Consider the following 41,613-nt stretch of genomic DNA (forward strand, 5'->3'; position numbering starts at 1 on the left):
AACATGATGCGGTCGACCGCCGCGGCGTTCATCATCCTCGGCGCGATCGTGATGCTCCTGCTCGCGGGCGGGCGCCGGGTGCTGTGGGCGATCGGCGGCCTCGGGGCGGCCCGTGGGCGCGACGCGGACGCCGGAGCTGCGGCGGGCGTCCGGCGAGCGACCTGGGCGGACCGTCGAATCCGGCCCCGCCCAGGAGACACCGCACCCACGCGCCCTGCCGGCCCTCGCCGCCGGCCTCGCCCCCGTCCTTCCGGTCACCGCCGCCGGTACCGCGAACGCGGAGCAGATCCCCACTGCACCCCCGCCTTCGAGCTGCGCAACCAGGGGACCGGCAACTGCCCGGAGGTCGCCGACCACGGCCTCACCCGCCCGTGGCGCCGTTCTCACGGGGGCGGTACGCGGCCGTCGCGATCTCGATGAATGATCGGATCAACGGGCTGGTGTCCGCTCTGTTGCACACCGCCACCACGTGGCTCGGCGCCATGTCGATCAGCGGCACCACGGTCAACTCCGCGGGCAGGTCGTGTCCGAGCGGGGCCAGGCCGACAGTGCCGTTCCACAGCACGGCCTGCAGGCATTCCTGGACGGCGCGCACCACTGGTCCCTCACGCGGGCTGCCACCGTTCCAGTACGACTGCCAGACGGGGTCGGTGCCCTGCGGGAACTGGAACCAGCGGCGGTCGCGCAGGTCGGCCAGCCGCAGCCGGTCGCTGCGGGCCAGCGGGTCGTCGGCGCGCAGGACCACGCCGACCGGATCGGTCCGCAGCGTACGCACCGTCAGGGCGGTCTGGTCGAACGGCGCCCGGGTGAGGGCGACGTCGACCAGACCGGCGCGCAGTCCGCACGTCGGGTCGGTCAGATCGGTGTCGCGGATGCGGATGTCGACGCCGGGGTGGCTTCGGCGGTAGGCCGCGGCCAGCCTGGCCACTCCCGGGTCGGTGCCGTCGCCCAGGATGCCGACGGTGATGGTCGCGACGCCGGTTGCTGCGCTCACGCGTACCCGGACGCGGTCGGCGTGGTCGAGCAGGGCTCGCGCCTCGTCGAGCAGCACCGTGCCCACCGGGGTGAGCGTGACGCCGCTGGGCGAGCGGACGAAGAGCAGAGCCCCGACCTCGGCCTCCAGCTGCTTGATCGCCCGGCTCAGCGGCGGCTGGCTCATGTGCAGGCGGGTGGCGGCCCGGCCGAAGTGGAGTTCCTCGGCGACCGCCACGAAGTAGCGCAAGGTCCGTAGCTCCACGCTGCAACGATACCCGCGAGGTATCCGCGGTGCGGAACGGGTCTTGGACAGCGGCGGGGTCCCGGCGGTGCACTCGTTTACATGACCGAAGAAGCGAAGACCAACGAGCCGCAGGCCGGCCCCGTCATCTCGGTGGTGGGTCCCGGGGACGGCGAGACGATCGTCCTGGGCACCACGCGCATGCGCGTCCTGGAGGACGGCAGCCACACCGGCCACCGCCTCGCGATCGCCGAGTCCGTCCTCGCCCCGCACACGCAGGGTCCGCCGCAGCACCGCCACGGCCGGCACGACGAGGGCTTCTACGTCCTGTCCGGCACCGTGCGGTTCACCGTCGGGGAGGAGGACTACGACGCCACCGCGGGCACGCTCGTGATGGTTCCGCCCGGCACCCCGCACACCTTCGCCAACCTGACCGACGAACCCGCCGTCATGCTCAGCACATTCACTCCCGACCTCTACGTGCAGTACTTCCGAGACCTTCAGCAGGTGCTCACCGACGGCCGGCCGCTGACGCCGCAGGCCAACATCGACGCGATGAGTCGCTACGCGACACAGCCCGCCACCGACCTCGCCTGAAGCCGACGGGACGGCCCGGCCCGGCCCCTCCTGCCGACCCGGCGCTCCCGGCTTTCCCCCTCCGGCCCCTCGGACGACGGACCGGCCTTCTCCGGGGCTTCCCCGGCAATCGACGCAATCGACACGCCCCCGCGAACCGGGGTCCACGAACGGGAACCATGAACATCGCCTATTGGATCGTCGCGGGACTGCTCGCGCTCTTCTACGTCTACGCGGGCACGCTGAAGGTGATCCGCAGCCGCGATCAACTCCGACCGATGATGGCTTGGGTCGACCGCACGCCCCTGCCCGCCCTCAGGGCGCTGGGGGCGGTCGAGATACTGGGCGCGACCGGTCTGATCCTGCCCCCGCTGACCGGCACCGCTCCGTGGCTGGCGCAGGCCGCGGCCATCGGTTTCGTGCTCCTGCAGACCGGTGCGATCGCCGTTCACCTGACCGGCGAAGACCGCCGGATCACACTCAACGTCGGACTCATCGCGACCGCGGCCGTGACCGCCTGGCTGGCCATCGGGCAGTGATCGTGGATCGGTCCTCGACCGGGCGGGAGCGACTGGGAGGCGGTTCGCGCTGTTCGAGCAAGGTGCGCGCGAGCCGGCCGGGGCAGCAAGGGTGACGGTCCGGCTTCGACACCAACGGTGGGCCGTTCCTCCTCCCGGCATCCGGCTGGTGCCGACCGCGTGAGGTGGGCGGGGGCCGTGGCCGGGACGGTGGAGGGGCGTGGCGCGAGGGTTGCCAGGAGCGCCGGTGTCGGCGTACGGGTGAACGTGCTCAGTCGTAGAGGTGCTGAGGTGACACGCGGCGTGGCAGTGGGAGACGCCAATCGCCCAGCCTGGCGACGAGGATCCGGCGGGCCGCGGTCCTCACCTCGCTCCAGATCACATCGGCAGCCAGCGCATCGGCCCACTGGCCGGTACGGCTGCGGGCATCCAGCTCGCGGAACAGCCGGTCGATGGTCCTGAGGTCCTGGAGGGCGTCCGTTTCGAGCGTTCCCCGCTCCGTCATACCCTCGGCCAGCTGCAGGACGAACTCGACGTCCTCGGCGACGGCCGCAGTTCTCACCTGGTGCTCGCCGGCCCAGGCGAGCTGATCGGAAGGGTCGGCCGCGAGAACGGCCAGCAACCTCGCTGTCCAGCGCTGCCAGTGGTCGTTGTCGTCAGGTCTCATGCCAGGAGGATCGCACCGAACCGTTTCGGCGCGCCGGCCCGGGCACGTTCTCGGTACCTGCCTGAGGTCGGCCCCGGAGGTCCTTCGGGGGGTGACGTAAGGTCAGGCCGTACGCGGAGTGCGGATCGCAGTTTCGGTCCGGCGAGGCAGCGGCCGCCGGTGCAGTCCGGGCACCGGAACAGATGATCGGGGAGACGCCAGCGCATGAGTACGCGACCATCGCTACCTGGAGCGAAGCACACTGGCGGCTCATCCGTCCGGATCGGCGCTCTCGTTCCGCTGACCCGGCCTGGGTGGGTCGCGGCGGGCCGACACCTGCTCGCCGGACTCGAGCTGGCCGTGCGCGAGGTCAATGACGCCGGCGGGATCGCCGGAAGGCCACTCGAGCTGATGGTCCGAGACACCGCGGCTGATCCGCAGAGGGCCGTGGCGGCCGTGGACGAGTTGGCTCGCCTGGGCGTGGCCGCCTTGGCGGGGGAGTACCACAGCGTCGTCGCCCGTGCCGCCGCCGGCCGGGCCGACGCCCTCGGCCTGCCCTTCCTCTGCTCGTCCGCGGTTCTCGACGCGCTCACCGAGCAGCCAACGGAGTGGGTCGCGCGCCTCTCCCCGCCGCAGTCCCGCGGCTGGCAGGTCTACGCGGACTTCCTCCTCGGCGCGGGCCACAGCCGGATCGCCGTAGCCGCCCAGCCGAGTGTCTACTGGGCATCCGGGGCCCGCATTCTGCGGGATCACCTTGCTCCGCGCGGCGGCACCGTCGTCGAACTCGACATGGGCGCGCTCACCCCCGCGGCCGTGTGCGACGAGCTCGTCCACAATCGCGCGACGGCCCTCCTTCTTCTGGTCGGCATCCCGGAACCGGCGGTGTCGATCGTCAAGGCTGTCCGCCGCGACCGGCGCCTCGCCGAGATCATGATCGGTGCTCCGGCCGGGCAACCGGAGTTCGCCGAATGGGCGACGTTGCTGGGCGACGACGGCGCCGCGATCCCGTTCCTGCGCTACCTGCCCGAGCGTCTCGGCCCACTCGGTGCACGAGTCGAGACGGCCCTGCGCGAGCGGCTGGCCGAAGCGCCCTCCTTCGTCGCGTTCGAGGGCTACGACACGGTCGCCGTCCTCGCCGATGTGCTGCGTTCTCACGGCGCGGACCGGCCGCGCACGGCCGAATCCTGGCCGCGCGTTGCCGTCGAAGGCACCCGCGGGCAGATCCGGTTCTCCCGCACGCCAGGCATCAGCGTGTGGCAGTGGGCTCGGACGCCGATCCAGGTCGTTGATCGAGATCCGGCGGAACCCGATCGCTTTCGGATCCTGCGCAGCGGCTGAGAGAACACGGAGGTCCACCTGCTCGGACGCAGCGGCGCGGAGCGGCTTGCACGGCTCGGAGCGCGGCGTGCCGGGGGCGGCGGTCAGTACCTGTAGCGGCTCACGGTCTCCGGGTGGATGACGAGACGGACCCAGTCCGCGGCCAGGATCCCGGCGAGGTCGTCGGCGCGGGCCGGGTCGTCGAGGTTCCAGTAGCGGGTGGCCAGTCGGGCGGCCAGGTCGTGTCCTCCGTCGGGCTCCACCGTGGTGCGGCCGGCGATCGACACCCAGCGCTCGCGTTCACCCACCGGGGCGGCGACGACGATGGAGGCGCGGGGGTCGCGGCGCAGGCGCCGGACCTTGAGCGTGTCCGGCCCCGTGAACAGCTGGATCGTCTCCTCGGGGGTGACCTCGAACCACACCGGCCGAGGCTGTGGCGGGACCGGCCCCCCGGCCACGGACAGGAACCCGTACAGGGGGCGTCGGAGGAGCTCCAGGTCCTGGGCGGTCAGCGAACCGGCGTCGGTGCTCATCACGGTCCTTCCTAGGGCTGGGGGGAATGGGTCCGAGGTTGCCGAAGAAGGCGCCGACCCGTTCGTCAGCAGGTCGGGGCCGTGGGAGGTTCATCGCCGCCAGGCTCCCGCCGCCGCGGCGCGCACGACGTACTCCTCGAAGGTCCGAGGCGCCCGCCCCACGACGGTGGCGAGGTCCTCCGTCGTCGCCGCGATCAGGCCACGTTCCATCAGCACGAACATCTCGGCGACGTGGTGGGCGTCGTCCGCACCGAAGCCCTCGTCGACCAGCGTCCGGGCGTACTCGTCGGGGGAGATCTGCCGGTAGGTGAGAGGCCGCCCGGACGCCCGGGAGATGAGCTCGACGGCCTCACCGAAGGTCAGCGCACGCGGTCCGCTCAGCTCGTAGACCCGTCCGGCGTGCCGTCCGGGTTCGGTCAGCACCGCGGCCGCGGCGTCGGCGACGTCCTCGACGTCGATGAACGGCTCGGGGACGATGCCGGCCGGGAGCGACAGTTCCCCGGCGAGCAGCGGGGCGTGGAAGAGGCCCTCGTCGAAGTTCTGGGCGAAGTTCGACGGACGCAGGACGGTCCACTCCAGTGCCGAGCGGCGTACGGCATCCTCGGCCGAACGCATGTCCAGGCCGAAGGCGGAGTCGCCCCAGGTGTCGGCGCCGCGCCCGGAGAGCAGGACCAACCGCCGCACCCCGGCGGACTCGGCCCGGGCCACGAACTCGTGCACCGGGCCCGGCACGCTCGGGGCCACCACGTAGGCGACGGCGACGCCCCGCAGGGCCGCGTCCCAGCCGCCGGGGTCGGACCAGTCGAAGCGGGTCGGGCCCGACCGGGAGGCGGCGCGGACCGGTGCGCCGCGCAGCCCGAGCCGGGCGACGATCCGCCGGCCGGTCTTGCCCGATGAGCCGAGGACGAGAGTGCTGCCGTTGCTCATGACGTCAATTGAACACGCCCGAACCGCCGCTGCGGCCGTTTGGCCGGCGAACGGCGGGTTGGGGCGGATCCGAGGACGCGCCGACCGGTCGGGCACCCGGGCTTCCGGGTGGGACCGCCGAACCGTCGGTGCGGTGACATCCGTTCGACCTGGTTCTCTCCTGGAAGAGGCCCGACGGGTCGACGACGACGATCGCTTGACCGGTCGGCGGGCCCGCCGCGATGCCTGTGCGGCCCGGCAGCCGCCGGAGGAACCGGCCTGTCCGTCCGGCGTCCGGTCGGCGGGCCGGCCGCCGTCTGCCGTCCGCCGTCCACCGGACGCCGCCGCCTACGACGTCGCGCACGTGGCCAGCGCGGTTCGTGCCAGTCCGCGCAGCCAGGCGTGGGCGTGGTCGGTGTCGTAGCGCTGATGCCACGACAGGTAGACGGGTGCCGGCGGCAGTTCGAGGGGGAGGGGGAGCACGGCCAGGCCGAGGTCGGCGACGGCGGGCCGTGTGGTGGCCTCGGGGACGCTGATCAGCAGGTCGGAGCCGCGAGCGAACTCCAACGCGGCCGCTTCCGTGGGCGCGGTCGCCACCACGCGGCGGGTGAGGCCGATCCGCGCGAGGGCATCGTCGAGGGCGTTGCCGAGGTTTCCGCGTCGCGAGACGGTGACGTGTTCGGCGGCGGCGTAGTGCTCCGCGGTGACGGTGCCGGCGCGGGTGAGGGGGTGGCCCTGTCGCACGACGACGACGAGGCGGGTCTCGCCGACCTTCTCGGCCCGGATGTCCGGTGCGCCGGGGTGGTTGGCGTTCGCCTCCAGGTCGACCTCGCCGCGTCGCAGCTCGGGGGTGTCGACGTTCGATTCCGCGACGAAGCGCAGTCGCACGCCCGGAGCCTGTTCGCGCACGGCCCTGAGCAGCGCGGGGCCGCTCAGGGCGACCAGGGAATCGTGCCAGCGGAGGGTGAACGTGCGCTCCAGCGTCGCCAGGTCGAGTTCACGGCTCGGTGCCAGCACCCCCTGGACCTGGTGCAGCAGCTCGTGCACCTGTTCCCGGACGGCGATCGCGTACGGCGTCGGGGTCATCGTGCGGCCGGTGCGCACCAGGATCTGGTCCCCGGTCGTGCGCCGGATCCGGCCCAGGCTCCGGCTCATCGCCGGGGCGGTGACATGCAGCCGCGCGGCCGCCCCGGCCACACTCCCTTCCTCCAGCAGTGCGTCGAGGGCGGCTAGCAGGTTCAAGTCCAGTTGCATGGGAGTCATCCTAGCCGTGCTTGACATGCACTTGAAGGTAATGCCGGGGCTGGATACCTTCGATACCAGAGCGCAGGACGCACCGCACAACGCGGCCCGACGCTTCATCACCCACCCCTCCGCATCCGGGAGTACCGCCATGTCCGAAATGCTTCAGACCCCCGACGCCGCTCTCTCCGCTGCCGCTCTCTCCGACGCTGACCTGCTCGGCCGGACCGCGGACGCCGTGCGCGCGGCCGGCGCGGCGCTGCGCGAGCGCTTCGGCGAGGTGGTCCGTTACGGGAGCCGCGAGGAGCTGATGCGCTCGCTCGCCGCCAACGACGACACGGCCCTCGACATCCTGCGCCCCCGCCTGACCGGCCTGCGCCCGGGCGCGGGCTGGGTGGAGGACGAGCTGGACGGCGGGGCGCTGCCGGCCGGCGAGTGGTGGGTCGTGGATCCGGCCGAAGGCAACGTCAACCACCTGCACGCCCTGCCGGAGTGGGCGGTCACCGCCACCCTCGTGCGTGACAACCAGCCGGTGCTCACCGTGGTCCACCTGCCCCTGACCGGCGAGACCTACACCGCGCTCGCCGGCGCGGGCGCCCACCTCGACGGCCGGCCGCTGCACGTCTCCTCCACCGCCGACCTCGGCCTGGGCATCGTGGCCACCAGCCAGGCCCGGCCGGACGAGGACGAGAAGGTCGTGCGGCGCGTCGGGTCCTCGATCACCGCGATGCTCTTCGACGCGCTCGTCGTCCGCACCGCCGTGCCCGCGACCCTGCACCTGGTGAACGTGGCCGCCGGCCGGATGGACGCCTTCTGGCAGTTCTCCGGCGCCCGCGCGGACCTGCTGCCCGGGGCGCTGCTCGTCACCGAGGCCGGCGGACGGATCTCCGACGCCCAGGGTCGCCCCTGGACCCCGGAGAGCGAGAGCTTCCTGGCCGCCGCACCCGGCGTCCACGCCCAGGCCGTCACCACGCTCTCGCGCTGACCGCGCACCACAACCCGAACACACGGAAGGACCTGATCACCATGACCACGATCGCAGTTCTCGGCAACGGCCGCGTCGGCGGCAACCTGGCCGCAGCCCTCGCCCGGGCAGGGCACGAGGTGACCGCGGTGGACCGCACGCCGGGTGCCGCCGCTGCTGCTGCCCGGGACGCCCGGATCGTCATCAACGCCACCCCGGGCGCCGGTTCGCTGGAACGGCTCGCCGCCCTGCGGGATGAACTGCGGGGCAAGATCCTCGTCGATGTCTCCAACGCCACCGTCGACGGACCGGACGGACTGCCCGCCGACCTGATCTACCCCGGCTCGAGTCTGGCCGAGCAGCTCCAGGAAGCGCTCCCGCAGACGCGCGTCGTCAAGACGCTCAACACCATGCTCTTCCCGGTGATGACCGCGCCGGCCTCGCTCACCCGGGCGCCCGACGCCTTCCTCTCCGGCGAGGACCCGCAGGCCAAGCAGAGCGTCCGCGATCTGCTCGTCGACCTCGGCTGGCGCACGGAGTGGATCACCGATCTCGGCGGGATCCGGACCGCCCGCGCCACGGAGGCCGCGATCCTGTTCGTGCCGCACGTGATCCGGTCCGGCGGGTTCGCGCCCTTCGCGATCTCGATCACCCGCTGAGCCGCACGGCGCGCCCCGGCCGGCCCTGCAGCCACGACGGGCACGACGGGCACGACGGGCACGACGACGCGGCCGGGGCCGGTGGTTCGGTTTCGAACCACCGGCCCGTGGCATGCCCCGGAGACGTCTCCCCGTCGCTCGCCGCCTTCCACGGTCCGGGTTCCGCGTCCGCCTTCGGGCAGGGCGGCCACCCGGCAGGTCAGCGCGCCCGGCCGAGGTCCAGCAGGCGGTGCATGACCGCCACGGGCAGTGCCGGATTGCAGGCGGCGGCCGAGGCCTGGGCCGGCAGGGTGAGCCGCCGGAGCAGTTCCTCGGCGGGCAGCCTGGGGTCGCTGACCGCCCAGCCGCCCACCTCGGGGTCGTCGGCGAGCCGCAGCACCAGCTCCGGCCCGGCCTCCGGGTCGTCCAACGCGGCGTGCCGCAGGCGCGGGTTGGGGTCGTCGGCGAGCCGGGCCAACCCGGGCCGGGCGAAGTTGCGGTGGTGGCGGTACCCCGACCAGTACCGGTCCTGCACCGTGGCGTACAGCTCCACCAGCAGCTCGTGCGGCGCGTCCTCGCACCGCTCGGCCAGCGTGCGCCGCACCCACTCGTCCTCGTCCGCCGCCAGTAGCGCCACCACGTCGGGCGCCAGGTGCGGCTGAGCCGCGAGCACCCTCCGCAGCCCGACGTGCGCCGACCTCGCGATCCTGCGGGCCGCCTCCGGATCGGTCGCGTGCCGTGCGATCCAGGACGGCGGTGACCAGAAGTGCTGCCACGCCGTGCACGGGATCTCAGTGCGCTGACCTTCCGTCAACTCCTCCCGCATCGACACCGCGAGCCGGATGTCGTTCTCGGGATCCGCCGCCAGTCGCAGGGCCAGTGCGGTCGGCACCTCGGGATCGGCGGCGGCCGCCAGCCGGACCGCCCGGTCCGGGTGCGCCACCCGCTGCTCCGCCGTCAGCACCGGCGCCGGCTCCTGCACCGCGACCGGCGGTTCTCCGCTGCCGCCGACGATCCGCCGGATCTTCGGTTCCGGGTCGTCCGCCAGGATCTCCAGCACCCCGGCAGGGACACGGCGCTTGTACGCGAAGAACATCACCGCATACACGAACCGGACCCGGGGTTCCGGATCCCGCGCGAGCCGGGCCAGAACGTCGACGTCGGCCGTCGCGTTCTCCGTCACGTCCAATCGGTGCTGGATCTTCGGCGAAGCCACCAGCAGCTCCGTCGCTGCGGCATCCAAGGTCCTGTGCCGGAGCCATTCGCTCGGAACCGGCAGCTCGTCGAACTCCAGCAGCCGGGCCAGCGCCTCCACCGGCAGCGCTGGATTTCCCGCGAGCCCCTGGAGCCAGCCGTCCACCACATCGCCATCCGCAGCTGCCCGCTCCAGCGCCCCACCCAGTCCGTCCATCCGTCCATTCTCGCTGGCCCCGCAGGCCACAGTCGTGCTGCTCGGGGGAAGTGCGTGGAGCGGCGGGTAGGCCCCCGTCTGTCGATCAGGTCGTCGCGGTCGGCGAAGTCGCCGTGTCGTCCACAGCTGGTACTAGGTTCACCATGGGATCGGGTACAGGTTTCATGGCACCGTCCTGCTGCGGTGCCTTAGCGTTCTGCCATGACGATTCCAGCTGGGCTGAGACGCACGCTCCTCCGGGCGCAGCGGGACACCGGCTTTCTTGCTGCTGGTGTGCTGCCGCACCTGGCGTTGGTGCCCGTGTGGTCCTGGGCTGCGGCGACTGCCGCCAGGACGGGGGACTGGCTCCTCACGGTCTCCGTGTCGGCCGTCCTGGTCCTGCTCGGCATCCCGGTGTTGACGGCGGTTCAGCGGGCTCGCTATCGGGTGCTCATGGGTGTGGACGTCCCCCGGCTCACCCCCGCCGTTCCGGGACGACGGACGTGGGCGTCGACCGCCCGGCGGGTCACGGCGACGCGGCCTTGGCGCAAGATCGGGTACCACCTGCTGCTGGGCCCGCTGCTCGCGTCGCTGGAGGTGCTGGTGCTCGTGGTGGCTGCGGCGGGTCTGGTGGGCGTCGTCGCCTTCGCCTGGTCATGGGCGCTGCCGACCGGAATCCGCCGGGAGTGGTTCGGCTTCCTGACCCAGCTGCCGGCTTACACGGCGGCTGGACTCCTCCTCCTGTGCGCCCTGCCCTGGACCGCGCGGGCAGTGGCCCGGGTCGAGGTGCGGCTGGCATCGGGCCTGCTCGGGCCCAGCCGGGCGCAGCGGCTCCAGGAGCGGGTCGATCAGCTGGCCGTGAGCCGGACCGACTTGATCGAGGCGGTCGACGCGGAGCGCCGGCGGATCGAGCGCGACCTGCACGACGGCACCCAGCAGCGGTTGGTGTCCCTCGCGGTCAACCTGGGTCTGGCCATGGCCACCCGCCCGGACCTGCCGGATGATGCCCGCGAGGTGATCGCGGGAGCGCACCTGGAGGCGAAGGAGGCGATCGCCGAACTCAACGACCTGGTACGGGGGCTGCACCCGGCCGTCCTCGAAGACCGGGGTCTGGACGCGGCGTTGTCCGGGCTGGCTGCCCGCACGCCCCTGCCGGTGCGGCTGCGGGTCGATCTGGAGGAGCGGGTGGCGCCCACCGTGGAGTCGGTCGCGTACTTCGTGGTCTCCGAGGCGCTGACCAATGCGACGAAGCACGCCGACGCGATGCGTGCGGAGGTGATGGTCCGCCAGGTCGGCGAGGTGCTGCGAGTGCGCGTCACCGACGACGGGCTGGGCGGTGCCGACGCCGCCGCCGGTACGGGGCTGACCGGGCTGGCCAAGCGGGTCGGCTCCCTCGACGGGGCCTTCCATGTCAGCAGCCCCGTCGGCGGGCCCACCACCATCACCGCGGAGCTGCCGTGCGCGCGGTGATCGCCGAGGATTCGGTGCTGTTGCGGGTCGGCCTGACCAAGGTGCTGGAGATGGGCGGGTTCCAGGTCGTCGCGGAAGCCGGCGACGCGGAGGGGCTGTTGGCGGCGGTGGCGGAGCACCGGCCCGAACTCGCCTTGATCGACGTCCGGATGCCGCCCGGCTTCACCGACGAGGGGGTGCGGGCGGCGATGGAGATCCGTCGGCGCTGGCCGGGGACGCCGGTGGTGCTGCTTTCGCAGTACGTGGAGGAGCGGTACGCGGCCGACCTGCTGTCGGCGAACACCAGCGGTGTGGGCTACCTGCTCAAGCAGCGGGTCGCCGACGTCGCCGACTTCGTGGCGGCGGTCCGGCGAGTGGCGGACGGGGGCACGGCCCTGGACCCGCAGGTCGTCGCCCAGTTGCTGCTGCGGCGCGACAGCGACCCGCTCGCGCGGTTGACCCCCCGCGAACGGGAGGTGCTCGGCCTGATGGCCGAGGGGCGCTCCAACGCCGGCATCGCGCAGGCGCTGGTGGTCAGCGAGAGCGCGGTGGCGAAGCACATCAACAACATCCTCGCCAAGCTCGACCTGCCCGTGGTCGACGCGGACCACCGCCGCGTCCTGGCCGTGCTGCGGTTCCTCGGAGCGTCCCGGGCCTGACCTTCCCATCCCTGATCACGAGCTACGGCTGGAGTACTGGTAGTCCAGCAGGACTTCGACGTGCCTGCTCAGCGGCGGCGTCACGGGTGCGGTGGGCCGATGGGTCATCAGGGGCGTTCCTCACCGGGCCGCCCCTCGATCGTGTGCGGTTGGGGTTGGTGATGGCAGCGGCGGGCGACGGCCCGGCGTTGTCGGCGCCAGGTGGACCGGTTCGAGGCGTGAGCGCGGGGCGAGCGCCGCGGGGGATGCGGGGCCCGGTCCCGTGGCTGGTCACGCGGCGGCACCCAGGAACGAGGCTTGACCCTCACGTGGCGTGATGCCGCATAGTCGTCGACGTGGAAGAGCACGAGCACCTGACCGTTGGACGTGTGGCCGAGCTGGCCGCCGTGAGCGTCCGCACCCTGCACCACTATGACGAGATCGGCCTCGTCCAGCCGTCCGCGCGGACCGGCGCCGGGTACCGGGCCTACTCGGCGGGCGACGTGGAGCGCCTGCGGGAGGTGCTCGCATTCCGGCGGCTGGGCTTCGGGTTGCGCGAGATCGCGGATCTGGTGGACGACCCGGCCACCGACGCGGTCGCGCGTCTGCGCCGGCTGCGCGGCCTGCTGGTGGAACAGCGGGACCGCACTGCCGCCATGGTGACGGCCATTGACAAGGAACTGGAGGAACGGGCAATGGGGATCAGGACGACGCCGGAGGACCAGTTGAAGGTGTTCGGCGCGCAGTTGTACGAAGTCATCGGGTCCGCCTACCCGGCGACCCGGCGGACCGAGCCGCGGATCGCCGCGAGGATCTGGGATGCGCTCGGGGACGCGCGGACGGTGCTGAACGTCGGGGCCGGCACCGGCTCGTACGAGCCCTCGGACCGTGAGGTCACGGCGGTGGAACCGTCGGCGGTGATGCGGGCGCAGCGTCCCGCGGGCGCGGCGCCGTGCGTGGCCGCCAGTGCGGAACGCCTGCCGTTCGCTGACCAGTCCTTCGACGCTGCGATGGCGGTCAGCACCGTTCACCACTGGCCGGACCCGATCGCCGGGCTGCGCGAAATGCGTCGGGTGGCCCGGCGCGTCGTGGTGTTCACGTACGACGCCAGTACGACCGGCTGGCTTCAACGCTTCTGGCGCACCCGCGACTACCTGCCCGAATTCGCTGACCTGCTCGCCGACTGGCCTTCACTGGCCGACATGACCCGCGCGATCGGGGGCCACGCGGAGCCGGTGGTCATCCCGTGGGACTGCGCCGACGGCTTCTTCGAGGCCCACTGGCGCCGACCCGAGGCGTACCTGGACGAACACGTGCGCCGCGCGGTGTCGGTGTGGACCCGAGTCGGCCCGGAGGCCGAGCAGCGAGCGGTGGACATGCTCCGTGCCGACCTCGCCTCGGGCCGGTGGGCCGAGCGCAACCGCGACCTCGTCGCCCTCGACGCGGCCGAGCTCGGCCTGCGCCTGCTCGTCGCCTGAACCATCACGCGCGAGAGAACGCCGCAAGGAGCCGACCGGCTGAATTCAGTGTCCAGCTCTGCACTGACGGTAGTGGACTGATGGACCATCAGGGGAGGTCTTCACTTGGCCGCCCCTCGATCGTGTGCAGTCGGCGTTGGTCGTACCGGGGCAGCACTGAGCGCGCGGAACCGGCCTGCCTATCCCTCGTCGTCGACCTCCTGGTCGGTGGCTTCGTTGGCGCGGTCGATCTCGGCCATGTGCTCCTCCGCCCAGGTCCGCAGCCCTGCGAGCGCGGCCTCCAGGGAGAGCCCGAGTCCGGTGAGTCGGTAGAAGACCCGCGGCGGCACGGTCGGTTCGACTCGACGCGACACCAGCCCGTCGCGGGTCAGGCTTCGCAGCGTCACGGAGAGCATCTTCTGGGAGACGCCGGGCATCCGGCGTCTCAGCTCTGCGAAGCGGACCTCGTCCGGTGCGGCATCGGCGAGCGTCTTGACGGTCATGGACGTCCACTTCGTGCCGATGCGGTCCAGCAACTGCCGCGTCGGGCACTGGGGATCGAACAGATCGCCGCGTACCCCACGATCGGCGGCCCGGGTTCCTCGGGTGGTCACCTGCGGCTCACCACCTTCCCTGAAAGTGCCGTCTAGGAAGCGGTCGGACAGTTACCTATCGTTCTGTGGTCACCAATGGTAACCAGTCGGAGGAACCGTCATGCCCGTCACCACCGCACACCACCTGCGCCGCATCGCGACGAACGGCGTCCAACTCAACGTCGCGATCGCCGGGGACGGACCCGCGGTTCTCCTGCTGCACGGCTTCCCGCACACCTGGCAGCTCTGGAGCGGCATCATGAGCCGACTGGCCGGGCGGTACCGGGTCATCGCGCCGGATCTGCGAGGCCTCGGCGCCAGCGAACGTGCCGTCGAGGGTTACGACGCAGGCACCCTGGCCGCCGATGCCGAAGGGCTGCTCGACGCACTCGGCGAGCCCTCGGCAGCGGTGGTCGGCATCGACGCGGGCACCGCCCCCGCCGTCCTGCTCGCGCTGCGCCAGCCCGGCCTCGTCCGGCGCCTGGTCGTGATGGAGGCACTGCTCGGCCGCCTGCCCGGAGCGGAACACGTCGTCGCGGGCGGCGCCCCGTGGTGGTTCGGCTTCCACGCCGTCCCCGGCCTCGCCGAAACCGTCCTGGCCGGCAACGAGGCCCCGTACATCGACTGGTTCCTCGACTCGGGGACGCTCGGGCGAGGAGTACCCGACGACATCCGCGCGGCCTTCGTTCACGCCTACACCGGGAGCGAGGCCCTTCGCTGCGCGTTCTCCTACTACCGGGCCCTGCCCACCAGCGCGCAGCAGATCCAGGACGCCGTCGCGACGGCTCGGCTGACCATGCCCACCATGGCCATCGGCTCCCACCCCGTCGGCACCGGGCTCGAACGCCAACTCCGCCCCATCGCCGACGACCTGGTCGGACACCACCTCCAGGACTGCGGCCACATCATCCCCCTCGACCGCCCCGGCGCACTGTTCGCGCTCCTTGCTCCCTTCCTGTCCGCCGATCTGTCGACGTGACGGGAGCGGGCCCGGAGGATCACGGCCGGCGCTTCGGGCGTTCGTCCCGGCGGCGAGTCGTCCAGGACCGCCGGACCGGGCTGCGCAGGGTGATGACCGTGCGGGCGGCATCAAGGGCAGTGACGCGACGCCCGCAGCACCGGGCGGGACGGTGAAAGGCGTTCTGCCACGCGGGAGTGCGTTCGACGTGCCAACGCCGACGAGCCGGTCGGAGGACTCCGGCGCGAGCTGCTCAAGCCAGGTGGTCCCCGAGCGGTTCAGTCAGCCAGGGTGGCAGCGCGGGCACAGGTCTCTCCGGTGATCACGGAGCGACGCAACTCCGTGATCGTTGTGAGCTGAGCTGAGCTGAGCAGCCGAGGGGGCCTCTCCGGTTCAACCGAGAGCCGCGCAGTGGACGACATCGATCACCTGGCCGAGGGCAAGAGCGCAAACGGCGCGGGGCCACAGGTCGGCGGGTTCTGCGGTGTGGTCCTTGAGGTCGACGACCACCGCGCGCCCGGGCAGGGCCGGGGCGAGGCCGTTGCTCGCGGGGGACGCCCCGGTCTCCCGCGAGGGCCCTTCTCCACCTCTCCGAACGATGGTGGGCCGCCGGTAGGGCGGCCCACCATCAGTGCGTTCCGGTGGCTCAGTAGAGGACGACGGAGAGTCGCGCCGGGCCGGTCTCGGTGGTGGTGTCGCAGAAGTAGACGATGGCCTGGTGGCTGTTCACGTACGCCTGGCCGGCCGCGTGGCAGGAGGCGGCGGTCGGGTAGATGCCGACGTAGGTGTAGGTGGCCGCCTGGGCGGTCGGGGCGGCGATCAGGGCGCCGCCGGCCACGAGTCCGGCCACGGCCACGGCGGAGAATGCCTTGCGAAGCGACATGAGTGGTCTTCCTCTCCTTGGTGAGCGCCGGGGTCGTGCCCCTGCGCTTCGTCGAGGAGCCTCCTCCGATTGTGAAGACGGGGCAATGGTCGAGACCAATTCCGACCGGAAGCAGTGTGGTGTTTCTGTGACGGTGCAGGTCATGGGCTCGCCTGTCGGGCTGACGATCATCTTCCGGACAGTTCTTGCACTGTTCGGAACCTGACAGTCCGTTTTGACCGATTCGCCAGGACATTCCCGGGCCGCCGAGGCCTGGTCCACGAAGAGCGGTCGCCGCGGGAGGGCGGTGGCGGCCTGTTCGCGGGAGGAGGCGCTGGCGAACGCGGAGGCCGGCGGCCTCGGCCTCGCCCTGCGGCACCGGATCCGGAGGCGGGCAGCGTGAGCGAACACCCCACCAACGGCCTCGACGACGCGGTGCACCAACGGGTGCGTCTGGGCGTCCTCGCGGTGACCGAGGAAGCCCGGCGGGTCGAGTTCACGTTCCTGCGCGAGCGCCGAAGCACCCGCACCTGGATCCACCTCACCAAAGCGGGCAGGCAAGCCCTGGACGACGAGGTCGCGGCACTCAAGGCACTGATCCGCCAGCTCGAAGGACCCACCGCGGCCGCGGGCGCGGAGGAAGACGCCGGACCCGGGCCCGCAGCCCCCGCACCGCGCTGGAGCAGCAGGCTTTCAGGTAGCCCGTGATCCAGCCGTGAGCATGGCCCGACCAGGCTGGAGCCGCCGCTCGCCGGCGTCACCGGGCCCGAGAGCGCGGGACGGTGGCGGCCTCTCAGGTGACCGGGGCGGTGTCCTCAAGCACGGGCAACGGGACCGGCAAGGGCACGCGAGTGGTGCGCGGGTGCGTGAGCCGGGTTGGACGGGGCGGTGGCGTTGAGGTGTGCTGCGCATGCGAGGGACCTCTTCTCTCACGTCCGGCTGGTGTCGGCCGCGCGTGGTGGGGCGGGAGCCGGGGTGCGTGGGCGACCCCGGAGGGCGGCCGGCGGCGTCCGCCGGACCTGGCCGGCGAGTCCTCGGACACAGCGGGCACAGGCGGAGATCGGCGGCTTGGAGAACACCGCCGGAGCCGGGCCTGATCGATGCCCCTGATCGGGCCCGGCTCCGATGTGTGCGTCGGGTGTTCCCCCTACGAGGCCGCGTGCGAGCTCGGCGTCAGCGGGCAGACCGTGAGCGGGCACCTGCGGTTGCTCTACGGCCGGGTCGGCGTCCGGACCGCCGCCCACGTCGTTCATCTGTGGCCCGCGGTGTTCGTCGGTGCAGTCGTTTCCGGTGCCGGCGCCGGTGTCAGGGGCGTCCGAGGGCCCGGTGGGTCCATCCAGCGGCCCGCCAGCGAGCGGGGTCGAGGGTGCCGCGGCCGTCGATGACATGGGGGACGGCGACGCGGGTGGCGAGGTCGGCCGGGTCGATGCGGGTGAACTCGGGCCACTCGGTCAGGTGAAGCAGCAGCTCGGCGCCGTCGGCTGCCTCGATCGGGTGATCGGCGTAGTCGAGCCGGGGGTGGGCCTTACGGGCGTTGTCGAGAGCCTTCGGGTCGAAGACGGTGACGGTGGCGCCGGCCTGGTGAAGGGCCTGGGCGACGGCGAGGGCGGGGGAGTCGCGGATGTCGTCGGTGTCGGGCTTGAAGGCGGCGCCCCAGACGGTGATCCGCTTGCCCCTGATCACGCCGTCCAGCTGCTCGCGGGCGAGGTCGACCATGCGCTCGCGGCGGCGGTTGTTGATGGTGTCGACCTCGCGCAGGAAGGTCAGGGCCTGGTCGGCGCCGAGTTCGCCGGCGCGGGCCATGAAGCCGCGGATGTCCTTGGGCAGGCAGCCGCCGCCGAACCCGAGGCCGGGCCGCATGCCCCGGCGGCCGATCCGGGCGTCGTGCCCGAGAGCCTCGGCCAGCAGGTGGATGTCGGCGCCGGAGGTCTCGCAGACCTCGGCCATCGCGTTGATGAAGGAGATCCTGGTGGCGAGGAAGGCGTTCGCGGCGGACTTCACCAGCTCCGAGGTGGCCAGGTCGGTGACGATGACCGGGGTACCGGACTCGATGATCTTGCCGTAGGCCTGGCGGATCACGGCCTCGGCCCGGGTGTTCTCGCCGGTGAAACCGAGGACGATCCGGTCGGGGTGGAGGGTGTCCTCGACGGCGTGGGACTCGCGCAGGAACTCGGGGTTCCAGCAGACCTCGACCTGGTCGCCCGCTGGGGAGAACTCGCACAGGATGTCGATGACCTGCGGGGCGGTGCCGACCGGGACGGTGGACTTCCCGACGATGACGGCCGGGCCGGTCAGGTGCGGGGCGAGCCGGCGGACGGAGGCGAAGAGGTGGGTGAGGTCGTAGGCCATCTCGCCGGGCTTCTGCGGGGTGCCGACGCCGATGAAGTGCAGGTCGGCGAAGGCGGCGGTCTCCGCGTAGGAGGTGGTGAACCGCAGCTGCCCGCCGGCGGTGTGCTTGGTGAGGAGCTCGTCCAGGTCGCGCTCGAAGAACGGCGCGCGGCCGGCGTTGAGGGAGGCGACCTTGTCGGGGTCGATGTCCATGCCGAGGACCTGATGGCCGAGTTCGGCCATCGCGGCGGCGTGGGTCGCGCCGAGGTAGCCGCAGCCGATGACGGTGAGCTTCACGAACGTGTCCTTCCGAGAGGGGTGGGGGCCGCCCGGCCGGCGCCCTGCCCCACTGGAGGGCGGGGTCAGGCGGGCCGGGCGGCGAGGTAGCGGTGGATGCCGTGGCGGATGAACGGTGGGAGGGTCAGGACGGGCAGGTGCTCGGGCGCGAAGAACTGGAGCTTGACGCCCTCCGCGAGCGGCAGGGTCTGCTCGTCGCCGTTCCAGGCGCCGGAGAAGAAGGTGATGATCTGGCCGGAGCCGACGCTGTCCTTCGTCTCGAAGAGCTCGGCCAGGTCGTCGACGGCCAGGCCGGCTTCCTCGTCGAGTTCGCGGACGATCGCTGCGGCGGGGGCCTCGCCGGGGTCGCAGCCGCCGCCCAGCAGGCTCCAGTGGCCGGGCCAGGCGATGTGCTCGATGTCGTCGCGCAGGTGGAGGAGGAGCTCGCCACGCCGGTTGGTGATGATCGCGACCGCTCCGCGCGGTTCGGCGGCGGACGGCTCGTCGGGGAGAGTCTGGGAGTCCATCCCCTCACCGTAGTGAGCCGACGGCCCGTCATGCCGCCATCTCCACCGGCTGGTCGTTGAACCAGGCGGCCGCCATGAGCGACAGCATCCGAGTCCGGTCGAACCGCCCGCCGGGCTTCAGGCCGCCGGCCAGCAGCGGCCGCAGCGAACGCGGGGCCTGGTCGAGAGCGGAGCTGATCTGGGCGGTCGCCCAGGGCTCCAGCGGGCCGCTGAGCCAGCTCGGGACCGGGGAGGCGAAGCCGAGCTTGTCCCGACTGCCCCAGACCTCCCGCGGCAGTCCGAGCGCCTTCGCCGCGTCCCGCAGGATCCGCTTGCCGGCCGCCGGATCGCCGATCTTGAACTCGACCGGCAGGCGGTAGCAGAACTCGATCAGGTCCCGGGCCAGGAACGGCGAGCGCCGCTCCAGCGCGAACGCGGAGGCCAGCTTGTCGCTGGTCATGACCAGCGGGCGCCAGGCCGTGGCCAGGTCCGCGAGCGTCAGCCCGCGGGCCAGGTCACCGCCAGCCCGGGCCAGGGCGTCGGCGACGACCTCGCGAAGTCGCCCGTCCGGGTCCTGCCCGCGCAGGATGAGCCGGACGATCGCCTCGGCCGGCTCCAGCGGCTCACCGGCCGGGTACAGGAGCTTGGAGGCCAGCGGCCGGTAGGACTCCATCCCGGCGTCCAGCACCGCCTGTGGACCGAAGAGGGCGAGCGCGTGGCGGACGTAGCCCATCAGGAACTCGTCCGGCCCCAGCCCGCCGACCACGACACGGAGGCCGCTCTCGGCGATCGCCCGGTAGGCCATGTGCTCGGAGAACGTCGACGCGTTGCCCATCGGGTAGTCCAGCGCGTGCATGATCTCCGGCAAGCAACGGGCGAAGTCCGCGGCGGTCGGCTCGATGACGACCAGTTCGGCGCCGATGTCCCGGGCGACGACGGCCGCCGTCGCGGACTCGTCCAGGCGGTCCTGACCGGGATAGCGGACGGTGACGCAGACCTGCGGCCGCATCAGGTAGGCCAGCACCGAGGAGTCCAGTCCGCCCGAGAGTAGGAGCGCGAAGTCCGAGCCGGGGGCTCGCAGGGGGACACGGTCGGCAAGCAGGGTCGAGAACCGGGCCAGCGCGGTGCGGTAGTCGCCCTGCCAGGGTTCCAGGCCCTCCAAGGTCCACCAGGTCCGCTGGACCAGCGAGCCGGTGGCAATGTCGAAGGCCAGCAGGCCGGCCGGCGGCAGGAGCTGGATGCCCTGGAACGGGGTGTCGACGCCGGTCGGCGTCTCGATGGACAGCATCTCCGGGCGGACGACCAGCGGGGCGGTGCCGTAGCCGGTCAGGGTGGTGACTTCGGAGGCGAACGCGAGGCGGCCGCCGTCCAGACGCCAGTAGAGCGGCTTCTCGCCGAGCCGGTCGCGGGCCAGGAACAGCCGGCCCTCGCGCGGGTCATAGGTGGCGAGGGCGAACATGCCGTCCAGGGCGGCCAGGCAGGCCGGCCCCAGCTTGGCCCAGGCCCGCAGGACCAGGTGGGCGTCCGTCTCGCCGGGCTCCAGGACGATGCCCCAGGCCGCCGCGACCTGCCGGTAGTTGTAGATCTCGCCGTTGAAGGTGAGGACGACGCCGCTGGCCGGGTCCTCGTAGGGGCCGGGCCGGGCAGCGGGGTCGACGATCAGCAGGGTGTTCATGGACAACACCGCCCGGCCGTCGGCCGAGGTGGTCCGGCGGGTCCCGTCCGGGCCGCGGTGGTGCTGAGCGAGCCCCATCGCGGCGACGGTCGTGTGATGGCGGGCGGCGTCGGCGCCGGCCAGTCCTGCGATGCCGCACATCTGGTTGTCACCCCCGAGCGTGAATCGGTGAAGGCCTCCGCCGGAAGATCTGTGGTCCGGTCCGGCGGAGGCCCGGAGCACCAGACAACCGCGTCCGGCCGGGCCGGGGCAGGGCTCGCACGGGGGCTCACAACTCGCGAAAGCGGTTCACTGCGAGCGGTGGAGCCAATACCCTCGGTGATCCGGCTTCGGTGCCGGGCGTACGACTTCTCGTGTCCAGTTACGTACGACTTCCGCGCAGAGCCGCGCGGAACGGATGAGGGGGACGCTGTGGCGTCGACCACCCGCCGGGCCAAGCCGCCGAACGACGCGCTGGCCCGGATGATCGAAAAGTGCGAGGGGGCCAGCCACAAGTCGCTGGCCCACCGTGTGAACCAGCTCGCTCACGAGGCTGGGCTGACCACCAACTACACGCATACCTCGGTCGCGAACTGGTGCCGCCGCGGCATGGTCCCCGACTGGCCAGTGCCCAAACTCCTGGCCCGCGCGATCGGCGAGCGGCTCGGCCGACCCGTGGAACTCGCGGAGATCGGTATGGCGGATGCGGAGACACCGGACTCCGCGGTGGGGTTGGATTTCCCGCGAGACCCCGCCGACGCCGTGCGCGTCGCCACCTCGTTCTGGAGCACTGTGGACCGCCGCGACTTCCTCACCGGAACGGGCTTCGCCGTCACCGCGTTCGCGACCCCGTTTGCCCGCTGGCTGGTCACCCCCGCAGACGACGACTCCGCCCACCGCGGCCGCGGCCGGGTCGGCGCCGCCGACCTGGCTGAACTGCGGGAGGCCGCCGCCGACGCCCGGCGGTGGGACTCGAAGTACGGAGGCGGGAACTGGAAGGCCAACTCCGTCACCGCCTGTCTGCAGGAACGGGCCGTGCCGCTGCTGAACGGCTCGTTCAGCGACGACGTGGGCCGCGAGCTGTTCTCGGTGACCGCCGAGCTGTCCCGCTTGGCCGGCTGGACCGCCTTCGACGTCGGCCAGCACGACGCCGCCCAGCGGCACTTCATCCAGGCCCTGCGCCTCGCGCGGGCCGGCAGTGACATCGAGCTCGGCTGCTATGTCCTGACGACCATGGCGATGCAGACCCTGCTGCGCGGTTTCGCCAGCGAGGCCATCGACATGACCCAGGGCGCCTTCCAGCGTGCCAAGGCGAACGCGGCCCCCAGGGTGTTGGCCTTCACCAAGCTCATCGAGGCCCGGGCCCATGCCCGCGACAACAACGCCAAGGCCGCCTCCGCCGCGCTGACCACCTCCGAGAACCTGCTCGACCAGGCCCGCGACGGCGCCGGGGAACCGGCATGGATCGACTTCTATCACCACGCCCGGCTCTCCGCCGACGCCGCCGAGATCTTCCGCGACCTGAAGAACCCCAAGGCCGCCCTGGCCTGGAACGCGCAGGCCGCCGCCATGCAGCCCGGGGTGTTCACCCGCTCGGTCGGCATGCGCCTGGCCATCGTCGGGACGGCTCACCTCCAGGGCCGCGACCTCGACCAGGGCCTCAAGCTCGGCAACCAGGCCGTCGACATCCTCGCCCGCGTCCAGTCCAGCCGGGCCCTGGACTACGTCCGCGAGTTCAACACCGCACTGACCCCCTGGCGGCGCGAGCCCGCCGTTCGCGACTTCGTCCACCGCACTCGCACCGAGCTCGGCGTCGTGGCCTGACGCGCCTGGCGAAATCCCTGTGCATGTCCAGGACTCGGTCACTCCAGTCGCTCCGGCTCCGTGGGGGCGGTCAGGGGTGCGGGAAGCGCGCGACGTTGTCGGGCAGCTGGGCCTGTTCTTCGGCCTGGCGCAACCGGTCGGCCAGGACCGTGCCAGCGAGGGCGAGATGGGTGACCTGGTCCTTCAGCCCCGTGTTCTCCGTCGTCAGGTCGGAGACTCGCTTCTGTCTCAGCTGGTTGGGCGATGGCGTAGTGGGGGTCGGCGATCTCGCGCAGGCGGTCCGCGTTGCCGGGTGGGCGCCTCAGCTCACCGGGGCCCGCCGGGGCGGAGGCGGGAGCTGAGTGCGGAGGCGGCTCGTGAGGGTGCGGCCGAGGTCCTTGGTGAGGAGGTTCGTGTCGCTGATGCCGAGTCGGCGGACGAGGTCGGTGGCGTGGAGGCGAACGGCGGCCTCCACCAGTCGAGCGTAGGTGTCGGTGGCTGCCCGGGTGCGGTGGCGGGCGGTGGCGGCGAGTACCGCGGCGAGAGGGGTGGCGGGCCACCACCAGACAGTCAGGAGTGCGTAGAGCGCGGACCACGCGCCGAGCGTGGTGGCGCGTGAGAGCGCGGTGCGAGCGGTCGTCAGTTCACCGCGGACGGTATCCGGCAGCACGAGCCAGAGGTGTGGCCAGACGGTGGCCAGGTCAAGGTGGTATTCGCGTTCGAGCCGGAGCGACGCGGCGTGGATCCGGTCGCCGCTCCAGGTGGGACGGTCGGGCCGTTCGACTGCGATCAGGTCCCGGCTGCGGGCGGCCCGGTGCCGGACCTTGGGATCGGGCCGATGGGCGGGGTCGGGAGCCTTCGCCCGCTGGTATTCGGTCCGCCAGATGCTGTGTGCGGTGTCCCAGCGCTGCCGACGGCGGTGGACCACACGTTCGGCGAGATCGTGGAGGGGGCGTGGCCAGGCGCGCCAGCCGGCGGCCAGTACTCGCCGTTCGATCAGTGCGCCGAGTGCCTGCGCGACCACGCCGGCCGCGGCGGCCCCGGCCAGGATCGAGGCGAGCAGCACCAGCTGTCCGCCGGTGGTGGTCGCCACGGGTGCCTTGGCGTAGTCGGTGATCCTGGTCGTCAGCCGGTCCGAGTCCAGGGCGTGGCCGTGGCCGAGGGTGGCCGCCGCGGCGGCGGCCGCCAGGTACAGGGCGCCGGGCAGGACCAGCAGCGAGAGCCATCGCTCGGCGAGCTTCTTGCCGAGCTCGTCCAGGAGTCCGGCCATCAGTCGAGGATTTCGCGCGGCAGCTCCCGGCCGCTGATCGAGCAGCGGGCGGGGAACGTGGCGATCTCGGCCTCGTCCCGCCCGCCGCACAGGCGTATCGGGCACCGGTAGACGATCTCCAGGCTCTCCGCGCCCGCGACGTCGACGCCGCGGAAGTCGGTCTGCCCGTACACCCCGGATGCGTCGCCTGCTGTCTGCAGGGCCACGTGCACCTGGTCGAGCAGGTCGGCCAGGTCCTGTCCGGGCCCGTTCTGTCCGGGGAGCGCGCGGAGCGCGGCCGTCAGCCGGGGCAGCGGCCCCGAGGGGTCGGCGGTGCCGAGGAAGGCGTTGAGGTCGTCGAGATTCCCGCAGACATAGGCCAGTCCGGCGGCGACGCGCGCGGAACCGGTGTCCTGTGTGCTCAAGCTGGATCCCCCCAGGTGCGGTGGCGGCAGGCGGTCGCGATCGCTCCGCACGATATCTTCCGGAAGCGCTCGCCGGACAGCAGATCGGGTGACTAGCCTCTGCTTTACCGGTTCTGACGGAGATTCAGTGACTACGGAGGCATGCATGGGGGGCGACCGGTGGCAGGACGCCGTGGCAGCCAGGCTGGAGCGGGTGTCGGAGACGGAGAGCCTGGCGCCGGTCCTGGAGCCCATGGCCCTGGTGGAGGCCCGGGAGCTCACCGCCCTGATACTCGACGACGGGCGTGACCTGGACGCCCGCTTCCTCCTGGGGTGGTTGCACTGGTACCGCTACCACGCCCTGCCGAAGGGCCAGGACCACGACGACCAGCTCGCCATGGTCGAGATGTTCCTCCCTTGCTTCATCGGCGGTACGGACCTCGAACTCATGCCCGAGCAGCTGGTGCCCTACCTGGCGTATCGAGCGGTCCCGCATGCCGAGGAGCTGCTGCTGCGAGCGGCGGCGGCGAGCGACCTCCATCTGATCACCACGGCGGCGGAGCTGTGGCGGCGGATCGCGGACCACTCCGAGCCGGATCCGGCGGACCGCTCCTCCGCGCTGCAGAACCTGGCGGCCCTCCTGCAGTTGAAGTTCCTGCGGACCGGGCTGGCAGCCGACCTGGGTGAGGCGATCCGGGTGGGCCGCGAGGCGGTGGCGGCGACCCCGGCCGACGACCCCGACCGCGGCGCCCGCCTCTCCAACCTCGGCGGCTCGCTGCGGACCCGCTTCGAGCAGATCGGGGCGCTCGCGGACTTGGACGAGGCCGTCCGGGTGGGCCGCGAGGCGGTGGCCCTCACCCCGGTGGGCGGTTCCGAGCGGGCCGCGGCCCTGACCAACCTCTCGACCACCCTGCGGGCCGGCTTCGTGCGGGTGGGGCTGGCAGCCGACCTCGACGAGGCGGTCGGGCTGGGCCGCGAGGCGGTGGCCCTCACCCCCGCGGGGGAGCCGGGCCGGGCCGCCCGCCTGGCCAACCTCGGGGCAGTCCTGCTGGCCCGCTACGACGTGCTCGGGGTGCTCGACGACCTGGGCGAGGCGATCCGGGTGAGCCGCGAGGCTGCGGCCGACACCCCCGCTGGGAGCCCCGAGCGGCCCGGTGTGCTGTCCAATCTCGGCAACATGCTGCGGACCCGGTTCGAGCGGACCGGATCGCTCGCCGACCTTGACGAGGCGGTCGCCACGCTCGACGCCGCCGTGGAGAGCGCCCCCACCACCCACCCCGAACGGGGCGTCATCCTGGCCGGACTCGGGGGTGCGCTGCACCGCCGCTTCCAGCAGGGCGGTGTGGAGGGCGACCTCGACCGGGCGGTCGCCAGCCTCCGGAAGGCGGTGAACGGCACGGCCTTCGACCACGCAGGCCGGGCCGACCTGCTGACCAACCTCACCACCGTCTTGCAGACCAAGTACGAGCTGACCGGGCGGCAGGACGACCTGGACGAGGCGGTCCGGATCGCTCGGGAGGCCGTTACGGACTGCCCCACCGGGAGCCCCAACCGGGCCGTCGTCCTGGCCGCTCTCGGAAACGCCCTGACCCGCCGGTTCGAGCGGATCGGGGTGCAGGAGGACCTGGACGAGGCGATCGCCGTACTCCAGGAGGCGGCTGCCTGCGCTCCTGCAGGTGATCCCCGACGGGCAGCCGTCGTGACCAGTCTCGGAAACGCCCTGCGGCACCGGGCCGACCGGACCGGATCGCAGGAGGACCGCGACGCGGCGAGCGCCCGACTCCACGAGGCGGTGGACGCCGCCGACGATGACCAGGTCGACCGGGTCAGCGCCCTGGTCAACCTGTCGAACGCCCTGACCGTCGGCTTCGAGTCGACGGGCGACCTGGGGGATCTGGACGAGGGCATCCGGCTGCTCAGAAAGGCGGTCGCGGCCATCTCCGCCGATCAGCCCGACTGGCCCCGCGTGCTCTCCAACCTCGCGGGCGTCCTCCAGCGCAGGTTCGCGCGCACCGGGGACGAGGCCGACCTCGACGAGGCGATCCGGGCGGGGCGGCAAGCGGTCGAGGCCACCCCCGCCGACCACTCCGAGCGGCCCGGGCGGCTGACCAACCTCGGCCTCGCACTCCGGGTCAGGTACCTGGAGGACAGGGAGCCGGCCGACCTGGACGAGTCGATCAGCAGGCTCGCCGAGGCGGTCTCCCTCGTCCACCCCGACCACCCCGAGCGGCCGAGCTTCCTCACCAACCTCGGCGGCTCGCTGTACAGCCGGTTCGTGCGGTCCGAGTCGCTGCGCGACCTGGACGAGGCGATCAGGGCGGACCGGGAGGCTGTGGACACCATCGGCGCCACCCACCCCCTGCGCCCCAAACTGCTGTCGAACCTCGCGGGCGGCCTCCGCGCCCGGTTCGTCATGACCGAGGAGCCCGCCGACCTGGCCGTCGCCCTCGCCACGTACGAGGAGGTGGCGGGAGACGAGCTGGCCGCCCCCTCGGTCCGGATCCGGGCGGCCCGTTCGGCGGGCGAGCTGGCCGCGGACACCGAGCCGGGCCGGGCGGCGGCCCTGCTGGAGCTGGCGGTGCGGCTGCTTCCCCAGGTCGCTCCCCGCCAGTTGGGGCGGAACGACCAGCAGTTTGCGCTGGGCGGCTTCGCCGGCCTCGCCGCCGACGCCGCGGCGCTCGCGCTGAACAACCCCGCCACCCCCGAGGACCAGCGGCCCGCCCTGGCGCTGAGACTTCTGGAGGCGGGCCGGGCGGTCCTGCTCGGCCGGGCCCTGGAGGCCAGCAGCGACCTTGCCGACCTGATGAACAGTCACCGTGCGCTGGCCGAAAGCTTCGTCGACCTGCGCAACCGGCTCGACCAGCCGTCCCCCGAGCTCGCCGGCGACGGGGGCACGGCCGCAGTCGAAGCCGTCGGACGCGAGCGGCGGCGGCTGGCCACCGCGTGGACCGACCTGCTCGCCGAGATCCGAGAGCAGGAGGGGTTCAAGACCTTCGCCCAGCCACCGGAAACCGAGGACCTGCTGGCCCAGGCCGCCGAGGGGCCGGTGGTGGTGTTCAACCTCAGCGAGTACCGCTGCGACGCCCTGCTGCTCACCGCTGACGGCATCGACTGCCTCCCGCTGCCACACCTGAGCCTGGTCATGGCGCGCGCCATGGCCACCGTCTTCCATCTGGCGGTGGCCGACGCCACGCGGGCGCGCACCATACCGGAGCGGGTGGCCGCCCAGGAGCAGCTGAACCTGCCCCTGCGCGGGCTCTGGGAATTCGCCGCGCGCCCGGTCCTCGACGCACTCGGCTACACCGGCGCACCCGCCGCGGGCGAGGAATGGCCCCGGGTGTGGTGGGTGCCCGGCGGGGTGCTGGGCATGCTGCCCGTCCACGCCGCCGGCTACCACGACGACCCCTCCGATCCCGCCGCCCGGGCCGTGCTGGACCGGGTGGTCTCCTCCTACACCCCGACCGTCGGCGCCCTCCGGCACGCCCGCCGCGATCCCGAACCCGCCGGCCCGGACACCGCCGGGCGTGCCCTGATCGTGGCGATGCCCACCACGCCCGGCGGCCCCCGCCCCTTGGGCCACGTGCGCGACGAGGCCGACCGGCTGGCCGCGCGACTTCCCGGTTCGACCGTGCTCGTCGAACCCGAGCCGACCAGGAGCAACGTCCTCTCGTTGCTGGCCACCTTCCCGATCGCGCACTTCGCCTGCCACGGTGTCAACGACCCCGGCGATCCGTCGCAGAGCCGTCTCCTGCTGCACGACCACGAGGACGCCCCGCTGACCGTCGCCGCCCTCGGGCCCGTCCGGTTGCGGCACGCCAGGCTCGCCTACCTGTCGGCTTGCGAGAGCGCCCTGACGACCGACACCAAGCTCGTCGACGAGGCCATCCAGCTGGCCTCGGCCTTCCAACTGGCCGGGTACCGCCACGTCATCGGCACGCTGTGGGCCATCGACGACTCCTGGGCCGTCCGGATCGCCGACGACTTCTACGCCGGCCTGGTAACCGACCGGGTCCCCGACACCGACCGGGCGGCCCACGCCCTCCATCATGCCGTCCGCGCCGTACGGCACGCGCTCCGAGCCACTCCGTCACTCTGGGCTGCGCACCTGCACGTCGGTGCCTGACGCCGCAGCCCCCGGCGCCCGCGGTGCGGTAGGGGCTCAGGCGTGAGTGCGCGCGCCCGCTCGGTTGAGGTTCGGGCAGGTCGGCGAACAGGGATGGCCAGAAGAGAGTGCTACCCGGCCGTTCTGCCATTCTTCGGCGAACACAACCGGCGCACCGACAGCTCGATCACCACGCTCGGCCCGGCGCACGGCGCGTCCGCCAAGTGCCGGCCCGACCGGCTTCGCACCCGCTCGGACAGGACCTCGCAGTCAGGGCACGGCACGAGCCTGCCCTCCGGCGTCGACGCTTCGATCACCACGAGGCCGTCCCGCACCTCTGTGCACTCGACCCGCATCCCCACGCGGTTCGGCTGCCGGGAGAAGATCTCCTCACGCGCGGTCAGCACCATCCGGAAATGAGGGAGCGTCACCGGCGTACGGAAGCGCGATCGGCTTCACGAAATCCGTGCCTGCACCTGTTCCACCCGTTGCCGACAGTCTCGTTGGGTGCTCCCGGCCTGCTGTCTCCCCGGGCCGGTGCACGCGGGTGTCGTGGTGGTGTTCCGGGGGCCGTGGCGGCCGGTGTCCGTGGGCGGGGGCACTCAGCGGGAGAGTCCGGCGCGGTGGGCGAGGATGGCGAGGCGGACGCGGTCGCGGGCGGCCAGCTTGTGGAGCAGGCGGGACATGTGGGTCTTGGCGGTGCCCTCGGTGATGTGCAGGCGGGCAGCGATCTCCGGGTTGGTGAGACCGTCGCCGACGAGGGCCAGGACCTCGCGTTCCCGCGCTGTGAGCGCCGCCACGGCGGTGCGGGCCCGCTCCCGGCCGGGGTCGGGGAAGGCGCCCGTTCCGCCGGAGGGCTCCGCCGACGGCCGGGTGGTCGGGTCGGCGGCGAGGAGGCCGGTGATCAGGGCGCGGGCGACGGTGGGGGCGAGCGCGGCCCCGCCGGCGGCGACCGCCCGGGTCGCGGCCAGCAGCTCGGCCGGCTCCGCGTCCTTCAGGAGGAAACCGCTCGCCCCCGCACGCAGCGCGCCGTGCACGTACTCGTCCAACTCGAAGGTGGTGAGGATCAGCACCCTGCTGCCGGACGGGCCCGCGGTGATCCGGCGGGTCGCCTCGATACCGTCCAGGCCGGGCATCCGAACGTCCATCAGCACCACGTCGGGCCGCTCCCGGCAGGCCAGTTCCACCGCTTGCGCCCCGTCCGCGGCCTCACCGGCGACAGCGAACCCCGGGGCGAGCCTGAGGATGCCGGCGAACCCGGCGCGGACCAGCGCCTGGTCGTCGGCGACCAGCACCCGAACGGTCATCGCCCGGCCGCCCCGGCCAGCGGCAGACCGGCTGTCACCCGGAACCCGCCGGCCGGCAGCGGGCCGGCGGTGCACCACCCCCCGTACGGCGCGACGCGCTCGCACATGCCGGCCAGGCCGGTGCCGCCGCCCGGGCCGCCGCCTGTTCCGCCGGAGGGGTCCCGAGGCCCCGCGTCACCGCGGCCGTCGTCGGTGACCTCCAGCCACACCTCGCCGTCCCGGTACTCCACGTCCACCCGGGCCCGCGCCGCGCCCGCGTGGCGGACCACGTTCGCCAGGGCCTCTTGGACGACCCGGTACCCCGCCAGGCCCACGCCGGGGGGCACTTCACGTTCGGGCCCGCGTACCCGGATGTCCACGGCGACCCCGGCCGCCGCCGTCCTGGCCGCCAGCCGTTCCAGGTCCGCCGGGGCCAGGGCCGGCGCGGGCGCCGGGACGGTCGGCACCGGCCCGGCATCCTCGCGGAGGACGGCGAGCAGCGCTCGGGTCTCCCGCAGGGCCTCCGCGCTCACCGTGCGGATGGCGGCCAGCGCGGCGGCGGTCTCCTGCGGCCGCTGCTCCAACGCGTACTGGCCGAAGCCCGCCTGCACGCTCACCACGCCGAGGCTGTGCGCGACGATGTCGTGCACGTCCCGGGCCAGGCGCAGGCGTTCGCCGTCCCGTACGGCACGCTCCAGGGCCGCGCGGTCCGCGGCGTCGGCGACCGCGCGCAGCCGGTTGCGGCGCACGGCGTCGCCCACCGCCCAGGCGGCCGCCTGCCCGACCACCGCGAGCAGGACGTTCCCCCGGACCTCGCCCGGCGCGACCAGGGTGACCGCCCAGCCGAGTGCCGCGGCGCCGAGGGCCACCCGGCCGGTCCGCGGGTCGTGGGCCGCCGCCGAGTAGGCCACCAGCAGGCCGACCAGCACCGCCCAGAACCCCACGACCAGCCCGATCGCCGGCTGGCGGCAGGCGGCGACCAGGCCGGCCCAGGCCGTCACCGTGAGCCCGCAGGCCACGGCGGGGTGGCGACGGCGCAGCGCGAGCGCGGTGCCGAGCGCCGCGACGGCGAGCAGTGCCACGGGAAGGGCCGCGGCCTCGGGTGGCGGATTGCCGCGCCCGTGCGGGTCGAAGTCGCGGACCGCCGCGAGGACACGGACGCCGGTCACGGCGCTACCGGCCAGCGCGGCCGAGGCGTCGGCCAGGGCCCAGTGAGCCCAGTGGGCCCTGGCCGGCCGCCGGGTCGTCCCGGGCGGTGCCGGCGGCGGGGCAACGGCGAAGGGCTCGGCGGTCTCCACGCGGCAAGGCTAGCCACGAGCCGGCCGTCGGACATCCGACCAGGGTCGTATGCCCGTGGTGGGACGCGGCGGCCGGGAGGACCCGCCACCGTGGAGCGCAGCCGCCCCGGTCCCGGCCCCTCGCCCCTGCGGGGGCCGGGCTGCGAGGCCGTGCGCCTCCCATGAAGAACCCCACGAAGGAGCCCGGATGACCGACCGCCACCGCCCCCTCCTCGCGGCGCTCGCCGCCGTGCTGGCCGCCGGCGCGCTCGTCGCCGCGGCGCCGGCCGCGACGGCCGCCGCGCCCACCCCGCGGGGCACGAGCACGCCCGCGTCGATCCGCCTCACCCTCCCCGCGCCCACCGGCCCGAACCCCGTCGCGACCACCGCGCTGCACCTCGTGGACCAGCACCGCACCGACCTGTGGGCGCCCACCCCCCGCCCGCGCGAACTGATGGTGCAGCTCTGGTACCCGGCCGCCGCCTGCGGCCCGTCCGGCCGGCCCCGCGTACCCTGGACCGGCACCGCCGAGCAGGCACAGCTGGAGTCCGGCTTCCTCGGTGTCACCCCCGGGCACCTCGTCTGGGCGCCCACCCACTCCCTCCAGGACGCGCCCGCCGCCCGCACCGGCCGCCATCCCGTCGTGCTGTATTCACCCGGCTCGCGCGGCGACCGCTCCTTCGGCACGGCGGAGGCCGAGGACCTCGCCTCGCGCGGCTACGTGGTCGTCGGGATCGACCACACCTTCGACGCCGGCGAGGTGCTGTTCCCCGGCGGCCCCGACGGGCGGCTGGAGGTCCGCAACACCCCTGCCGTGCACGCCATGACCGACGACGAGATCGTCGCCTACCGCACCACCGACACCCGCTTCGTCCTGGACCGCCTCACCGACCTCGCGGCCGGCGACAACCCCGACGCCGAGCGGCGGGACCTGCCACCGGGCCTCGGCGCGGCCCTCGACCTCACCGCGATCGGCATGCTGGGCCATTCCATGGGCGGCGCGACCGCCGTCCAGACCCTGCACGACGAACCACGCGTCCTGGCCGGCGTCAGCCTCGACGGTCCGGTCTTCGGTACCGCCGCCACCGACGGGCTGGCCCGCCCGCTGCTGCTCATCGGCGCGTCCGACGTCCGCCCCGCCCGCGACGCGATGTGGGACGCGCTCTGGCCCCGGCTCACCTCCTGGCGCCGGCAGCTCACCCTGAGCGGCTCCGGCCACCTCACGTTCAGCGACTTCGCCGTTCTGCTGCCCGCCGCACGCCCGGTCCTCAGCTGGCCCGACGAGCAGTTCGACCAGCTCCTCGGCACCATCGACGGCTCCCGGGCCGTCGCGGCCCAACGCGCCTACCTCGCGGCCTTCTTCGACCTCCACCTGCGCCATCGCCCGACTACGCTTTTCGACAGCCCGACCCCGCTCTTCCCGGAGATGCTCCGCCGCCGCTGAGGCCCGCGGCAGCGGCCCCGCGATTGAAGTGGCTCTGGCTCTTCCGGAAAGGAGCCAGAACCCCAGAAGTGACGTCACTCGACGATCCGCGGCCTCACCGGAGTCCCTCGCCGGGACCTCAACCGCGGTGACCGCCAGCGTCACCCACGCCAGGATTTCGGGCGTCGTCGAGGGCTGCGTCAACAGGTCATAACGATCAAGAGGGCGATGTACGGCTGGGCTTCCTTCCATCTCCTGCGAATCCGTATCCTCACCAAGCGCAACTGGAGCGGGCCGCCGCTACGGAGCAGCGGGGGTATGCGTGAACTGGTTGACGGGACAACGAGTACGGTCGTGGCGCGCTCGAAGGCAGGGCTGGGACCTCGACATCGTGCGGGCTCTGCGGCTGCCGGTGCCGCGCACGACGCAAGAGCACGCCCGCGACCTCATCCGGCAGGGGAGCTGGGAGGCGGCGATCAACGAAGTGCGTGCAGCGACCGGCTACGACCGTCAGGATGCCCGATGCGTCGCGCTCGCCCTCGCGTACGCGTGGAAGCTTCCGACCAGTCGATCCTCCCCACCCCATTCGGCAGAGGCTTGCTCACTCAGCATGGGCGTGTCACGGAAGGGGAAGTCGAGCCGGCACCCGAGGAACAGCAGCGAGAGCGATGCGCGGTGAATCGCTCGCTGTGCCTGCGGCGCGTCACTGCTCGGCGTGTGGCCGGGTCAGTTCGGCTCCGACCCTGGCCAGCATCTGGTCGAGGAGGTGGAGGGCTCGTGCCCGTGTCGGCACTCCTCGTGTTGTTCCCGCCCAGCAGGCGTCGGTGAGCTTCTCGGTCACGGCGAGGGTCCGGTCGTCGTCCTGTGCGGCCATGACGAGGACGAACCGGACGTAGTCGCCGATGTTGCTGCCGTGGGGGTGCTGGTTGGCGAAGGTCTGCAGGCGCGGTGTCAGGGCGGGCAGGGTGCGGTCGGTGGGGGAGACTACGGCGAGGCCGGCGAGGGCGAGCCGGACCGCAGGGCATTCGGCGGGCCAGCGGGTCAGCAGGTCTGGAGTGCGGGCCCGGACCACGCTGCGGGCCCGGGCCTCGCTGTCGGGATCGGCCTGTTGAGGAGTGTTCGGCCAGGTCTGGGCAAGGTGGCGTTCGCCGACGGTGGCAGCCCTGACCAGCAGATGGACGGCTTGGAACCGCTGTCGGGCGGGAACCCGGTCGTCGACGGCGAGGGCCGCGAGCAGGGCGAGGCCGTCGGCGGTGGTCGGCTGGCAGGTGTCCTGGTGGAGGATCTCGTTGTAGAAGTCGCCGAGGAAGCTCCGGTCGTCCCGGTGGGGGTCGATCTCGGCGTCGAACAGCATCGCCGCCTGGGGCGGCCTGCGGCCCGGCAGGCGGTCGGCGATGACGTTCCGGAAGAGCTGCCGGATCGGCGGACCGGAGCCGATCGCGTCCTGCCGGGGCCGCGCGGGTTCGGCGTGCGTATCCATGGCCAACGCAGCCTACTGGAGCACCTCGGACCGACGACCCGTCGCCTGGGCGGAGGCTGGCAGGTCGTCGCCCCGGAGCCCTCGGCGGTCAGCTGGCCATGGCGGGTGCTTGGCTCCGTGCCCGGGTCGAGGCGAGGCGACAGGAGTCGGCGCCGGTCTCGATGATGGTGTCGTTGAAGGTGAGGCAGTCGACGAGATCCCGCGCGGCTCCTTGCCTCCGGCACCAGGGCGACTGCCCGAGCCTGACCACCGATGCCCCCGATCATTCAGGCCCGGGCCGGTGCGCCCATTCCTGGTCGAGGATGCTGAAGACTTCGGAGTCACGCCAGCCGTCCCGGATCAGCGCGGTGTGCCGGTGTCGGCCCTCGTGGGTCATGCCGAGCTTGCCCAGCACCCGGGCCGATGCGACGTTGCGAGGATCGCAGGTCGCATAGATCCGATGCAGTCCCATCAGCTCAAACCCTCTGCCGAGAAGCTCCCCGCCGATGGCAGTGCCCACGCCTCGACCCCACACCCGAGGATGCACGAGGTAGGAGATCTCGCCCTGACGGTGGGTCGGACTACGAACCTTCAGCTCGCCCATACCGACGAGTTCACCGTCGAGGCAGGCCGCATACACGAATCTCGCCTGTGGGGACCGCAGTCGGGCATCCACCGCGCTTTGGACGAAGTCCCGCGTCTGTTCCTCGGTGTTCGGCCCCCACGCCTGGTAGCGGCAGGCCTCCGGCAGGCTGGCGAAGGCATGTACAGCGTGGAAGTCACCGACCACGAGCTCGCGCATGGTCATCGAGGTTTTGATCACGAGCCGATCCTGTCAGGCCAGCATCGACAAGTACCAGCACCAAGTCGCGGGGCTCCGACACGATCACGACCGCATCATTGTCGTGCGGCAACTCGTAAGGCGCCCGCCATGGACGAACGACTGCTGGCCGAGGAACTCTCCGGTGCCTGGAACGACACCCGACTGCTCCGCGACGAGCTCGTGGAACAGGGAGAAAGGGCGGTCGCGTCGGTGCTGGAACTCGCATGCCTGGCCACGCGGCCTGGGACCCGGGAGCGCCGCTGCTCGCCGGTGGCGCCGACCCGACTCCTTGGGGCCTCCTGGTTCTCGTAGGGGGCAGCGCCACTCGTCGGGGGTCCAGTTGGCGCCGAGCGCGCCGATCAGCTTCTCGGCGGTTCTCGGCGGTCTGACCTCCTGGGCGGACGGCTCGACCCTCCGGGGAGTTCGTTGATCTCGCTACGGGGGCGCGGACCTCGTTGGCGGGTCAGGTGTAGTCGATGTCGTAGACGATGTCGGCTGAGAAGCTGAGCTCGTCGCCGCTAAGGGTTGTCGGGAGGCTTTTCAGGGTGATCACGGTGTCGGTCACCACTTCTTTCCCGCGCCCGATCGGGAACGGGAGTGCCGGACCTTTGCCGTCGGCGGTGCTTGCCTTGTCATCGCTGTCGCTGGGGAAACTGCCTGAGTCGTCCTCGACACCGTCCACTCGGACGCGGACCGTGGTGGCGGCGTCGGGCGGGGAGATGACGAGGTCGGTGGTTCCGGCGGGAACTTCGAGCATGTCCCCCGTGGACATCGGGTTCCAGGAGACCGGATCGGAAGTGACCGCCGAGGAGCCGCCGGTCATTGCGAAGGTGAACGCGCCGGATCCGCTTCCGAGCTGGTCGCTGTCGTCATGGCAGTACAGCCGGGCCAGCCGGGCGCGGACGACGCGCTGCTTCGTCCTGATCGTCTCCGGCGGTGTGGCGGGGGCGAGGCCGGTGGTGTTCCAGACGACGTCGTAGTTCCCTTGGTCGTCCCAGGCCAGGACATTGAACCAGACCACCTGGTTTGTGCGCAGAGGGATATGGCCCGTTGAGGTCGACGAGATCTGGTCGACGAGCGAGAGCCGGTGCACGAGAGCGGGGCTGGTCGAGACGGCGCTGGCGATCACGTTCGGCGCGAAGAAGTACGGGTCGGCCGTGCCACCGGGTCCAGCCATTTCGGGCGAACTGTCCAGGAGTTGGACCCGGGCCATGGTCAGGGACTGGGTGGCGAACGCGATGGAGACGAAGGTGCCGCCCGGGGTCACGACGACTCGGGGCTTGTTGCCGCAAGCCGTCAGATGGGTCCGCCGGGGGCCGCGGGTGATGGAGGGGAAGTCCAGGGCACCGATCGTGCGCTGCGGATCCGGATTCTCCGCGAGCCGGGCGCTGCCGCTTCCTCGGTTGAGAGCACGCACCTGGTAGATGCTCCCGAGGGGCACGGCCTGGATGGTCGGACTGACGGGGTCCTCGGACACCGGGCCGGTCCGGAGCGAGAAGTCCGGCGGCGGGGCTGCCGGTGTCCCACCCGAGGGGAAGGGAATCGTCCGTTCCCAGAACTCCAGGCCGGCCATCCCGTCCATGACGTCGCTCGCGTCAACGGTGAAGATCGCCGTGCCGGTGAGGGCGATCGCCGACGGGCGGTCCGCGAACAGTCTTCCCATCATGACCTCGCTTGTTCAGGTCGCGGCCACCCCGGGGAAGTCCGGTGCCGCAGTTCAGGCGTAGCTGACCGAGTAGAGGATCTTGGCTCCGAAACTCAACATGTCGCCGTCGGTGGTCGGCACGCTCTGGAGCTCCAGCAGCCGGTTGGTCACCTCCTCCCGGCCCTCGCCCACGGGGAAGCTCAGCGGGGTGCCGCGCCCCGCGCCACTGCCGAGCGGGCCGGCCGTGCTCGCGCTGTCGTCGGAGTCCGGGGGGACGCTGCCGACCTTGTCCTCTTCCGTGGCGTCCACCCAGACGACCACCCCGAAGTCGGTGAACGGGGCGACCAGCTTGAGGGGCGTCGCCAGGAGCGGGGTCGGAGGCATATCGGAATCCGAGGCCATCGGGTCCCACCGGAAGGTCTGGGTCACCGGCATGGCCCCGCCGGCGAGGCCGAAGGTGAAGTGCGCTTCACCGAAGCTCAGGTCGTCACTGTCGTCGTAGCAGTGGACCCGGACCAGCCTGGCCTCGACGGTCCGACTCTTGACCTTGATCTTCTCCGGTGGCGTGGAGGGGGCTGCGCCGGTGGTGTTCCAGATGAAATCGAAGAAGCCCGCCGCGTTCCAGACCACGATGATGAAGTGGAGCTCGGCGCCCGGGGTCAGGTGGATGTGGTCGGAGGTGAGCGGTGAGTGCAGGTCGTCGATCAACGAGAACTCGTGCATCCACGCCGGCCGGTCGGACGCCGCGGCGGCGACGACCTGCTGATCGCTGAAGAACGGGTGCCCGGTCAGCGTCTCGACCTGGGGCGGGCTGTCGGAGATCTGGACCCTGGCCATGGTCAGGTCGCTCGTCGCGAACGCGACCGACACGAACGTACCGCCCGGAGTGATGAGGGCTTGGGGCCTCTGGATGCAGCCGGTGAGGAAGGCGCTTCGTGTCTTGCCACCGAGGCAGGGCGTGTCGACCTTGCCGATCAGTAACTCCGGCGGCGGCTTCTCCGCGAGAGCCGGACTGCCCCTGCCCTTCTCGAAGAGTCGGGCCTGGTAGAGGAAGCCGACCGGGATGTCCTGGTGAAAGGTACGCGTCGGGTGGGGCGGGTTCCAGACCGGGCCGAGGACGAAGGGGGGCGGTGGTGCTCCCGGAGTGAAGGGGATCGTCCGGTGCCAGACCTCAAGTCCGACGGCACTCCCGGACGGGGCCACCGTGAAGTCTGCCCGGCCGGCGGTCCCCGCGTTGACGGCGATCTCGGTCGAGTTGTCCGGAGTGAACCTGACCATGGCACTTCACCTCGCGCAGGTCTACTCCTTCCATCATCACGCCACCGGGGACTTACCGCTGCGCGCCGCACCAGCCTGCCGAGTTCTCCCTGGAGACATGCGGGCGCACCGGCGTCCCGGGCACGGGGACGCGCCAGGCACCCGACCGCCGCCCCGTCCACCTGCGCGACGTCACCGTCCGGGACGGCCGGAGCACCCGCACCCTGCCAACCTGGCGCGGCCCCGTGACCCCTGTCAGCGGGTGGACACTCGGCGAGCCCGAGAGGAACGGACCAGCCGCGGCGTGGGACACCTCACCCCGCCACCGCGCCGGCCCGGCCCCCACGACCCCGTACGGTCGATGACGTGAGGATCAGGACCAGGAGTACGAAGGCAGGCCAGTGACACACCGCGGCGAGGACGCCCGGATGATGACCTGCACCGCATGCAGGGCGGTTGTCGAACGCACCCCGTACCGCTCCGGCACCTGCCCCGGCCGGCCGTGCCACGCCCACCCCCGCCCAGAGGCCCAAAGCCGCCTCGACGCCCTCATCCAAGCAAGCCCGGACACCACCTGGCCCAGCACCACCCAACTGCCCCCGGCCCCGGCATCCACCACCACCCGGACGCGACCCACCCGCACACGCCGCCTCGCCTCCCCGTGCACGGGGGCTCCGGTGTCGCCGGCGAACGGGGGCACGGGCGTCGCGTGGTGGCGCAGCGTGGCGGCCGGGGCGCGTCGTTCGGCGGTGGCGAAGCCGGTTCCGACCGAGCCGACGAAGGTGGGCCGGTCGCGCTGCAGGACGACGTCTCGCCATCGAGGATCAGCGGCGGCCCGGGTACCCCGGCGTGCGTCTCGGCGATCTCCGGGAACCGGTCGGTGCCGTTGCGACCGGTCAGCCGGACCGTGCCGTCCCCTCGCACGTATTCGACGGAGCGGGCGCCGTCCTTCTCCAGGCTGAGGCATGTCTCAGGGGCAGTGACACCACGCTCGACCCTGACCATCGGGCAGCCCGGGGTACGACCGTGCAGTTCGTGCGGCGTGCGGCGGTGGGTGGTTGTGCGCCGCGTGCTTCGGGCGCTGGTTCGCCCGCCCGGGCGGCAGGAGGTGCGGGTGGGTAGGCCGTAGTCGCGCGTACGGGCGGGCGCGGAGTCGAGGTCAAGCTCAATCTCGCCTCGCGCCTGAAGATCGGCCACTTGGAGCCGGTCGGCGCGGGAGCATCTCGTGACTTCACTGCCCATCAGAGTCCTTGCGGCCCAGGCAGAAAAGGTAGGTGTGTCCTTAGATGTCGTCCGAGCTCGAGTTCTCCCGCACAGACTTCTACATGCCATTCCCGCCGGCAGTTCCCAATCCGGCCCTCGCCCAGGCGGAGATCGCAACCTGGTGTTGGATCGATCAGATGGGCATCTGCCCGGCACCCGCCAATCGACGCTACCTGCGGCGTGCCCGGCCTCAACTGTTCCCCGCCCTGAATCACCCCCGCGCCGCCCCCGAGGTAGTCGCTCTGATCGGCCAGTGGACTGCCTTCGCCTTCATCCTCGACGACGAATTCGACGACGGGCCAGCAGGGGCACAGCCCTCGTTCGGTGCGAACGCCATCCAGCACCTCACCGCAATCATGCACGGTGCAAAGCCCACCAACGTCCTGGGCGAAGCACTGCTCGACCTCTGGAACCGACTCACTGCCGGCCGGTCAGCAAGCTGGCGTAGGTCCCTTCGCACGGATATCAGTAAGTGGCTATGGACCTACTACGCTGAAACCATCGACCGTATGAGCGGCCGCCTCCCGTCCATCGACGCCTACCAGCTGCACCGCATCGACTCCATCGGCATGCCGATGTACTTGGACATGTGCGAAATTGCGTGCTGTGTCGATCTCCCCGAGCAGGTGCGGCAACTGCCCACATGGCGCGAGCTCCGTGACTCCGCCTGCCAAGTAGTTGGTCTATACAATGATCTTTTGTCGGCCCGCAAGGAGCGCATCTCCGGGTACTCCCACAACGCGGTATTCATTCTGGAGAGGAATCATCAATATTCGACCCGGGATGCCGTCGGCCGAGTCAACGACCTGGTGACGACAAATGTCGAAAGGATGATTTCCCTCGAAAAGCAGGCCCTCGACCAAGTTGCCACGCTCGGTGGTGAGGACTTGCTCCCCGACGTCCTGCAATGCATGACCGCCTACCGAGAGCTCGTACGCGGTGACCATGATTACCACTTCCTCGTCCAGCGCTACATGCAACCCGAGGAAGAGCAGATGAGAGACGCACGCCATGTGAGCAATCTTCTCGGCGCGCCGCTCACGACTCCTTGACCTCGCGCGAGCTGCGGCGCTGACGGAATCTGCCCAGAGTGAGGGTGTTTCATGGGTTGTCGTACAGGCAGTCTCCGAGTGTCGGCCCCGGCCCGGATAGCCAGTGCCCAAGCGGAGGCACATTTTCGTGTCTGGAGAACCGTCCCATTTCACCTCGCCACACCAGCCGGGCCCGGACGACAGCGGGCCGGCCGTCGCGCGCATCGATTCGATGTGCGGCAGCCTGGTCTGGGCGGCTCCTCATGGCGCCATACCTCTCACGATGAGCCGCCCGGTACCCGGGCAGGCGCGCGATACCGCCGGGCGGGCGTACCGCGGTGGCCAGCGCGACCAGGGAGGGGGGAGCACCGCTGGTCCCCGCTACCGTGCTGAGGACCTTGTCTAGGAGATCGCCTGGCCTGAGTGCCGTCTGCTCATCGTTGCGCGGAGATGCTACGGCGACTAGACCTGCCGGCACCCGGGCGGCGCACCTCAAGCCCCGAGACCTGGAGCGCCTCGTCGCTCACCTGCGCCGCACCGGCACCGTCCTCCTCACCCCCGGACTCCGGCCCGGCGCTCAGCTGCGCCTGGAGGTGAGCTCCGGGCGGTGGTCCGGGCCGGGGGAGGGTCGCAGGCGGCTGACGGGCCGGCAGGTGCTGGTGACGGCTCGGAGCGGGGGTCTGCCTCGCGGTTTGGCGGTCGACCCCGGAAGTCCCTCGGGGGTGAGGTGAGGTCAGATCACTTGTGGGTCCTGGATCAGAGATTCGGGAGCGGTTTCTGTAGCGACTTCGGTGGCCGCGGAGAAGCAAGGCCATCTGGCTCCAGCCGGCGAGCAAGGTGTCAGGCCCTCCGCGCCGATCCGGAACCTCGCACGATCGGGGCCGCCCCGACGCCTCCACTCCTTCCCGCCGCTGTCACCCCAAAGAGCGCCGAGCCCAGAACAAGACATGGCCGCTGTCGCCCTCGGGCACGAACTCCTCGTGAACCACGTCGAGGCCGGCCCGCACGAGCCATGAGCGGTTCGTCGCGGCATCCGCGTGACTCCACCACATCGCCGCCCCGCCACCGAGCCAATTCTCATCGGTCCCGGTCCAGGCTCGATGCCCGGCGGTGGCCAGAAACCAGCCCCCGGGCCGCAGCCAGGAAGCGATCCGACTCAGCAGGGCAGGCTGTTCCTCCACCGGAATATGGATCAGGGCATACAGACAGACCACGGCGTCGAAGCTCTCTTCGGGGAACTCCAAGGTCGTGGCGTCAGCCCGGATGAAGTCAGCGCCCGGCACGAGTTCCCGCGCCCTGCGGATCTGGACCTCACTGATGTCGACGCCCGTCACCCGGTGACCAGCCGTGATCAAGGACCGGGCCGCCGGGACACCGGTGCCACACCCGATGTCCAAGACGGTGCCTGCCTCCGGCAACCGGTCGAGCAACTCCTCGATCCACGATCCGTACTTCGTCTCGCTGCCGAATGCCCGCTCATAGTGCTCCGAGAGCAGGTCGTACCCTCGCCGGACCACCTCTTTGGGATCTTCAACGTCCACGCGGCGCACGCTAACGGCGCATCGCCGGGAGCGCGACTCCTTTTCGGCTCAGGTCCGGCTGCCCGACCATCCACATCTGCTGATCGGCCTGCCCGCGATGCCCGCGATGCCCGCCTGCCCGACAGCCCCGACTGCCGCCGAACGCGCGCGGTCGAAGAAGGCCGCCTACGGCCACAAGACCGAGCACCGACTGCGGGTACGCGCCCAGGTCGTGCTGCATGCGGCGCGCGGTCGCTCCAACGCGCACATCGCCCGGGAGACGGGGCGGCATCCGGACACGGTGCGTGTGTGGCGAAGCAGGTCGCGAGACCGGTCAGGATTCGAGAAGCCCCGGCCGCCCCGCGGCGCCTAGCGTGATGGTCATGGCAACCACCACCTCCACC

37 protein-coding genes and 1 pseudogene are annotated in these 41,613 nt (G+C 72.0%); 16 read left to right on the forward strand and 22 right to left on the reverse strand.

The window, feature by feature from the left end:
* Nucleotides 1-361: 361 nt before the first annotated feature.
* On the reverse strand, nucleotides 362-1,237 hold the full coding sequence (locus ACWDRR_RS39350; protein WP_449777093.1) for a LysR family transcriptional regulator: 876 nt from the start codon (nucleotides 1,235-1,237) through the stop codon (nucleotides 362-364).
* A gap of 81 nt (nucleotides 1,238-1,318) precedes the next feature.
* Between ACWDRR_RS39350 and ACWDRR_RS39355 the strand changes: the two genes are divergently transcribed.
* Together ACWDRR_RS39355 and ACWDRR_RS39360 are read left to right on the forward strand one after the other, a co-directional pair.
* Nucleotides 1,319-1,813, forward strand: coding sequence for a cupin domain-containing protein (locus ACWDRR_RS39355; protein WP_449777094.1), 495 nt, complete (start codon nucleotides 1,319-1,321; stop codon nucleotides 1,811-1,813).
* A 158-nt stretch (nucleotides 1,814-1,971) separates the two neighbouring features.
* Nucleotides 1,972-2,331, forward strand: a complete 360-nt coding sequence (locus ACWDRR_RS39360; protein WP_449777095.1) for a DoxX family protein — start codon at nucleotides 1,972-1,974, stop codon at nucleotides 2,329-2,331.
* Between the two features lie 250 nt (nucleotides 2,332-2,581).
* Here the strand turns inward: ACWDRR_RS39360 and ACWDRR_RS39365 are convergent, their stop codons facing one another.
* Nucleotides 2,582-2,977 (reverse strand): hypothetical protein, encoded by a 396-nt coding sequence (locus ACWDRR_RS39365; RefSeq protein ID WP_449777096.1) that lies wholly within the window; start codon nucleotides 2,975-2,977, stop codon nucleotides 2,582-2,584.
* Between the two features lie 204 nt (nucleotides 2,978-3,181).
* Here ACWDRR_RS39365 and ACWDRR_RS39370 point away from each other — a divergent pair, with 204 nt between their 5' ends.
* Nucleotides 3,182-4,294: an ABC transporter substrate-binding protein gene (locus ACWDRR_RS39370; protein ID WP_449777097.1), complete on the forward strand. Its 1,113-nt coding sequence runs from the start codon at nucleotides 3,182-3,184 to the stop codon at nucleotides 4,292-4,294.
* A gap of 83 nt (nucleotides 4,295-4,377) precedes the next feature.
* On the opposite strand, the gene ACWDRR_RS39375 is transcribed toward ACWDRR_RS39370, so the two are convergent.
* The 3 genes from ACWDRR_RS39375 to ACWDRR_RS39385 all read right to left on the reverse strand — a co-directional run bounded on the left by ACWDRR_RS39375 (nucleotide 4,378) and on the right by ACWDRR_RS39385 (nucleotide 6,966).
* The gene (locus tag ACWDRR_RS39375) at nucleotides 4,378-4,806 is read right to left on the reverse strand and encodes a pyridoxamine 5'-phosphate oxidase family protein (protein WP_449777098.1); all 429 of its coding nucleotides are present in this window, start codon (nucleotides 4,804-4,806) and stop codon (nucleotides 4,378-4,380) included.
* A 90-nt stretch (nucleotides 4,807-4,896) separates the two neighbouring features.
* Nucleotides 4,897-5,733 carry an NAD(P)H-binding protein gene (locus ACWDRR_RS39380; RefSeq protein WP_449777099.1) on the reverse strand — a complete coding sequence of 279 codons (837 nt, stop codon included), beginning with the start codon at nucleotides 5,731-5,733 and terminating at the stop codon, nucleotides 4,897-4,899.
* A 327-nt stretch (nucleotides 5,734-6,060) separates the two neighbouring features.
* Entirely contained in the window at nucleotides 6,061-6,966 is a 906-nt protein-coding gene (locus ACWDRR_RS39385; RefSeq protein ID WP_449777100.1) for a LysR family transcriptional regulator, read from the reverse strand.
* Between the two features lie 139 nt (nucleotides 6,967-7,105).
* Between ACWDRR_RS39385 and ACWDRR_RS39390 the strand changes: the two genes are divergently transcribed.
* Both ACWDRR_RS39390 and ACWDRR_RS39395 read left to right on the forward strand, forming a co-directional pair.
* Nucleotides 7,106-7,939 carry an inositol monophosphatase family protein gene (locus ACWDRR_RS39390; RefSeq protein ID WP_449777101.1) on the forward strand — a complete coding sequence of 278 codons (834 nt, stop codon included), beginning with the start codon at nucleotides 7,106-7,108 and terminating at the stop codon, nucleotides 7,937-7,939.
* A gap of 41 nt (nucleotides 7,940-7,980) precedes the next feature.
* Entirely contained in the window at nucleotides 7,981-8,577 is a 597-nt protein-coding gene (locus tag ACWDRR_RS39395) for an NADPH-dependent F420 reductase (protein WP_449777102.1), read from the forward strand.
* Between the two features lie 199 nt (nucleotides 8,578-8,776).
* Here ACWDRR_RS39395 and ACWDRR_RS39400 read toward each other — a convergent pair whose 3' ends face one another.
* The gene (locus ACWDRR_RS39400) at nucleotides 8,777-9,967 is read right to left on the reverse strand and encodes a hypothetical protein (protein ID WP_449777103.1); all 1,191 of its coding nucleotides are present in this window, start codon (nucleotides 9,965-9,967) and stop codon (nucleotides 8,777-8,779) included.
* A 201-nt stretch (nucleotides 9,968-10,168) separates the two neighbouring features.
* On the opposite strand from ACWDRR_RS39400, the gene ACWDRR_RS39405 reads away from it, so the two are divergent.
* The 3 genes from ACWDRR_RS39405 to ACWDRR_RS39415 all read left to right on the forward strand — a co-directional run bounded on the left by ACWDRR_RS39405 (nucleotide 10,169) and on the right by ACWDRR_RS39415 (nucleotide 13,511).
* Nucleotides 10,169-11,416, forward strand: a complete 1,248-nt coding sequence (locus ACWDRR_RS39405; protein ID WP_449777104.1) for a histidine kinase — start codon at nucleotides 10,169-10,171, stop codon at nucleotides 11,414-11,416.
* Nucleotides 11,404-12,054 carry a response regulator gene (locus ACWDRR_RS39410; protein ID WP_449777105.1) on the forward strand — a complete coding sequence of 217 codons (651 nt, stop codon included), beginning with the start codon at nucleotides 11,404-11,406 and terminating at the stop codon, nucleotides 12,052-12,054. Before ACWDRR_RS39405 ends, ACWDRR_RS39410 begins: the two co-directional genes overlap by 13 nt.
* 368 nt (nucleotides 12,055-12,422) lie before the next feature.
* Nucleotides 12,423-13,511: a MerR family transcriptional regulator gene (locus ACWDRR_RS39415; RefSeq protein WP_449777128.1), complete on the forward strand. Its 1,089-nt coding sequence runs from the start codon at nucleotides 12,423-12,425 to the stop codon at nucleotides 13,509-13,511.
* Between the two features lie 179 nt (nucleotides 13,512-13,690).
* Here the strand turns inward: ACWDRR_RS39415 and ACWDRR_RS39420 are convergent, their stop codons facing one another.
* A complete protein-coding gene (locus ACWDRR_RS39420; RefSeq protein ID WP_449777106.1) occupies nucleotides 13,691-14,104 on the reverse strand; it encodes a winged helix-turn-helix transcriptional regulator in 414 nt (137 codons plus the stop codon).
* A gap of 100 nt (nucleotides 14,105-14,204) precedes the next feature.
* Here ACWDRR_RS39420 and ACWDRR_RS39425 point away from each other — a divergent pair, with 100 nt between their 5' ends.
* Entirely contained in the window at nucleotides 14,205-15,062 is an 858-nt protein-coding gene (locus ACWDRR_RS39425; protein WP_449777107.1) for an alpha/beta fold hydrolase, read from the forward strand.
* A 19-nt stretch (nucleotides 15,063-15,081) separates the two neighbouring features.
* On the opposite strand, the pseudogene ACWDRR_RS39430 reads toward ACWDRR_RS39425, so the two are convergent.
* Nucleotides 15,082-15,267: pseudogene (locus ACWDRR_RS39430) on the reverse strand (IS5/IS1182 family transposase); the annotation flags it as partial.
* Nucleotides 15,268-15,687: 420 nt separating this feature from the next.
* Entirely contained in the window at nucleotides 15,688-15,924 is a 237-nt protein-coding gene (locus ACWDRR_RS39435; protein ID WP_449777108.1) for a hypothetical protein, read from the reverse strand.
* A gap of 378 nt (nucleotides 15,925-16,302) precedes the next feature.
* Between ACWDRR_RS39435 and ACWDRR_RS39440 the strand changes: the two genes are divergently transcribed.
* Entirely contained in the window at nucleotides 16,303-16,611 is a 309-nt protein-coding gene (locus ACWDRR_RS39440) for a hypothetical protein (protein ID WP_449777109.1), read from the forward strand.
* A gap of 597 nt (nucleotides 16,612-17,208) precedes the next feature.
* Here ACWDRR_RS39440 and ACWDRR_RS39445 read toward each other — a convergent pair.
* The 3 genes from ACWDRR_RS39445 to ACWDRR_RS39455 form a co-directional block, all read right to left on the reverse strand.
* Nucleotides 17,209-18,528 carry a UDP-glucose dehydrogenase family protein gene (locus tag ACWDRR_RS39445; RefSeq protein ID WP_449777110.1) on the reverse strand — a complete coding sequence of 440 codons (1,320 nt, stop codon included), beginning with the start codon at nucleotides 18,526-18,528 and terminating at the stop codon, nucleotides 17,209-17,211.
* 65 nt (nucleotides 18,529-18,593) lie between these two features.
* Entirely contained in the window at nucleotides 18,594-19,034 is a 441-nt protein-coding gene (locus ACWDRR_RS39450) for an NUDIX domain-containing protein (protein ID WP_449777111.1), read from the reverse strand.
* Between the two features lie 28 nt (nucleotides 19,035-19,062).
* Nucleotides 19,063-20,829: an asparagine synthetase B family protein gene (locus ACWDRR_RS39455; RefSeq protein ID WP_449777112.1), complete on the reverse strand. Its 1,767-nt coding sequence runs from the start codon at nucleotides 20,827-20,829 to the stop codon at nucleotides 19,063-19,065.
* Between the two features lie 270 nt (nucleotides 20,830-21,099).
* On the opposite strand from ACWDRR_RS39455, the gene ACWDRR_RS39460 reads away from it, so the two are divergent.
* A complete protein-coding gene (locus ACWDRR_RS39460; RefSeq protein ID WP_449777113.1) occupies nucleotides 21,100-22,491 on the forward strand; it encodes a sporulation protein in 1,392 nt (463 codons plus the stop codon).
* 301 nt (nucleotides 22,492-22,792) lie between these two features.
* On the opposite strand, the gene ACWDRR_RS39465 is transcribed toward ACWDRR_RS39460, so the two are convergent.
* On the reverse strand, nucleotides 22,793-23,740 hold the full coding sequence (locus ACWDRR_RS39465; RefSeq protein WP_449777114.1) for a hypothetical protein: 948 nt from the start codon (nucleotides 23,738-23,740) through the stop codon (nucleotides 22,793-22,795).
* Nucleotides 23,740-24,144 (reverse strand): hypothetical protein, encoded by a 405-nt coding sequence (locus ACWDRR_RS39470; protein ID WP_449777115.1) that lies wholly within the window; start codon nucleotides 24,142-24,144, stop codon nucleotides 23,740-23,742. Before ACWDRR_RS39470 ends, ACWDRR_RS39465 begins: the two co-directional genes overlap by 1 nt.
* A gap of 145 nt (nucleotides 24,145-24,289) precedes the next feature.
* On the opposite strand from ACWDRR_RS39470, the gene ACWDRR_RS39475 reads away from it, so the two are divergent.
* A complete protein-coding gene (locus tag ACWDRR_RS39475; protein WP_449777116.1) occupies nucleotides 24,290-28,246 on the forward strand; it encodes a CHAT domain-containing protein in 3,957 nt (1,318 codons plus the stop codon).
* A gap of 110 nt (nucleotides 28,247-28,356) precedes the next feature.
* On the opposite strand, the gene ACWDRR_RS39480 is transcribed toward ACWDRR_RS39475, so the two are convergent.
* The 3 genes from ACWDRR_RS39480 to ACWDRR_RS39490 form a co-directional block, all read right to left on the reverse strand.
* Nucleotides 28,357-28,635 (reverse strand): hypothetical protein, encoded by a 279-nt coding sequence (locus ACWDRR_RS39480; protein WP_449777117.1) that lies wholly within the window; start codon nucleotides 28,633-28,635, stop codon nucleotides 28,357-28,359.
* A gap of 192 nt (nucleotides 28,636-28,827) precedes the next feature.
* Entirely contained in the window at nucleotides 28,828-29,532 is a 705-nt protein-coding gene (locus ACWDRR_RS39485) for a response regulator (protein WP_449777118.1), read from the reverse strand.
* On the reverse strand, nucleotides 29,529-30,809 hold the full coding sequence (locus ACWDRR_RS39490) for a sensor histidine kinase (protein WP_449777119.1): 1,281 nt from the start codon (nucleotides 30,807-30,809) through the stop codon (nucleotides 29,529-29,531). The genes ACWDRR_RS39485 and ACWDRR_RS39490 overlap by 4 nt, the downstream gene beginning before the upstream one ends.
* A 187-nt stretch (nucleotides 30,810-30,996) precedes the next feature.
* Here ACWDRR_RS39490 and ACWDRR_RS39495 point away from each other — a divergent pair, with 187 nt between their 5' ends.
* The gene (locus ACWDRR_RS39495; protein ID WP_449777120.1) at nucleotides 30,997-32,232 is read left to right on the forward strand and encodes an alpha/beta hydrolase family protein; all 1,236 of its coding nucleotides are present in this window, start codon (nucleotides 30,997-30,999) and stop codon (nucleotides 32,230-32,232) included.
* A 682-nt stretch (nucleotides 32,233-32,914) separates the two neighbouring features.
* Here the strand turns inward: ACWDRR_RS39495 and ACWDRR_RS39500 are convergent.
* Both ACWDRR_RS39500 and ACWDRR_RS39505 read right to left on the reverse strand, forming a co-directional pair.
* Nucleotides 32,915-33,691 carry a hypothetical protein gene (locus tag ACWDRR_RS39500; RefSeq protein WP_449777121.1) on the reverse strand — a complete coding sequence of 259 codons (777 nt, stop codon included), beginning with the start codon at nucleotides 33,689-33,691 and terminating at the stop codon, nucleotides 32,915-32,917.
* 262 nt (nucleotides 33,692-33,953) lie between these two features.
* Nucleotides 33,954-34,493, reverse strand: coding sequence for a GNAT family N-acetyltransferase (locus ACWDRR_RS39505; RefSeq protein WP_449777122.1), 540 nt, complete (start codon nucleotides 34,491-34,493; stop codon nucleotides 33,954-33,956).
* Nucleotides 34,494-34,601: 108 nt separating this feature from the next.
* Here ACWDRR_RS39505 and ACWDRR_RS39510 point away from each other — a divergent pair, with 108 nt between their 5' ends.
* Nucleotides 34,602-34,805, forward strand: coding sequence for a hypothetical protein (locus tag ACWDRR_RS39510; RefSeq protein ID WP_449777123.1), 204 nt, complete (start codon nucleotides 34,602-34,604; stop codon nucleotides 34,803-34,805).
* 151 nt (nucleotides 34,806-34,956) lie between these two features.
* Here ACWDRR_RS39510 and ACWDRR_RS39515 read toward each other — a convergent pair whose 3' ends face one another.
* Nucleotides 34,957-36,066 carry a hypothetical protein gene (locus ACWDRR_RS39515; RefSeq protein ID WP_449777124.1) on the reverse strand — a complete coding sequence of 370 codons (1,110 nt, stop codon included), beginning with the start codon at nucleotides 36,064-36,066 and terminating at the stop codon, nucleotides 34,957-34,959.
* 144 nt (nucleotides 36,067-36,210) lie between these two features.
* Nucleotides 36,211-37,416 carry a hypothetical protein gene (locus ACWDRR_RS39520; RefSeq protein ID WP_449777125.1) on the reverse strand — a complete coding sequence of 402 codons (1,206 nt, stop codon included), beginning with the start codon at nucleotides 37,414-37,416 and terminating at the stop codon, nucleotides 36,211-36,213.
* A 1,265-nt stretch (nucleotides 37,417-38,681) separates the two neighbouring features.
* On the opposite strand from ACWDRR_RS39520, the gene ACWDRR_RS39525 reads away from it, so the two are divergent.
* On the forward strand, nucleotides 38,682-39,710 hold the full coding sequence (locus ACWDRR_RS39525) for a terpene synthase family protein (RefSeq protein WP_449777126.1): 1,029 nt from the start codon (nucleotides 38,682-38,684) through the stop codon (nucleotides 39,708-39,710).
* 893 nt (nucleotides 39,711-40,603) lie between these two features.
* Here ACWDRR_RS39525 and ACWDRR_RS39530 read toward each other — a convergent pair.
* Entirely contained in the window at nucleotides 40,604-41,230 is a 627-nt protein-coding gene (locus ACWDRR_RS39530) for a class I SAM-dependent methyltransferase (RefSeq protein WP_449777127.1), read from the reverse strand.
* 106 nt (nucleotides 41,231-41,336) lie between these two features.
* Between ACWDRR_RS39530 and ACWDRR_RS39535 the strand changes: the two genes are divergently transcribed.
* On the forward strand, nucleotides 41,337-41,582 hold the full coding sequence (locus ACWDRR_RS39535; protein WP_449777129.1) for a helix-turn-helix domain-containing protein: 246 nt from the start codon (nucleotides 41,337-41,339) through the stop codon (nucleotides 41,580-41,582).
* The last annotated feature ends 31 nt before the right edge of the window (nucleotides 41,583-41,613 follow it).

It is taken from the genome of Kitasatospora sp. NPDC003701, from assembly GCF_053587085.1.

Coding starts and splice junctions, on each gene's coding strand:
- ACWDRR_RS39395 (WP_449777102.1), top strand. CDS start 7,981: ATGACCACGATCGCAGTTCTCGGCAACGGCCGCGTCGGCGGCAACCTG.
- ACWDRR_RS39400 (WP_449777103.1), bottom strand. CDS start 9,967: ATGGACGGACTGGGTGGGGCGCTGGAGCGGGCAGCTGCGGATGGCGAT.
- ACWDRR_RS39435 (WP_449777108.1), bottom strand. CDS start 15,924: ATGTCGCTTCGCAAGGCATTCTCCGCCGTGGCCGTGGCCGGACTCGTG.
- ACWDRR_RS39525 (WP_449777126.1), top strand. CDS start 38,682: ATGTCGTCCGAGCTCGAGTTCTCCCGCACAGACTTCTACATGCCATTC.
- ACWDRR_RS39390 (WP_449777101.1), top strand. CDS start 7,106: ATGTCCGAAATGCTTCAGACCCCCGACGCCGCTCTCTCCGCTGCCGCT.
- ACWDRR_RS39520 (WP_449777125.1), bottom strand. CDS start 37,416: ATGGTCAGGTTCACTCCGGACAACTCGACCGAGATCGCCGTCAACGCG.
- ACWDRR_RS39465 (WP_449777114.1), bottom strand. CDS start 23,740: ATGGCCGGACTCCTGGACGAGCTCGGCAAGAAGCTCGCCGAGCGATGG.
- ACWDRR_RS39355 (WP_449777094.1), top strand. CDS start 1,319: ATGACCGAAGAAGCGAAGACCAACGAGCCGCAGGCCGGCCCCGTCATC.
- ACWDRR_RS39475 (WP_449777116.1), top strand. CDS start 24,290: ATGGGGGGCGACCGGTGGCAGGACGCCGTGGCAGCCAGGCTGGAGCGG.
- ACWDRR_RS39510 (WP_449777123.1), top strand. CDS start 34,602: ATGGACGAACGACTGCTGGCCGAGGAACTCTCCGGTGCCTGGAACGAC.
- ACWDRR_RS39495 (WP_449777120.1), top strand. CDS start 30,997: ATGACCGACCGCCACCGCCCCCTCCTCGCGGCGCTCGCCGCCGTGCTG.
- ACWDRR_RS39425 (WP_449777107.1), top strand. CDS start 14,205: ATGCCCGTCACCACCGCACACCACCTGCGCCGCATCGCGACGAACGGC.
- ACWDRR_RS39485 (WP_449777118.1), bottom strand. CDS start 29,532: ATGACCGTTCGGGTGCTGGTCGCCGACGACCAGGCGCTGGTCCGCGCC.
- ACWDRR_RS39500 (WP_449777121.1), bottom strand. CDS start 33,691: ATGGATACGCACGCCGAACCCGCGCGGCCCCGGCAGGACGCGATCGGC.
- ACWDRR_RS39365 (WP_449777096.1), bottom strand. CDS start 2,977: ATGAGACCTGACGACAACGACCACTGGCAGCGCTGGACAGCGAGGTTG.
- ACWDRR_RS39450 (WP_449777111.1), bottom strand. CDS start 19,034: ATGGACTCCCAGACTCTCCCCGACGAGCCGTCCGCCGCCGAACCGCGC.
- ACWDRR_RS39405 (WP_449777104.1), top strand. CDS start 10,169: ATGACGATTCCAGCTGGGCTGAGACGCACGCTCCTCCGGGCGCAGCGG.
- ACWDRR_RS39370 (WP_449777097.1), top strand. CDS start 3,182: ATGAGTACGCGACCATCGCTACCTGGAGCGAAGCACACTGGCGGCTCA.
- ACWDRR_RS39535 (WP_449777129.1), top strand. CDS start 41,337: ATGCCCGCCTGCCCGACAGCCCCGACTGCCGCCGAACGCGCGCGGTCG.
- ACWDRR_RS39515 (WP_449777124.1), bottom strand. CDS start 36,066: ATGGCCGGCCTGGAGTTCTGGGAACGGACGATTCCCTTCCCCTCGGGT.
- ACWDRR_RS39455 (WP_449777112.1), bottom strand. CDS start 20,829: ATGTGCGGCATCGCAGGACTGGCCGGCGCCGACGCCGCCCGCCATCAC.
- ACWDRR_RS39380 (WP_449777099.1), bottom strand. CDS start 5,733: ATGAGCAACGGCAGCACTCTCGTCCTCGGCTCATCGGGCAAGACCGGC.
- ACWDRR_RS39480 (WP_449777117.1), bottom strand. CDS start 28,635: ATGGTGCTGACCGCGCGTGAGGAGATCTTCTCCCGGCAGCCGAACCGC.
- ACWDRR_RS39360 (WP_449777095.1), top strand. CDS start 1,972: ATGAACATCGCCTATTGGATCGTCGCGGGACTGCTCGCGCTCTTCTAC.
- ACWDRR_RS39385 (WP_449777100.1), bottom strand. CDS start 6,966: ATGCAACTGGACTTGAACCTGCTAGCCGCCCTCGACGCACTGCTGGAG.
- ACWDRR_RS39375 (WP_449777098.1), bottom strand. CDS start 4,806: ATGAGCACCGACGCCGGTTCGCTGACCGCCCAGGACCTGGAGCTCCTC.